Here is a 56,142-nt window from a genome sequence, read left to right on the forward strand (position 1 = left end):
AATCCCATGCGACGCTCCCTTGATGACGGTCCAGCCACCATAGCCCAGATTCCGCTGCGGACGGCGGCCGGGCTGCCGCCGCTGACGCGTTCATCGGGCCAGGGCCCCGGCCGTCGTGGTGACGGCATGGCGCTCACCCCGCCAGTGCTAGCGTAGGGACCAGGGCGTTGGCACCGATTCAGTGGCCGCCGCCGATGATCGCGCCACGGGCCCCCGGGCCCCCACTTGAACAGGGGTGATGCATGAACATCCGATCGATTGCCGTACTCGGGCTGCTGCTGGCCGTGGGTGGCTGCGCCAGTACCTCCAAGGTGATGCTGGGCCAGGCGCGTGCGCCGATAGACCCGGCCAGCGTCCAGATCTACTCCACGCCGCCGGCCGGCTCGGTGGAGATCGCCCAACTGGAATCGTCCAGCGCGGTGGGCTTTGGCACCCAGGGCCAGACCGACGCGGCGGTGCTGCGGCTCAAGCGCGAGGCGGCCGCGCTGGGCGCCAATGGCGTGATCCTGATGGGCGTGGGTTCCAGCGGCTCGCCGGTGGGCATGTCGGTGGGTGCCGGCAGCTACGGTTCGCACGTGGGCGGTGGCGTGGGCATCGGCATTCCTACCACGCAGAAGCGCGCGGCCGGTGTCGCCATCTGGGTACCCAACCCCGACGCGCCAGCGCATGCGCGCTGACGCCCCACGCTTTGCTGCGCAAACCGCGGGCCCCGTCTTACCAGCCCCCATACCCCCGCCGCTGCGCGGCCGCCCCCTGACTCAGGGGGCTGTGTTCCAGACGCGTAACCGGTAGTGCCGGCCGCTGGCCGGCTCCGCAGGGATGTCGGGAGCCGGCCAGCGGCCGGCACTACCGGGCGCCTCAGCGTTTATCGGTTTTGTACTTCGGCACGAACACTTCGTTGACCGCCTTGGCCAGCTGGTCCGGCGGCAGCAGGCCCTGGTCGAGCAGGAAGTTGTTGAACGCCAGCCGGTCAAACCGCTTGCCCAGCGCCAGCTCGGTCTGCATGCGCAGTTCCAGGATGCGGGTATAGCCATAGAAGTAGCTGCCGGCCTGGCCGGGCATGCGCACCATGTAACGGTCCAGTTCCTGGGTGGCCATCGCCTTGGACAGGCCGACCTCGTCGATCAGCACGCGCTCGGCGCTGGCGCGGTCGATCAGGCCCAGGTTGAGCATCGGGTCGAGCATCGCGCGCGCGGCGCGCAGCAGGCGGAACTGCAGCGCGATCAACTGCCCGTCCAGCGGCTCGTACGGCACCATCTCGGCTTCGGCGTACAGCGCCCAGCCTTCGACGTTGACCGAATTGAACGCGAACATGGTGCGCGCCAGCGAGATGCCGCGCTCGACCATCGCGGTGAACTGCAGCTCATGGCCCGGGCGGCCTTCGTGCGCGCTCAGCGTCCACGCGGCCGAACCGAAGTTGAAATCGTCGTACTGCGCGGCCTTGTCGCCGGCGGCCGGGTTGCCCAGCGGCAGCACGAAGGTGCCCTGCTGGCCGGTGTTGCCCACCAGCGGCGCCGGCAGGAAATGCGGCGCCGGCGAGGCCGCGCTTTCGGCCGCCGAACCCAGCCGCATCTGCATCGGGCGCTGCGGCACGTCGACGATCTTTTCGCGGCGGATGATCGGATCGATCGCATCGATCACGCCGCGGTAGTGGTGCTCAAGCTGGTCGTCGGCGATCTTGTCGCCCTTCAGCGCGCGCATCACCGCCACCGCGTCGGTCGGGTCGGCTACCTTCAGGCCCTTGGCCTTGACTACCTGCGGGGCCAACTGGCGCATTGCCGAGCGGGTTTCCATGAATTCCAGCTGCGCGCGCTGCATCAACAGCGCCGGGGCGATATCGATGCCCACCTGCTTGAGCTGGTAGGCATACAACGGCGCGGGCAGGCGCGCGTCGGTACGCGCCTTGGGCAGCACTTCCTTGCGGGTCCAGTCGCGGTACTCGCGCAGCTGCACCGCGATGGTCTTGAGCGCCTCGTCGGCACCGGCCACCTTGTACTTGCCGAACAGCTGCTCGATGCCGCTGATGTAGGTGTCCACGTTGGCCAGCGACTGCTCGACCTCGATCTTCGTGGGCTGCAGCAGGGTCTTGTCGCCCAGCCGCTCTTCATAGCGCTGGCGCGACAGCGTGGTGACCGGCTGGGTGCCCGGGGCCAGGCCGGCATAGGCCTTGAGGCGGTCCAGCGCCTTGGCCCGGCGTTCGGGCGGCACCTGGTCGGACAGCAGCAGGTTCAGCCCGCTGAATACGGTCTGCGGGGTGTCGCTCCACGGCAGCAGGTATTTTTCGTTGAGCTCGCTGCCTTCGATGTTCTGGCCGGCCGCGGCGATCATGATCGCCAGGTCCTGGCGCACGTTCGGGTCGCGTTCGCTGGCCAGCCGGCCCTGCAGCTCGGCGCGCGCCTTGGCCATCGCCGCGCGGTAGCGCGCGTCGTTGTCCGGGCCGAAGTCGGCCACCTTGTCGTCATAGCCGGGAACGCCGAAGAAGCCGGTTTCCTCGGGCTGGAACGGGCCCTGCGCGTCCAGCAGGATCTGCGCCAGCTGGTTGCTGCGGGTCACCCAGGCCGGGCTGGCCGGGGCCTTGCTGGCCACCGGCGCAGCGGCCAGGGCCGGCGGCGCGCTCAGCGCGGCGGGAACGGAAAGGACCAACGCAACGGCAAGGGCAAGCGGCTTCATGCAGGACTCCCGGGGAACGGATGCCTGCGACCCTACCCGGTCAGGGTGATGCCGACAATCCGTCAAGGGTCATGGTGCCGCAATACGTAGAGTCCCAGCCCCCTGTCATGGCAGAAGGTCAGGATAGAACCCGGCTATGATCGCCTTGGTCTCATGCAGCACCCGCGCGTTGTCATGGATGTCGGCGGTTCCGGTCGGCTGACCGTTGTGGTGGATCAACGGAGAGGACCATAGATTCACCCGATCACAGGCAACCTCGGGACACTCCTGCGCCATCACTGTCCTCCAACGCGGCTCGATGTCCACCGCAGCGCGATATCCATGGCCATAGGCGAACCTGGGCGGATCGAGGGTCGCATTCTCGGTATTGTGATCAGCGCCGAGCAGATGTCCCATTTCATGGGCCAAGGTGTGCTCTGACAGGCAACGTCGCTCCACGGCCAGGAATGCCGTCTCCCGGGTTGCCAGGATCTGTTGGGCCGAGCCACACACAGGGACATCCGCGCCGGTATCGACCACCATCACCATGACATCGGCGCGTTCCCTTTCACGCGCAATGTGCAACAGCCACAGCGGCCCATTGCGACCGGCGCTGATATCGTCCATCGTCTGGTCGAGGCTGGTTTCCATATAGCCCGGGAGCGCGTTCGCCGCAGTTTTCAGGCTCAGCTTGATACCACTTTCGGCAAAGCCCTTGTTGGCATCATCAATGGCCTGTCGCACCTGACCAAGCAAGGGATCGACACCATCCGCTGCTGCACCGGCTGCCAGCCCATATACAACCCGCACGACATGTTCGACATCCTCCCCAGACACATCCGCGCTGGGATCCCGCATGGGCGTCGGTCGGTCCGGTCGTACATCACGGACGTCGTTGTTTTCGTTCACGCGGAAGCGGCGCATATCGCGCTTCACCAATACATCGCCATTGAGTTCATAGCGCATTTTTCCTAGTCGGAACTCGGCGTTGAACCCATGCGCAGACGCCCAGATCTTCACCTGGGCACCCTGCGCGCCTACCGGCCCGGCCATCCCGGTACTGCCGTGCACGGTGCCTGCCCAAGCCGCAACTGGCAACGCGTTCCCCTGCCGTTGCGGGCTGCCGCCGTCATCAATGCTGTATAGCCACTCGCCGTGTGATCGGGCCGGCAGATCGCGCGTGTCGCGGACCAGCTGCAGGGTCGTATCGTAGAGATCGATGCTGATTTCCTGTGCCTGCAGTGCAGCCGGGTTGACCCTTACCCGGCGCACCCAGTCCACCTCGACACCGCGATGCCGACGGCGCTGTTCGGCATCAGCTTCGATGCCCGATGTTGCGACCTCCACAAAAGCTTCCGCCGCCGCGACAGGCGATGCCGGCAGTACCAGCCCCCATGCCACCGTGCCTGCAAACCATATCGTCTGCATACCCATGCGTATTTCCCCCGCTGCAACCGCAGCCATCAATAGGCCAGACGCGCCTGCGGACGTAGTAGTGCCACCGCAAACGCCTGACAAGAAAGAACAGGGTCGAGACTAGGCGCGGCGGCAGCGGCAAGCCGTGCTTGGCATCACGCTATCAATCGAATCAGCAGAGGGTACGAAAAGCATTGCTGAAGCCTTGGAAGAAACGCGCCGCCTGCGTCACGACAAAGCACGCCTCCCTCTGCAATCGCTGCATTTACAGGCTTGCCGTCAGCGGGCAGTCGCCGCCCTGGCGGCATTCGCGCAACGCGCACTGCCGCGCCGCCTCGGCATCGTCCAGCGCGGTCAGGTCAATGGTTTCGGACGCCTCGGTGACCACGTACAGGATCGGGTAGTCCCATTGGCCCTGCGCGCGGTCGGCGCGCAGGAACAACCGGCCCTTGCCCTGCGGCCCGTGTAGCTGGACCACCAGCTGGCTGGAGGCGGTGCCATCGCCGCTGGAGGCCACCTCGCCCATCGGCAGGAAACCGTCCTGGATCGGTTCGCCGAGCTCGGCCACCAACTCGACGCTGCAATGCGCGCGCCGCATGGCTTCAAGATAGGGCTCGCTGCCGCGGATCCACTGCGACCACTGCACCAGTACCAACCAGACCACCGCAGCGGCCGCCGCGCCGGGCACCAGCACGGCCAGCGGCAGCGCCCAGCGCCAGTGGCGGCGCCACCATCCCTGGTAAGAGCGAACAACCCCGGGAAGCGGGGGTGGCTGGGTCATCGGCGTCCTCCTTGTCGAGCCGGTGATGCACGTGGACTACGGTGCCAGGCAGCGCCCCAGGAAGTCCTCGGCCAGGCGGTAGCGGTGCAGCGCGTTACTGCCGGACAGGCCGTGCTTGGCGCCCGGGTAGGTCATCAGTTCGAACCGCTGGCCGCGCTGCTGCAGCGCGCTCATCAACGCGGTGGAGTTGGTGAACAGCACGTTGTCGTCGGCCATGCCGTGGATCAGCAGCAGGCGCGAGCGCAGGCCGTCGATATGCGCCAGCACGCGCGCCTGCTCGTAGCCCTTGGCGTTGTTGCCGGGCAGGTCCATGTAGCGCTCGGTGTAGTGGGTGTCGTACAGGCCCCAATCGGTGACCGGTGCGCCGGCCACGCCGCAGGCGTAGCTGTCCGATGCCTTGGCCAGCAGCATCAGGGTCATGTAGCCGCCGTTGGACCAGCCCTGCACGCCGATCCGCGCCGGGTCGACCCAGGCCTGCTGCTTCAGCCAGGCCACGCCGCGCAGCTGGTCGGCCACTTCAACGGTGCCCTGCACGCCATACAGCGCGCCGCCGAAATCGCGGCCACGGCGCGGGGTGCCGCGGTTGTCCAGCGAGAACACCACGTAGCCCTGCTGGGCCAGGTACTGGTTGAACAGGTGGTCGCCGCGGCCGGGCCAGCTGTCGGTGACGGTCTGGCTGGCCGGGCCGCCATACACGTACACCACCACCGGGTAGCGCTTGCCCGGGTCGAAGCCGGCCGGCTTGATCAGGCTGTAGTGCAGCTCGGTGCTGCCGTCGGCGGCCTTGAGCGTGCCGAATTCGACCGGCCGCTGCGCCTCCAGGTAGCGCGCATACGGATGCTTGGGATCGGCCAGGTTGTTCTCGACCAGGGTGGCGATCTTCTCGCCGTTGGCGCGGTACAGCGCGATCTGCGGCGGGGTGGTGGTATTGGACCAGCTGTCCACGTAGACGCTGGCGTTGCGCGCGAAGCTGGCGCTGTGCATGCCCGGCGCCTGCGACAGGCGCTGCGGGGTGCCGCCCTGCAGCGACACGGCATAGAGCTGGCTTTCGCGCGGCGAATCGATGCCGGCGCGGAAATAGGCCTTGCCGGCCGCTTCGTCCACGGCCAGCAGCTCATCCACCGGCCAGCTGCCGCTGGTCAGGGCGGTGACCTGTTTGCCATCCTCGGAGATGCGGTACAGGTGCTCGAAGCCGCTGCGCTCGGACGACCACAGGAAGCCGCCCTGCTTGAGGAAATGCAGGCTGTTGTGCAGCGGCACCCAGGTGCGCGAGGTTTCGGTGACCAGGGTGTGCTGGCGGCCGCTGGCCAGATCGGCCTGGACCAGTTCCAGGGTCTTCTGGTCGCGCGACTGGCGCTGGAAGGTCAGCCGCTGCGGATCGCGCCAGTCGACGCGGGCCAGGTAGATGTCCGGATTGGCGCCCAGGTCGATCCAGCGCGGGGCGGCGCCGGCCTGCGGGGCGATCACGGCCAGCTTGACGGTGACGTTGTGGTCGCCGGCGGCCGGGTAACGCTGCTCGATCATCTCGGTGCGGTCGGCGTACATCTCGTAGCGCTTCTGCACCGGCACCGGGCTTTCATCGATGCGCGCAAAAGCGATCGCCGAATCGTCCGGCGCCCACCAGTAACCGGTGTGGCGGTCCATCTCCTCGTCGGCGACGAACTCGGCCACGCCATTGCCGATGGTGTCGCTGCCATCGCCGGTCAGCTGGATCTGGCGGCCGCTGGCCAGGTCGATCACCCACAGGTTGCGCGCGCGCACGAAGCTGACGAAACCGCCCTTGGGCGAGAGCTTGGCGTCGGTGGCGAAGCCTTCGCCATGGGTGAGCTGGCGCACCGCGGCCTTGCCTTGCCTGGACAGATCGTACAGGTACAGCTCGCCGCCCAGCGGGAACAGCAGGGTGCGCGCGTCGGGCGACCACTGGTAATCGACGATGCCGCTCATCGCGGCGATGCGCTGGCGCTCGCGGCGGGCCTTTTCGGCATCGCTGAGGGTTTCTTCGCCGGGTAGCACCAGCTTGGAATCGACCAGCAACCGGGTCTGGCCGCTGGCGATGTCGTAGGCCCACAGGTCCAGCTGGTTGCGGTTGGCTTCCTTGCCGCGCAGGAAGCTGACCTGCGAGCCGTCCGGGGCCACCTTGGGTGTCATCAGGGTCGGGCCGGACAACGGCAGCGGACCGGTGATGGCTTCCAGGGACAGTTTTTCAGCGTGGGCGGCGGTGGTCGAGGCGAGCATGAGGGCAAGTGAAGCAAACAGGTGGCGCATGAAGGATTCCGGCAGCGTCTGGGCATCCCCGGCCCGGCTGAGCGGGCGGGGAACGCTTCATCCTAACCAAAACCATCCCGGCCCGGCCAAACCCCGGTAGTGCCGGCCGCTGGCCGGCTTCTCGCTGCGCCATCCATTCCAAGGAGCCGGCCAGCGGCCGGCACTACCTGCAGGGCTTACCGTTGCCCGAACAGGTGTTTGCGCTCTTCGGCGCTGAGCGGCTTGCCGGCGTCCGGGTTGACCTGCGTGCGCAGCGCATAGGCCCGCGCGGTGGCCGGGCGCGCGGCGATCGCATCATGCCAGCGCTTGAGGTGGGGGAACGCGTCGAAATCGACCGGCAGCTTGTCGTAGGCGCCGACCCACGGGTAGCTGGCCATGTCGGCGATGCTGTAGTTGTCCCCACCCAGATAGGCCGACTGCGCCAGGCGCTTGTCCATCACCCCGTGCAGGCGGCGCACCTCGCTGTTGTAGCGTTCGATGGCATAGGGGATCTGCTCGGGCGCATATACGTTGAAGTGCCCCATCTGGCCGCTCATCGGGCCCAGCCCGGCCATCTGCCAGAACAGCCATTCCAGCACCGCCACCCGGCCGCGCGCGTCGGTCGGCAGGAAGCGGCCGGTCTTCTCGGCCAGGTACAGCAGGATCGCGCCGGACTCGAACACGCTCTGCGGCGCGCCACCGTCGGCCGGCTGGTGGTCGACCAGGGCCGGCATCTTGTTGTTGGGCGAGATGGCCAGGAATTCGGGCTTGAACTGGTCGCCATTGCCGATGTTGACCGGCACGATCCGGTACGGCAGTCCCAGCTCCTCCAGCAACAGGGTGACTTTGTGGCCGTTGGGGGTGGGCCAGTAGTACAGGTCGATCATGGCGGCAGCTCATGTACGGGGAAACGCCGAGTGTAGTGCGGGAGTTGGGTTGGCAGGGTCAAGCCGGACCCGGTAACCTGCGTCGTCCCCGCAACGCAGCATCCCAGCATGGCCACCGCCCACAAGCCCATCAGCCCCCTGTCCTCCCTGATCTTCGCCTCGCGCTGGCTGCAGCTGCCGCTGTACCTGGGGCTGATCCTGGCGCAGTGCGTCTACGTCTTCCTGTTCGGCAAGGAGCTGTGGCACCTGCTGCACAAGGCCAACAGCATGGGCGAGCAGGAAATCATGCTGCTGGTACTGGGCCTGATCGACGTGGTGATGATCTCCAACCTGCTGGTGATGGTGATCGTGGGCGGCTATGAGACCTTCGTGTCGCGCCTGCGCCTGGAAAACCACCCGGACCAGCCCGAATGGCTCAGCCACGTCAACGCCAGCGTGCTCAAGGTCAAGCTGGCGCTGTCGATCATCGGCATCTCCTCGATCCACCTGCTGAAGACCTTCATCGGCGCCGGCAACCTGGACGGGCTGCCCTCGTGTGACAGCGATGCCTACCTGCAGGCGGTGTCGGCCGCCGTCGCCGCGCACGGCCCGACCGCCACGGTCGCCTTCAAGTGCGCGGCGATGACCTCCACCGGGGTGATGTGGCAGACCATCATCCATGCCGCCTTCATCCTGTCGGCGATCGGCATCGCCTACACCGACAAGCTGATGAACGGCACGCCCAGCAAGGCCCTGTCGCACTAAGGCTTGCCCGGCAGCGCCGGCATCGGTGACGATGCCGGCCTGCTCTACCGCCCTGCCCCGGCCGGGCCGGTGGATGCTAGATTGCACCTCTGCAGCACCGCCATGGACGCTGGGAAACGTCCATGGCCTTTGGCCGGCCTGACCGTATCGGGCCTTACCTATCGTCGTCTTCAAGGGGAAGTTGGATGTCGCACGTCAACACGATCGCCAAGGCGCGGCTGCTTGCGCCGCTGGCCCTGCTGGTGGCCCTGGCCGCCTGCTCGGGCAAGGACGAACCCGCGCCTGCCGCACCGACAGCCCCTGCGGCTGCCACGCCCGCTGCGCCGGCCGCGCCGGCGGTGTCGGCCAAGGTGCAGTCGATGGGCACCGAACAGCTGCGCGAGCTGGCCAGCCAGGCCCTGCGCGAAAACCGCATGTACGCGCCGGCCGGCGACAACGCCATCGAGTACTACCTGGCCCTGCGCGACAAGACCCCCGACGATGCCTCGGTCAAGAGCGCGCTGACCGACCTGCTGCCCTACACGCTGATCGCCGCCGAACAGAGCCTGGCCCGCGAGGACTTCGCCGAAGCGCAGCGCCTGGTGGCCCTGATCGAGAAGGTCGATGCCACCGCCCCGGCCCTGCCGCGCCTGAAGCAGGGCATCAACGGCAGCATGCAGAATGCGCTCAAGCGCACCCAGGAAGAGACCGACAAGGTCAAGAAGGACGCCGAAGCCCGCGCCAAGCAGCTGGCCGACCAGCAGCGCCAGCAGCAGGCCGGCGAAGCCGACGCGGCCCGCCAGATCGCCGCACAGCAGGAAGCGGCGCGCCGCGACAGCGAGCGCCAGGACGGCGAGCGCCAGGCCGCCGCCCGCCGTGAAGCCGAGCAGCGCCAGCAGGCCGCGGCCGCCCAGCAGGCCGCCGCGGCACGCCAGGCACCGGCCGCGGCCGCCGCCGCGCCCAGCCTGCGCCCGGTCAGCACCCCGGCCCCGCGCTACCCGGCCGAGGCACTGCGTGCGGGCACCTCCGGCGAAGTGCTGGTGGAGATCACCGTCGGCACCGACGGCTCGGTCACCAATGCCCGCGTACTGCGCGCCAACCCGTCGCGCGTGTTCGACCGCGAGGCGCTCAACGCGGTCAAGCGCTGGAAGTTCGAACCGGTCAGCGCCCCGGTCACCACCCGCCGCACCCTGGCCTTCGCGCCGGGCGGTTGATCGCGACCGGCGTCGTTTGAACGCAAAAGGCCCGGAGCGATCCGGGCCTTTCCAATTGGGGACGGGTGTAGTTAATTCGCCAGCGGGCAATACGCAGCCCAACGATCGCACTTGGCTGACAGCACAACACGCAGTCTCCCTAACGCCTGCGGTCTCGCACGTTGGGATCGTGGCAGTTCGCCCTCCAATCTTCCTCCCCATGCCCCGTAGCGCACGCCTGATCCTGCCCGGATTCCCGCACCACGTCATACATCGCGGCGTCAATCGCGCTGCCACGTTCATCGACGACAGCGACAAGCTGCAGTACCTACGCCTGCTGCGCAATGCGTGCCGAAAGCATGGCGTCCAGATCCATGCATTCGTACTGATGAACAACCACGTCCACCTCTTGGTCACGCCCACGACAGCGCCAGGCCTGGCGTGCGCCATGCATGCCACCTGCCATTGCTATGTGCGCTACTTCAATACCCGCCATGGACGCAGCGGTACGCTTTGGGAGGGGCGATACAAATCCTGCCTGGTGGATTCGGACCAGTACTTCCTGATGGTGTGCCGCTACATTGAGCTGAACCCGGTGCGGGCGGCACTGGTGGCATTGCCCGAGCATTACCCATGGTCCAGCGTACATGCCCATCTGGGCCGACGGCGCAACCTGCTACTCACGCCGCATCCGGTGTATCTGTCACTGGGCGACACGGCCGAAAAACGTGCGCTGGCGTATGCCGCGTGGATGCGGCAGGCGGTCGCGCAGGAGGAAAGCGGAAACATCCGGCGCTACATTGCCCAGCAGCGGGCGTTGGGAGCACCGCGTTTCCAGGAAATGGTGGCGCGAACCATGAATCGTGTCACGACCACCCGCGCTGCAGGCAGGCCAAGGAAGGATGCGGCGCCTTAGTGCCGCAGATGGGGAACGGATGTCACAACTTAATTACACCCGTCCCCGTTTAAGGACGGTCAGCCGGAAATGGCCAGCCGCTCCTGGTGATAGCGGCGCACCGCGGCATACCACAGCACCGCCGCCAGGCCGAAGCCGGCGGTGAGGTAGACGCCCCACATCTGCGCGCTGATGGTTTCGTGGCGGATGATCTTCAGCAGCATCTGGTTCTGCGCCAGGAACGGCACCGAGAACTGCCACAGCTCGCTCTTCAGCGGGTACACCATCAGCGCGTAGCCGGGCAGCATCGGCAGCAGCATCAGCCAGGTCATGTGGCTCTGCGCTTCCTTCATGCTCTTGGCCGCCGCCGACAGGAAGGTCAGCAGCGAGGTGCCGATGAACAGCATCGGCAGCATGATCAGCAGCATCTGCAGCATCGGCAGGAAGCCCATGTTGAGCTGGCGCGCGGCATCGCTGCTGGACAGCTGCGCGCTGAGCTTGAACGCCAGCAAGGTGAGCAGCAACGAGGCCAGGCCGACCGTGCAGGCCGCGGCGATCTTGCCGCTGACGATGGCGCTGCGCGGAGCCGGGGTGGCCAGCAGCGGTTCCAGCGATTGCCGTTCGCGCTCGCCGGCGGTGGTGTCCATCACCAGGTAGGCGCCGCCAAGGAACGAGGTGATGGTCAGCAGTACCGGCAGCAGTACCGACAGCATCACCCCGCGCTTGGCCTCGGCGGTGGCCAGGTCCTGGGTGGCCAGGTCCAGCGGTCGGGCGACCTGGGCATCCACGCCGCGGGCGAGCAGGCGCAGCGCGCCGACCTGCTGGTTGTAGCCGGCCAGGGCGCGCTGCAGGCGTGCGGTGGGAATATCGGCCGCGCGCCGGGTGCTGTCCTGGATGATCTCCACCAGCGCCGGGCGCCCTTCCACCCAGTCCTTGCCGAACTCCGGGCTGATGCGCAGGGCCACGTCGACCTGCTGGCTGCGGATGGCCGCGGTCAGGTCGGCCGGTGCCTCCACCACGTTGAGCCCCTGCGCGGCCAGGAAGCGCACCAGGTTGGGCGCGTGCTGCGCGCCGATGGTGGCGATCTCCAGCGGTTTGTCGATCTGGGTCTTGACCCGGCTTTCGGCCAGCATGCCCATGCCCAGGATCAGCACCGGGTACAGCAGCGGGCCCAGCAGCAGGGTCAGCGCCAGGGTGCGGCGGTCGCGGCCGAGATCGCGCAGTTCCTTGCGCATCACGGTCAACAGGGTGGCAAACGAACTCATGCGTGCAGTCCTTCTTCGGTACCGATCGCCTTGACGAAGGCATCTTCCAGGTTGCTTTCCCCGGTCTGGCTGCGCAGTGCATCGGCACTGCCGGCGGCCATCACCGTGCCCTTGGCGATGATCACGATGTGGTCACACAACGCGGCCACCTCCTGCATGATGTGGCTGGAGAAGATCACGCAACGGCCCTCGTCGCGCAGCGCGTGCAGGAAGCCGCGCAGCGCGCGGGTGGTCATCACGTCCAGGCCGTTGGTGGGCTCGTCCAGGATCACATTGCGCGGGTCGTGTACCAGCGCGCGGGCGATGGCGGTCTTGGTGCGCTGGCCCTGCGAAAAACCGTCGGTCTGGCGGTCCAGGATGTCTTCCATGTCCAGCGCCCTGGACAGCACCTGGGTGCGCTCGCGGATGCGCGCGGCGCTCATGCCGTGCAGCTGGCCGAAATAGGCGATGTTCTCGCGCGCGGTCAGTCGCTTGTAGACCCCGCGCGCGTCGGGCAGCACGCCCAGGTTGCGGCGTACCGCGACCGCGTCGACCGCCGCGTCCACGCCATCCACCAGCACCCGGCCCTGATCGGGGGTCATCAGCGTGTACAGCATGCGCATGGTGGTGGTCTTGCCGGCGCCATTGGGGCCGAGCAGGCCGGTGATGCGGCCGTCTTCGGCGTGGAAGCCGACGTTCTCCACCGCCTGGATCAGCCCGGTCTTGGTCTTGAATGCCTTGTGCAGGTTCTCGGCGACGATCATGGTTCCCATCCGTTGAACGAGGTGAAGGCCGGCACCGGGCTGAGGGTGTCCAGGCAGCGCGCATCGAGCGCCTTGGCGTCGGTGCTGTCGAGGAACTGGCCGAGCAGGCGCGGCATGCAGCCGGCACCCAGGGTGCCGTGGCCCTGGCCCTTGGCCAGCAGGTGGCGGCCGTTGGGCAGGGTCTTGAGCACCTGCTCGGCATAGCGCGGCGGGGTGACCGGGTCGAACTCGCCGGACAACAGCAGTATCGGCAGGGTCGAATTGAACGGCGCGGTGAAATCGGCCGGACGGCTGCCTACGTTCCAGGCCGGGCACGCGGCGAAGAACATGCGCGCCACCTCCGGCCCCAGCAGGCGGTCGCTGGCCGGAGGCTCGCGGTAGCGGTCGGCGTCTTCGGCGCAGATCACCGACCACTGCATGCCGCGGTTCATCTGCACGCCCAGCGAACGGCCGGCCATCGCGCTCAACGACATCAGCGGTGCGTAGCGGCCGTGGGCCGCTTCATCGAGCACCACCGGCAGCAGCGAGGACAGCTCGGGCATGTACGAGAACATGAAGGCCAGGCCGGTCACCGAATCGGCGGTGAGCGTGTCGCGCCGGGTTTCGGCGGTGCCCGGGTCACGGTACTCGACCTCGACCGGGGCCTTGGCCAGGGTGGTCATGACGTTGCGCAGCTGGGTGCGCGTATCCACCGGGAAGCGCTTGGCGCAGGCCGGGTCCTGGCGGCACTGCGTGGCCTGCAGGTCGATCGCCGCTTCGAAGGTGCCGGCGAAATCGCCGCCGACCACCACATCGTTCGGCGCCACCCCGTCGATCACCACGCTGCGGGTGTGCTGCGGATAACGCGCGGCGTAGTGCTGGGCCACGCGGGTGCCGTAGGAACCGCCGATCAGGTTGATTTTGTCCACGCCCAGTGCGGCGCGCACCGCGTCGATATCGGCGATGGCCTGGGTGGTGGTGTAGAAGCGGGTATCGGCGCGGTCGGCCAGCGAGGCGGCGCAGCGCGCGGCGAAATCGCGGATCAGCGCGGCCGATGGCGTGGCGGTTTCATCGAGCGCCAGTTCCTTGCCGTCGGCGCCCAGGCAGGTGAGCGGGTTGGATTTGCCCGTGCCGCGCTGGTCGACCAGGATGATGTCGCGCTGCTTGCGCACTTCGCGCAGCGACTGGTTGATCACCGCGGCCACTTCGGTGGCGGCCTGGCCGGGCCCGCCGGCCAGGAAGAACACCGGGTCGTCCTTGCCCTTGCCGGCATTGCCGGCCTCCAGCCAGGCGATGTTCAAGCTGATCCTGCGGCCCTGCGGCGCGGCCGGGTTTTCGGCGACCTGCAGGGTGGCGCACTGCGCCTCGACGTTGTCGCTGGCGCGGGTGCTGGTCAGCGTGCAGGGTTTGAACAGCAACGTGCCGTAGCTGCGGCCGGCGGCGTCGGCGGCCGGCACCGGCCCGGCCGATGGCGCGCTGCAGCCGGCGGCCAGGGCGGCGGCCAGCACCGCAGCCAACCTCAGGTGGTATGTGGACATCTTCGGTGCTTCCCCTCATTGAAGTGCGTGCCATCACGACGATGCCGTGCGGCGAATGTGACCCAACTTACACGGACACCGGGCGGGCCGGTACTGCCCACCCGGCCCGGCACGCGCGGGCAGTTCCCGCGCGGCAGGATCACCGTCGGCTCCGGCACGGACGCCGCGGCCATCAGCGCATCGATGACGCCAATGACGCCATGCGCATGGGCCGTTCCCAACCCAACCGCACCGCTGCGCGAAGAACAGCACAGCGGGAACGGGACGCAGTGCCCAGAACGCTGCAATGGCACGATTTCCTACCCTTCGACAGGCCGCCGCACAGCGACACTCCCGGCGCCGCTGCGGTCACCGCGCGGCGTCGGGCGGGGTGCCGCCACGGCGCACCGCCCGCCCGGGGCGGCACTCTTCCCTTCCTGCTGGATTTCTCCATGTCTCCTCGTTTACCCCACGCAGCCCTGGCCCTGTCCCTGGCCCTCGGTGGCCTGTCCCTGTCCGGCACCGTCCAGGCGCACGGCACCATGCTCAAGCCGATGAGCCGGGTCTACACCTGCTTCCAGGGCAACCCGGAAAACCCGACCAATGCCGCCTGCGCGGCAGCCAAGGCGGTGGCCGGCCCGCAGGCGTTCTACGACTGGATGGGCATCAACCAGGCCAACGCGGCCGGCAACCACCAGGCGGTGGTGCCCGATGGCACGCTGTGCAGCGGCAACCACCCCACCTTCCGCGGCCTGGACCTGCCGCGTACCGACTGGCAGGCCACGCCGATCCAGGCCGACGCCAACGGCCGCTACCTGTTCGAGTTCAAGGCGCCGGCGCCGCATGCCACCCGCGAGTGGAAGTTCTACGTCACCCGCGACGGCTGGCAGCCGGGCAGCACGCTGCGCTGGGGCGACCTGGAGGCGTTCTGCACGCTGGGCAACACGCCGTTGTCGGCCGACGGCACCTACAAGCTGGATTGCCCGCTGCCCAGGCGCAGCGGCCCGCACGTGATCTACAACACCTGGCAGCGGTCGGATTCGGCCGAGGCGTTCTACACCTGCATGGACGTGCGCTTTGAAGGCGGCGGCACCCCGCCACAGTGGCTGGACGCCGGCGCCCTGACCGCACGCGGCGCCCTGCCGGTGGGCAGCCAGGTCGAACTGCGGGTGTTCAACGCCAACGGCAGCGATGCCGAACGCATCACCGCCACCCTGGCCGCCGGGCAGACCGCCGCTGCGCAATGGCCGCTGGCGCTGGCCCGCAAGGTCAATGGCAGCGCCCGCCAGGCGCGGATCGGCGTGCTCACCAACGGGGTGATCACCCCGATCGCCTCGGCCACGGCCAACCGGGTGTACCTGCAGCGCGGGCTGACCCACCAGATCGACATCCGCCTACCAGATCCGGGCGGCGACTACGACTACGTCTACCCGGCCGGGATCGGCAGCTACGTGCCCGGCCAGACCGTGGTCAAAGCCAGCGACGGCAAACGCTATGCCTGCCGCCCGTTCCCGGAAGGCGGCTGGTGCAACATCAACGCCGATGCCTACCGGCCGGGCACCGGCTCGGCCTGGCGGGATGCGTGGATTCCGTACTGAGGTAACGCTGCGGGAGGGGGCTGGCCCTCCTCCCGTAGCCGGCCAGGCCAGGCCTTACTTGCTGCTGACGTACTTCTCCCGCCGCACCTGCGGGGTGGGCAGGCCGGCGGCCTTCAGGGCCTCGAAGGTGGCATCGACCATATCCGGGTTGCCGCACAAGTAGGCGATGTCGGTGGCCGGGTTCGGCGCGAACTCCGCCAGGTGCTGCTGCACATAGCCGTGGCGTACGTCCGGGTGCGGGTTGTCGGGCAGCTCGCGCGACAGGCACGGCACGTAGCGGAAGGCCGGGTGGGCGTCGGCGAAGGCGCGGAAATCGTCGCTGTAGAGCAGCTCGGCCGGGGTGCGCGCGCCCTGCAGCAGCACCACCTCGACCCCGCGCCCGGCGATGGCCGCGGCCAGCAGTGGCAGCATCGAACGATAGGGGGTGACCCCGGTACCGGTGGCGATCAGCAGGTAGCGGGCGTTGTGGTCGCCGGGCATCAGGCAGAAGCGGCCGAACGGGCCGCTGGCGGTGACGTGGCCGCCGATGTCCAGGCCCTCGAACAGGGCCGTGGCGGCGCCGCCGGGGACGAAGCTGACCGCGATATCGACCGCCTCGCCCGGGGCCAGGGCGTGATCATGAATGGTGGCCAGCGAGTAGCTGCGCTTGGTGGCGGTGCCGTCGGCATAGGCGAAATGGACCTGGATGAACTGGCCGGGCTGGAAATCCAGCGGCTGGCCGTCATCGCGCAGGAACTGGTAGTGGCCGACGGTGGGGGCCAGCATGCGCCGGTCGACCAATTTGAGGGGGAATTGAACAGGCACGACTTTTCGGGACAGTGTGTAGCCGGGGCAAGCCCTCGGGGTCTTCTATAATAGCCCCTCCCCGCCCCTATCCAGCGCCAGCCCATGGGCGCGAAGGCAAGAGCTTGGCTTCCCAGAACACTCCCGCGCCCGCTTCGGTCCCCGCCCTGCGGGTGCACGACCTCCGCAAGACCTACGACAACGGCACCCAGGCCCTGAAGGGCGTCTCGCTGGATGTGGCCCCGGGCGACTTCTTCGCCCTGCTCGGCCCCAACGGCGCCGGCAAATCCACCCTGATCGGCATCATCAGTTCGCTGGTGAACCTCAGCCAGGGCCAGGTGGAGGTGTTCGGCAGCGACCTGGTGCGCAACCGCAGCGCCACCATGCGCCTGATCGGCCTGGTGCCGCAGGAAATCAACTTCAACCTGTTCGAAAAGCCCTTCGACATCCTGGTCAACTACGCCGGGTTCTACGGCGTGGCCCGCGCCGAGGCCGAGCAGATGGCCGAGGAGGAGCTCAAGCGCGCCCACCTGTGGGAGAAGGCGCAGGTAATGAGCCGCACCCTGTCCGGCGGCATGAAGCGCCGGCTGATGATCGCCCGGGCGATGATGACCCGCCCGCGCCTGCTGATCCTGGACGAGCCCACCGCCGGGGTGGACATCGAGATCCGCCGCGACATGTGGCGGGTGCTCAAGGAGATCAACGCGGCCGGCACCACCATCATCCTGACCACCCACTACCTGGAAGAAGCCGAGCACCTGTGCCGCAACCTGGCCATCATCAACCACGGCCAGATCGTCACCCAGGGCCCGATGCGCGAGCTGCTGGCCAAGCTGGACGTGGAGGGCTTCCTGTTCGACATCGACGGCACCCTGCCGGCCCAGCTGCCGGAGATCGAAGGCGCCACGCTGATCGCCACCGACGGCCACACGCTGGATGTGGACATGCCGCGCGCGATGGACCTCAACCGCGTGTTTGAAGCGCTCAACGCCGCCGGCATCCGGGTGCGTTCGATGCGCACCAAGAGCAACCGCCTGGAGGAGCTGTTCGTGCGCCTCACCGGCAACCAGGAGAACGCGGCATGAGCACCACCCCCACCCCGGTCCTGACCGACGGCCAGCGCAACCGCATCGCCCTGATGACCATCGTGCGCCGCGAAGTGGCGCGCATCCTGCGCATCTGGGGCCAGACCCTGGTGCCGCCGGCGATCACCATGACCCTGTACTTCCTGATCTTCGGCGGCCTGATCGGCTCGCGCGTGGGCGAGATGGGCGGCTACAGCTACATGCAGTTCATCGTGCCGGGCCTGGTGATGATGAGCGTGATCCAGAACAGTTACGGCAACATCAGCTCTTCGTTCTTCGGCGCCAAGTTCGGCCGCCACGTGGAAGAGCTGCTGGTCAGCCCGATGCCGAACTGGGTGATCCTGTGGGGCTATGTCTCCGGTGCGGTACTGCGCGGCCTGATGGTCGGCGTGATCGTGCTGATCATCGCCATGTTCTTCACCCCGGTGCGCATCCCGCACCCGCTGGTGACGCTGACCACCGTGCTGCTGGGCGCCACGATCTTCTCGCTGGCCGGTTTCATCAACGCGGTATACGCCAAGAAGTTCGATGACGTGGCGATCGTGCCGACCTTCATCCTGACCCCGCTGACCTACCTGGGCGGCGTGTTCTATTCGGTCAAGCTGCTGCCGGCCTGGGCCGAGGCCGCCACCCACGCCAACCCGATCTTCTACATGGTCAACGCGTTCCGCTACGGCCTGCTGGGCACCAGCGACGTGCCGCTGTGGGTGGCCTATGCGCTGATGATCGGCTTCGTGCTGGCGCTGACCGCGCTGGCGCTGTGGCTGCTCAAGCGTGGCGTTGGGATGCGCAGCTGATGCGCATCCTGGTCCTTGGCGCCGGCGGCACCGGCGGCTACTTCGGCGGCCGCCTGGCCCAGGCCGGGGTGGACGTGACCTTCCTGGTGCGCCCGGCGCGCGCGGCGCAGCTGGCCAGCGAGGGGCTGGTGATCCGCAGCCCGCTGGGCGATGCGTCCTTCCCGGTGCAGCACGTCACCGCCGAGGCGCTGCCGGCGCTGGCGGCGACGCAGCCGTTCGACCTGGTGATGCTGAGCTGCAAGGCCTACGACCTGGGCAGCTCGATCGAGGCGATCGCCCCGGCGATGGGCCCGCGTACCACGGTGCTGCCCATCCTCAACGGGCTGCGTCATTACGCCGATCTCGATGCACGCTTCGGCCGCGACGCGGTGCTGGGCGGGCTGTGCTTCATCAGCGCGACCAAGGCCGCCGATGGCGCGGTGCTGCACCTGGCACCGGCCGCCAAGCTGACCTTCGGCGAACGCGATGGCACCGGCAGCAGCGCGCGCGTGCTGGCGTTGGCTGCGGCCTGCGTGCAGGCCGGTGTGGACCACGTCGCCACCGATGCGATCGGCCAGGAGCAGTGGATCAAGTACACCTTCCTGACCACGCTGGCGGCAGCGACCTGCCTGATGCGCGCCGATGTCGGCACGATCGTGGCCACCGACGATGGCGCCGCGATCGTGCGCGGGCTGTACGACGAATGCCTCGCCGTAGCCGCTGCGGCCGGCGAGCCGATTCCGGACAAGGCACGCGAGGCCGCGTTGGCCGCCACCACCCAGGCCGGCTCGGCGCTGAAGGCGTCGATGCTGCGCGACCTGGAGGCCGGCCAGCAGGTGGAAGCCGAGCAGATCGTCGGCGACATGCTGGTGCGCGCCCGCGCCGCTGGCCAGGCCGCGCCGCTGCTGATGGTGGCCTACAGCCACCTGCAGGCCTACCAGCGCCAGCGCGGCGCCTGAGCATGGCCGGCGCTGCACCGGCGCGCGTGCTGGTGCTGGGCCTGGGCTACAGCGGGCGGCATCTGGCCACCCTGCTGCAGGCCCGCGGCATCGACTGCAGCGGGACGGTGCGTGATACGTCGGCCGCTGCCGACAACGGATTGCAACGCCATCGCCTGGCCCCAGGCCAACCCGTCGATGTGGCGCTGCGCGAGGCGGTCCGGGCCTGCGATGCGATCCTCTGCAGTGTCCCGCCCGATGCCGACGGCGACCCGGCGCTGCGCCTGCTCGACGACGCGCTGCAGCAGGCAACGTCGTTGCGTTGGGTCGGCTATCTGTCCTCAACGGCCGTGTACGCCGACCGCGATGGCGGGTGGATCGATGGGCGGTCGGTGGCCGATGCCGGCGACGACACCGCACGCAGGCGCCTGCTGGCCGAACAGCAATGGCGCGCGTTCGCACAGGTCCGCAGTTGCGCCTCGGCAGTGTTCCGCCTGCCCGGCCTGTACGGGCGTGGCCGCAACGCGCTGGTGCAGCTGGCCCAAAGCAAGGCGCGCCACGTGGTACGGCCGGGGCTGGTGTTCAACCGGCTGCACGTGCAGGATCTGGCAACGGCGGTACTGGCGGCAATGCAGCGCCCGGCGGGCGATGCGCTGTACCTGCCGGCCGATGATGAACCCGCCCCGCCGCAGGATGTGCTGGCGCATGCGGCGGCGCTGGGCGGGCTGCCGTTACCCGCTGCGCAGGCCTGGGATGACCCGGCCGTGCCTGCATCGCTGCGACGCTTCTACAACAGCAACAAACGCATCGACAGTCGCGGCACGCGCGAGGCCTTGCAGTGGCAGCCGCGGTTCCCGACCTATCGCGAAGGGCTGGCCGATGCGTGGGCCCATGGAGACGGCCGGTAGCCCACGACCGTTGGTCGTGGGTGCCGCGCACCGATCCGTGCACCGACACGCGTACCGACCAACGGTCGGTACCCACCCTGTCAGGCGGCGTCAGGCAGCCTGAAGAAGCTGCGCGTCGCCGCAACGGCGTTCGCAGCGGTGGTCTCGACCTCTTCCCCCCGATCGCGCGCCAGTTCCTCGACGATATGCGACAGGTACATCGGCTCGTTGCGGCGGTCCTTGGGCAGCGGCTTGAGCGAGCGCGGCAGCAGGTAGGGCGCGTCGGTCTCGATCATCAACCGGTTGGCCGGGATGTGCTTGACCAGCTCGCGCAGGTGGCCGCCGCGGCGTTCGTCGCACAGCCAGCCGGTGATGCCGATGTACCAGTCCTGGTCCAGGTAGTCGAACAGTTCCTGGCGTTCGCCGGTGAAGCAGTGCACCACCGCCGCGCCGAGCTGGCCGTCGAAGTTCTTCATCTGCGCCATGAAATCGGCATGCGCATCGCGCTGGTGCAGGAACAGCGGCTTGCGCGCGCCATCGGCGCCGCGTACGTCGCTGGCAAGCTGCAGCTGGCGCTCGAACGCGCGGTGCTGGGCCGGGCGCGGGGCGAAATCGCGGAAGTAATCCAGCCCGCATTCGCCTACCGCCACCACTTCGGCGTGCGCATGCAGCGCACGCATGTCCGCATCGCATTCGTCGGTGTATTCCACCGCGTGGTGCGGGTGCACACCGGCGGTGGCATACAGGAAACCGGGGTGCTGGCGCGCCAGCTCCAGCGCCAGCGGCGAGTGTTCGCGGCTGGCGCCGGTGATCACCATCTGCACCACCCCGGCCTGGCGGGCGCGCGCCAGCACGGCGCCGCGGTCGCGGTCGAAGGAATCGTGGGTGAGGTTGGCGCCGATATCGATCAGGTGCATGGGGCTGCTGCAGGTCGGAAAAACCCGGCCATTGTACCCATGCCCCGCCGGCTCAATCGGTCGGCGTCGGCGCCAGCAGTACTTCCACCAGTTCACGCGAGAGGCCGGCCAGCCGCAGCTGCCCGCCGTCCTGCTGGATGGTGATGAACGGCGCGCCGCCGCGCTCGAAGGTGTCCTGGGCCGGTACCGGTCCACCGGTGCTGCCGCCCGGCAGCTGCAGGTACCAGACCTGCGCGCACGTCGCCTCGAACTTGGGCACCGGCTCGGGATAGATGCCGCCGCGCCCACTGACCGTGGCGGTGCGCAGCAAGGCCAGCAGGCGCGGCAGCAATGCGCTGCGCCGCAGCGCGCCGGGCATGTCGGCAGCGTCGACAAAGCGGTCGGGCGAGGTGCTCATCGCCACCAGCGCGTCACTGGCGCGCGATCCCGGCACCACCGTGGTGTCGGCCGACCGGCCCGCCTGCGCGCGCTCCTGCCAGAGCGCCTCGGTGGCATCGCGCAGGTAGGGCTGCATGTCCTGCTCGAACCGCTGCCGCCAGCCCTCGAACGCACGCTGCGCGGCCGCCCGGTCCCAAGCAGGCAGGGGGCAGCGCGCCGGCCGATCGTGGCGCTCCCAGCGCGTGGGCAGCCCCAGCGCGGCGCAGGCCTGGCATACCAACCCGCCCGCGGCGGCCTGTTCAAAACGCAGGCTGTGCGCATCGTCGCCGTTGCAGTCCGGGCGGTCGTCGAGCAGCAGGCGGAATCCATCGGCCTGCCGGCACAGCCACAGCAGGTCCTTGCGCCGGTCCAGCGTGCTGGCGGTCAACGCGTTGATGGTGATGTAGGCGACATCGTCGGCCAGCTGCAGGCTGGGGTACACCGCTTCGCGCAGGGTGCCGTCGGCCACCGCGCGCCGGATCGCGCCATCGTCGCTCAACCCGGCCGGCAGGTAACGCGCCTGGATTTGGGCCCGTGCCAGCATGGCCCAATGGTTGCCATCGTAGGGCGCCTGCAGCGGCCCGGTGGCACCGGCAGGTTCGGTGGCGAGCGTGGTGGACGACGTGGCCGCACATGCGACCAGCAACAACAGCATGCGTACGGCGCCAGACATCCGGGTTTCCGCGGTTTCGGGGCCGCACAGGGGAACACGCCGGCCGCGCGCTGGCAATGCACGGCGCTGCGCAGGCCGTATCCTAGCGCGATGAACACCCCGATTTTCCCGATCGCCACGCTGCTGCCGCAGATCCTCGAGCACCTGGCAATGCAGCCACGGCTGGTGCTGGAGGCGCCGCCCGGTGCCGGCAAGACCACCCAGGTGCCGCTGGCGTTGCTGGACGCACCGTGGCTGCAAGGCCGCAGGATCCTGATGCTGGAACCGCGCCGGGTGGCCGCGCGCAGCGCCGCGCAGTTCATGGCACGCCAGCTTGGCGAGGAGGTCGGCGGCACGGTCGGTTACCGCATCCGCTTCGAGAACAAGGTGTCGGCGCGAACCCGGGTGGAGGTGGTCACCGAAGGCATCCTCACCCGCATGCTGCAGGACGACCCGATGCTGGAGGGCGTGGGTGCGGTGCTGTTCGATGAATTCCACGAGCGCCACCTGGCCGCCGACCTCGGCCTGGCCCTGGCGCTGGATGTGCAGGCGCAGCTGCGCGAGGACCTGCGCATCGTGGTGATGTCGGCCACGCTGGATGGCGAGCGGCTGGCGCAGTTCCTGGACGCGCCGCGGCTGAGCAGCGCAGGGCGCAGCTACCCGGTGACGATCAGCCATTTCCCGGCGCGGCGCGAGGAAGCCCTGGAAGCGCAGGCGCGGCGCGCGGTGGAACAGGCACTGGCCGAGCACCCCGGCGACGTGCTGGTGTTCCTGCCCGGCCAGCGCGAAATCGCGCGCACCCAGGCCGCGCTGGAGCAGGTGCTGCCGGCCGGCGTGCAGGTGTTGCCGCTGCATGGCGAGTTGCCGGTGGAACAGCAGTCGCGGGTGCTGCAGCCCGACCCGCAGGGCCAGCGCCGGGTGGTGCTGGCCACCAACGTGGCCGAGTCCTCGGTGACCCTGCCCGGTGTGCGCGTGGTGATCGACGCCGGGCTGGCGCGCGAGCCGCGCTACGACCCCAACAGCGGCTTTGCGCGGTTGGATGTAGTCAGCATCGCGCAGGCCTCGGCCGACCAGCGCGCCGGGCGTGCCGGGCGCGTCGCCGAGGGCTGGGCATGGCGGCTGTGGCCGCAATCGCAGCGGCTGGAAGCGCAGCGGCGGCCGGAGATCGCCCAGGTCGAGCTGGCCGCGCTGGCACTGGAACTGGCCGCCTGGGGCAGCGATGACCTGCGTTTCGTCGATCCGCCGCCGGCCGGTGCACTGGCTGCCGCGCGCGAGCTGCTGCAGCGGCTGGGCGCGATCAGCGACAGCGGTGGCCTGACCGCACCGGGCCGGCGCATGCTGGCGCTGGGCACGCACCCCAGGCTGGCGGCGATGCTGCTGGCCGCCCACGGCGGCAGCGAACAGGCCCTGGCCTGCGACCTGGCCGCGCTGGTGGAAGCGCGCGACCCGCTGCGCCAGGGCGGCGATGCGCTGGCCGCGCGCTGGCGGGCGCTGGCCGCGTTCCGCCAGGGCCGCGCCCCGCACGACGCCAATCGGGGCGCCCTTGCCGCCATCGATGCGGCCAGCAAGCAGTGGCGGCGCCGCCTGCGCTGCGACACCCTGCCGCCCGGCTCGGTGGAAGCGCATGTGCTGGGCGACCTGCTCGCCCATGCCTTCCCCGACCGCATCGCCGCGCGCCATCCCACCGACCCCTTGCGCTACCTGCTGGCCAACGGCCGCAGTGCGCGCCTGTTCGACCCCAGCGACCTGCGCGGCGAGCCCTGGCTGGTGGCAGTGGAGTTGCGACACGAGGCGCGCGATGCGCTGCTGCTGCGCGCCGCACCGGTGGATGAAAACCGGCTGCGCCGTGATTTCCCGGCGCGTTTCAGCCAGCAGGATGTGGTGCGCTGGGACGCCGACAAGCGCGCACTGGTCGCCCGCCGCGAAACCCGTTTCGACCGCATCGTGCTGGACAGCCGTTCGGCCGGCCGGGTGGACCCGGCCCACGCCGCCGATGCCCTGACCGCGGCGGTGGCCGAGCTGGGGCTGGCGGCGCTGCCATGGACCGACGGCCTGCGCCAGTGGCAGGCGCGCGTGCTCGGCCTGCGTGCGTGGATGCCGGAACTGGCGCTGCCGGATCTGTCCGACGCGGCCTTGATGGCGACACTGTCGACCTGGCTGACTCCGTCCTTTGCCGGCAAGACCCGCCTGGACGCGCTGGACGAGTCGAGCTTGGGCGAGGCATTGAAATCGCCGCTGCCGTGGGCGCAGCGCCAGCTGGTCGACCGCCACGCACCGCTGCGCATGGCCGTGCCATCGGGCATGGAGCGGCCGATCCAGTATGCGCTCCAGGCCGATGGCGTCACCCCGCAGGCGCCGGTGCTGGCGGTGAAACTGCAGGAACTGTTCGGGCTGGCCGACACCCCGCGCATCGCCGATGGCCGCATCGCGCTGACGCTGCACCTGCTGTCCCCCGGCGGCCGTCCGTTGCAGGTCACCCAGGACCTGCGCAACTTCTGGGCCAGTACCTATGCCGAAGTAAAGAAGGAAATGAAGGGGCGTTATCCCAAGCACCCGTGGCCGGATGACCCGTGGACGGCAACGGCGACGCACCGCGCCAAGCCGCGCGGCACATGAACCGGCGGCGCCGGGCTGCCCCGCCGACGCGTTGGACAGGCAACACCGCGTGGCGGACGCAGCGGCAACCGCCGCCGCGCAGCGCCCGGCGCTGCCGGCAACGTGCCCACGGGGCATGCGCTGCATGCCCATTCATGGCTGCTGCCTGACCGCCCCAAACCGTGTCGCCTGCAGCACCGCCCACAAGCGGCTACAGTCGTGATCCGGCCGTGGTCGGCGGTAACACACGCCCTACACGGACCGCGCGCGACACTGGACCAGAACTTAGGCAAAGGACCCCCCATGAGCAAATTGACCGTGATTACCGACCGCGCCCTCGAGCGCGCCCTGGAGTTGGCCAGCAGTGCCGGCGACGGCCTCAAGCATGCCGGCAGCAACCTGCGCCACCTCGGCCCGCAGGCCACCGACTGGATCAAGGCCGGTGCCGCCCTCGGTGCAGTCAGGACCGGCGGCAAGGTCGCGGCCAAGGTCGTCCGCCGCAACCCGGCGGTGACCATCGCCGCCGCCGCAGTGGGCGTGGGCCTGCTCGGCTACGCGCTGTACCGCAAGCAGCAGAAAAAGAAGCTCGCCAATGGTGGCGTGGTGGACGGCCAGGCGCAGCGCATCAGCGCGCGCAACCGCCGCAACGATACGGTGGTGGACGAACACAGCGACATCGGCAGCGACGCCTGATCCTGCCCGGTTACCGTTGCAGCATCGAAAACCGCCGGCCATGTCCGGCGGTTTTTTTTGACACGCAGCCACCCATGGGGTGGCTCTACTCTATCTGGCGCCACTGGCCCGGTTGCAGGCCGTCGAGCGCGTGGCTGCCCATCGATACCCGCACAAGGCGCAGGGTGGGCAAGCCCACTGCGGCGGTCATCCGCCGTACCTGGCGGTTGCGGCCCTCGCGCAGGGTGATCGCCAGCCAGCTGTCGGGCACGGTCTTGCGGAAGCGTACCGGTGGCTCGCGCACCCACAGCGCAGGCGCGGGATCGAGACGTTCCACCTTCGCCGGCAGGGTCGGCCCGTCATTGAGCTGCACCCCGCGGCGCAGCGCCTGCAGCTGTTCATCACCGACCACGCCCTCCACCTGCACCCAATAGGTCTTGTCGGCCTTGTGCCGCGGGTCGGTGAGGGCATGCGCCAGCCCCCCGTCATCGGTCAGCAGCAGCAGGCCCTCGCTGTCGTAGTCCAGCCGCCCGGCCGCATATACCGCCGGCGGCAGGCCGAAGCCGGCCAGGGTGGTACGAGGCGGCTGGCTGCGGTCGGTGAACTGGCACAGCACGTTGAACGGTTTGTTGAAGGCAATCAGCATGGCGGAAACAACAGCGGGGGACGGGCCATTGTCCCATCCCCCGCTCGTCTGTGATGCAGGGCAACCGGCAGCGGGCGCTGTGGGTCAGGGCTTCACGAAGCGCAGGGTCATGCGGTCGCTCTCGCCGATGGCCTGGTATTTGGCATCGTCGGCCTTGTCATGCTGGTTGGTCGGCGGCAGGGTCCACACCCCGTTCGGGTGGTCCTTGGTGTCGCGCGGGTTGGCGTTGATCTCGCTGCTGCCGGCCAGTTTGAAGCCGGCCGCTTCGGCCATCGCGATCACCTGCTTCTGGCCCACGTATCCGCTCTTGTCGTCGGCCGGCACATCGGCCTTGGCACGGTGTTCGACCACGCCCAGCACGCCACCGGGCTTGAGCACCTTGTAGAAGCCCGTGAACATCCCTTCGGCCTGGTTGGCGCTGCGCCAGTTGTGCACATTGCGGAAGGTCAGCACCACGTCGGCCGAGTTGTCCGCACCGAACTGCGGCGCGGTGGGGTTGTAGGCCACTACCTGGCTCTTGCCATACAGCGCGGCATTGGCGGCGAACTTCTTGTCCAGGCCGTCGCGGCTGCGCTGCTGGTAGTCACGGCCGCGGCCTTCGGGCACCGCCATCGGGTCGACCACCGCCGCGACATAGGTGCCCTTGTCGTGCAGCAGCGGGCCCAGGATTTCCGCGTACCAGCCGCCGCCCGGGGTGATCTCGATGACGGTCTTGCCCGGCGCCACACCGAAGAACGACAGCGTCTGCGCCGGATGCCGCCACGCATCGCGCTTGACGTTGGCCGGATCGCGCCAGTTGCCCTGCACCGCCGTCTGCACCGCCGGGGTGATCGCGATCTGTGCATTGGGGCCGGCCGGCTTGGTCGCCAGGGCCGGGGCGGACAGCAGCAGCGTGGACAAGGTGAACAGGCAGGCGGTGGTCAACGAACGGGTCTTCATCGGCGTACTCCAGTGGCGGGATGCGGCGAGACTAGCAGCCGCGCTGTCCCAGGTGTTCACAAAACGTTACTGCGATGCAGCAAGTCGGAACACTGTTTTGTGGCATTCGGCGCAACGCTGTCATGTCCGCCGACTTATCCTGTGGCACTGGATTTCCATTGGAAGACATCGCCCATGACTGCATCGCGCGAACTCGGCCGCTCCGGCCTGACGGTCCACCCCATCGCATTCGGTGGCAACGTGTTCGGCTGGAGCGCCGACGAGAAGACCTCGTTCGCGCTGCTGGATGCCTTCGTCGACGCCGGCTTCAACCTGGTCGATACCGCCGATGCGTATTCGGCGTGGGTGCCGGGCAACGCCGGCGGTGAATCGGAAACCATCCTGGGGCGCTGGTTCCAGCGCAGCGGCAAGCGCGGCCGGGTGGTGCTCGCCACCAAGGTGGGCAAGTGGGCCGAGCGCCCGGGCCTGTCGGCCGACAATATCGCCGCGGCAGTGGAGGATTCGCTGCGCCGCCTGCAGACCGATGTGATCGACCTGTACCAGGCGCATGCAGACGATGAGTCCACGCCGCTGGAAACCACGCTGGCCGCGTTCGGCCGCCTGATCGAACAGGGCAAGGTGCGCGCCATCGGTGCGTCCAACTACAGCGCCAGCCGCCTGCGCGATGCGCTGGCGGTATCGGCCGACTACAAGCTGCCACGCTACGAAACCCTGCAGCCGGAGTACAACCTGTACGACCGCGCCGGCTACGAAGCCGAGCTGGAACCGCTGGTGCGCGAGCACGGGCTCGGCGTGATCGGTTACTACTCGCTGGCCAGGGGTTTCCTCAGCGGCAAGTACCGCCGTGCCGAGGACGCCGGCAAGAGCAGCGCGCGCGGGCAGAGCGTGGTGGACGCCTATCTCAACCCGCGCGGCGTGCGCATCCTGACCGCGCTGGATGACATCGGCAGCAAACACAACGCCACGCCGTCGCAGATCGCGCTGGCATGGTTGATCGCGCGCCCCGGCGTTGCCGCGCCGATTGTCAGCGCCACCAGCGTCGAACAGTTGCAGGACGTGCTGGCCGCCGCGCGCGTGGCACTGTCGGCTGCGGACGTGGCACAGCTGGATGCGGCCAGCGCCGAGCTGGGCTGAACGGTCGCACGGGCGGCTGCCGCCCACTCCCCACGGCCACCTGCGGGTGGCCGTTGTGGTTCAGGCTACCGCGCTGTCCTCGGCAACCAATGCGTGGTGCAGGCTGATCCCGGCGCGCACGCCTTCGGCATTGGCCAGGGTGATGTTGCCGACCACGCTGGCATCGCCGGCCGCATAGACGCCCGGCACGCTGGTCTGCTTCTGCGCATCCACCTGCACCAGCACACCGATCGGGCTTTCCTCCAGCGCACAGCCCAGCTGTTCGACCAGTGCCGACCCCATGTGCTGGCGGGCGGTGACGAACAGCGCGCGCAGATCGAGGTGGCGCCCATCGGCGAGGCGGGCGCCGCTCAACTGCGGTGCATCGCCCTCCAGGCCGACGACCTGCTCCCATTCCAACCGCACGCCGCGCCGCTGCAGCATCGCCAGTTCATCGGGCTCGATCGCCATGCCGTGCGCGAACAGCGTGACCTGGCCCCAGTCGGCCAGCAGGCCGGCCATCCGCGTGGACATCGCATGTCCACCCAGCAGGCCGATCGCGCCGCCACCCACTTCGTAGCCATGGCAGTACGGACAATGGATCACGCTGGTGCCCCAGCGTTCGGCCAGGCCCGGCAGCGCGGGAAGTTCGTCGCGGATGCCGGTGGCCAGCAACAGCTTGCGCGTGGCCCAGGTCTCACCGCCGGCGGTGGTCACCGCGAAACCGTCCACGGTGGCCTGGGCTGCGGTGGCGGTAGCGCTGAGCCAGCGCACCGTGGGGTAGTCCAGCAGCTGTGCCTTGGCCTGCCGCAACAGGTCGCTGCCGACGATGCCGTCCATGCCCAGTACGCCATGGGAGTGCGCGGCGAAACGGTTGCGCGGCAGGCCGCTGTCGATCACCAGCACGCTGCGGCGCGCACGGGCCAGCATCAGGGCGGCGGACAGGCCGGCGAAACTGCCGCCGACGATCAGGGCATCTACGGTCACGGGGAAACTCCTGCAGCGTGGTGGGCCAGATGGCGGGCGAAGTCGGCGCCGAGGGTGGCCAGGGTCGTGCCGCGCAGGCGCTGTTCGAGCAGGGCCTGGGCCTGGCGGTAGCTGTCATCGAGCGCGGCATTGACCACCTGCTGCACCGGGCAGCCGCGGCCACTGTCGCGCGCGCCGGTATGCAGCAGCGGCGGCGCGCCGATCGCCACGTACACATCGTGCAGGGTGATGCCGGCCGGATCGCGTGCCAACTGGCTGCCGCCGCCATGGCCGCGCACATTGGCGACCAGCCCGCCCTTCTGCAGCATGGCCAGCAGGCGCCGGATCACCACCGGGTGGGTGGGCAGGCAGGTGGCCAGCTGTTCGGAAGTGCGCGGGCCGTCCTGGCCGACCAGATGGGCCATCACGTGCAGGGCGTCGGAGAACTGGTTGCTGGATTTCATGTAACAACAATAGTTACAAATAGACCAGCTGTCCAGCCCTGCCCTGCTCAGCGCACGTAGGGGGTACCGACCATGGCGGCGGCCAGATGGTCCAGGAACGAGCTGATCCGGGCCGATACCGCGGTGTTGCGGTAATACACCGCGTGGATCGGCTGGCGCAGCTGGTTGCGGCCAGCGCCGAGCCGGGCTGAGCGGTCGCACAGGCGCTGCCGCCACCGTCGCCTGCCTGTGGCCCCGTAGGCGCCGCGCTGTCCTCGGCGACCAGTGCATGGTGCAGGCTGACTCGGGCGCGCACGTCTTCGGCATTGACCATGGTGATGTTGCCCAATGGTCCGCGACAGCAACGCGCTGGTGAACGCGCATATCAAGGTCAAGCTGCGCGCGATCGAGTTCATGGGCCGCTCGGCCGCGGCGCGCAGCATGGAAGAACAGGCGATCGCGCTGAACAATGCGGTAGATGTGTTCGTGCTGGATGCCGGGCCCGGCACCGCGGCAAGGCTGGCGCACGCGGTGTAACCGGAGCGGAGTGCTGGCCGCAGCAAGGTGTCAGGGCATCGTTTCCCACAGGGTTCTCGACATCATCGAGGTGAAGATGCCCGGGGCCGACGGACAGTCCATTTTACCCCGGGAGACAATTCCGGCCAGCAGATACGTATGCCGCGCTGGATGCCACACAAGCAGCGGGCCACCGCTGTCGCCGAAGCACACACTCGCACTCCGGTCTCCCGCACAGATATCGGTCTCCGGGTTCACTGTCCCTTTTGGCTCATCAGGGTCACCTTGCTCATGGCTTGCCTGGCATATCAGGGTATCGACGATCGGGATGTCGACCATCTGCAGGTGCGACGTGCCGCTGTCGGGGTCGCCCGCATTTACCCAACCCCAGCCCAGCGCCCGTACCGTTTCACCATCTGCCAGCGACATGTCCAATGGCGCCAGCGCCACCGGCTCGATACCCACTACCGGCTCGTCCAACTCAAGGATCGCGAAGTCGTAGCTGCCCAGGCTCTCCGGCGCACTGGCCAGCGGATGGATGGTACGTGCGATGACCTTTCGCACCTGTCCAGAGGTCGGGTCGGTCAAATCGGTGCGGCCCACAACGACGAAGAGTTGGGTTGGATCGGAGGTGCCATAGCAATGCGCCGCAGTGACCACCTCTCGGTCGCTGATCAATGCCCCACCACAGAAATGACCAGGTATTAAAGACAACTGGATCGATACGGTGAAGGGATAGTCACCCACCGGTACGTCGACGCCGCCGATGATGCGCGGTTGCACCGGTTCGTCTGCAGCCAGCGCGACGAGGGGCGCCAGCAGCAGCACCGACAGACACACCATCCGGCAGATCGAATGTGTCGGGGTTTGGACACGCGTATGCGGCAGCTGCGCGCGCAGAACAACGGCAGCACGCAGAGCATGGAGAATGTCGGCAACAACCATGGGCTACTCCGTTCAACAGATGGCGAGAAGTCGCAATGGTAGAACGATGATTTTTGCGTGCTAGGAATGCAGCGCACACTTCCGTGCATATTGCACATTTGACGCAGACAGGTGGCGCACCTGGCCAGGCGCTGCACGGGTGCAGAGGCTCTACAGCGGCGGAGTGCTTCGCATCACCGCACGTACGGGTCGCCGACCATCGCCGCGGCCAGATGGTCCAGGAACGAGCTGATCCGCGCCGACACCGCGGTGTTGCGGTAATACACCGCGTGGATCGGCTGGCGCACCTCCACGGTGAGCGCCGGCAGCACCGGCACCAGCATGCCGGCGTCGCGGTCGCGGTGGGTCATGAAGTCGGACAGGCAGACGATGCCAACCCCTTCCAGCGCCAGCGCGCGCAGGGTTTCGCCGCTGGACGCCGCCACCGCCGGGCGCACGTGCAGCAGCGCATCGGTATCGCCGGGCAGCGGCCAATGGTTGAGCGAGTCCGGTTCGTTGAAGCCCAGCAGGGTGTGCCCGCGCAGGTCGGCCACGCTGGCCGGGGTGCCGTGCTGCTGCAGGTAGGCCGGGCTGGCCATCACCCGCAGCCGGCTGTGCGCCAGCGGCCGCGCATGCAAGGTGGAATCGGCCAGCGGCCCGATCCGGATCGCCACGTCGGTGCGCCGTTCCAGCAGGTCGATATAGCGTTCGCTGCTGTTGAGTTCCAGCGCCACGTCCGGGTACTGCGCCCGGTAGCCGGCCACCAGCGGTGCGATCACGTGCAGCACGAACGGCGTCGCCGCATCCACGCGCAGGCGCCCGGCCGGGCGCTGCCGGCGCGCGGCGATCTGCTCCTCGGCCGCCTCCACCGACGCCACGATCGCGCGGGCCTGGGCCAGGAACGCATCGCCTTCCTCGGTCAACTGCAGGCGTCGGGTGGTACGGGTCAGCAGGGTGGTGCCCAGCTTTTCCTCCAGCCGCGCCAGCGCCCGGCTGACCCCGGAGGTGGTCTGGCCCAGCAGCTCGGCCGCGGCGGTGATCGACCCGCTGTCGATCACCGCGATGAAGGCCTGCATTTCGTCGAGGGTGGTTTTCATGGCGGTGTCGGCGGTGGGCGTTGCCTATTATTGACCTTGGGGCAAGAGTGATTGGCGTGAAGGCAGCTTTTTCGGCAAGAGTGCCGCGCGCAGACTGCGCAGCCTCTTCCTTCCACCGGTAACGTCCATGTCCCGTGGCATCCCCCTGGCACTGCTGGCGCTCACCCTTGGCGCATACGCCATCGGCACCACCGAATTCGTCATCGTCGGGCTGATCCCGACCATCGCCGCCGATCTCGGCGTGTCCCTGCCGTCGGCCGGGCTGCTGGTCTCGCTGTACGCCTTGGGCGTGGCCGTGGGCGCGCCGGTGCTGACCGCGCTGACCGGGCGGGTGCCGCGCAAGACCCTGCTGGTGGCGCTGATGGTGCTGTTCACCCTGGGCAACGTGATTGCCTGGATGGCGCCGGGCTACGGCTCGCTGATCGTGGCCCGGGTACTGACCGGGCTGGCGCATGGCGTGTTCTTCTCGATCGGCTCGATCATCGCCACCTCGGTGGTGCCCAGGGAAAAGGCCGCCAGCGCGATCGCGATCATGTTCACCGGCCTGACCGTGGCGCTGGTTACCGGGGTGCCGCTGGGCACCTTCATCGGCCAGCACCTGGGCTGGCGCGCCACCTTCCTGGCGGTGGCCGCGCTGGGGGTGGTCGCGCTGGTTGGCAGCCTGCTGTTCGTGCCGCGCAACCTGCAACGCAGTGAACCGGCCACGTTCGGCCAGCAGTTGGCGGTGCTGGCCCAGCCGCGCCTGCTGCTGGTGTATGCGATCACCGCGCTCGGCTATGGCGGCACCTTCCTGTCGTTCACCTACCTGGCCTCGATCCTGCAGGACGTCAGCGGTTTCTCGGCCAATGCGGTCAGCGGCGTGCTGCTGGTATACGGGGTGTCGGTGGCGGTCGGCAACCTGTGGGGCGGCCGCCTGGCCGACCGTCGCGGCCCGATCCCGGCGTTGAAGCTGATCTTCGGCTTGCTGGCCGCCGTGCTGTTCGTGCTCACCTTCACCGCGCACAACACCTGGCTGGTGCTGCTGACCGTACTGGCGCTGGGCGCGGTGGCCTTCGGCAACGTGCCGGGGCTGCAGGTGTACGTGGTCAAGCAGGCGCAGCGGTTCGCCCCGCAGGCGGCCGATGTGGCCTCGGGCCTGAACATCGCCGCGTTCAACGTCGGCATCGCCTTCGGTGCCTCGCTGGGCGGGCTGGTGGTGGACCACCTGGGCCTGATGCACACCCCATGGCTGGGCGCACTGGTGGTGCTGGGCGCGCTGGGCCTGACCGTGCTGAGCGGCTGGCTGGACCGCCGCGATGGCATCGCCGACCGCGCCGAATGCATCACCGTCGCCGCGCATTGACTGCAATACCGCGTTGTTTCCTCCCTACGTATCGTTAGCACCCCACGGCGTACCGTCGGGTGTCCCCCATCAAGGAGTTTCCATGAGCATTCCCGCCTTTGGCCTGGGCACCTTCCGCCTGAAGGGCCAGACCGTGATCGATTCGGTGCGCAACGCACTGGATGTCGGCTACCGCGCCATCGATACCGCGCAGATCTATGAGAACGAAGCCGAGGTTGGCCAGGCCATCGCCGAATCCGGCGTGGCCCGCGATGATCTGTTCATCACCACCAAGATCTGGATCGCCAACTTCCACCACGACGCGCTGCTGGCCAGCCTGCGCGAGAGCCTGCGCAAGCTGCGCACCGACCATGTCGAGCTGACCCTGATCCACTGGCCGTCGCCGAAGGATGCGGTGCCGATGGCCGAGTACCTGGGCGCGCTGGCGCAGGCCAAGGCCGAAGGCCTGACCCGGCAGATCGGCATTTCCAACTTCACCATTGCCCAGACCCGCCAGGCCATCGAGATCCTCGGTGCCGATGCGATCGCCACCAACCAGATCGAAGTCCACCCCTACCTGCAGAACCGCGCGCTGATCGCATTCCTGCGCGAACAAGGCATCGCTGTCACCGCGTACATGAGCCTTGCTTATGGCGAGGTACTGAAGGAGCCGGTGATGCTTGCCATCGCCGCACGCCACCAGGCCACTCCGGCCCAGGTCGCGCTGGCATGGGCGCTGCAGCAGGGGTATGCGGTGATTCCGTCCTCGACCCGGCGCGAGAACCTGGCCGGCAACCTGCTCGCCGCCGACCTGCGCCTGACCGACGAAGACATGGCGCAAATCGCCACCCTGGACCGCGGCCACCGCCTGGCCAACCCGGACGGCATTGCACCGGCCTGGGATTGAGGGACGGCTGATCGGCAGACGCGTGGTCCGCCGGTGGGGGTGATGCGGAGGATGCGGCATCGGCGGGTAGGGTCGGATGCCAATCGACTGCCGATCCTGCCGATTGGTGCGTCGGACGCATGAGCTTAGCCGAAGCAGCCATTTCGATAATGGTCATGCCATCAACGAACGTGGCAGCGTTATCGGCAGTCGATCGGGATGCGACCCTACCAGGAGGCGATCCGCGCGGGCCGTCGAAACATGCACGTCGATACAGGTCATGCCATCAACGAGCGCGGCACCGCCTTGGTAGGGTCGGATGCCAATCGACTGCCGGTGATGCCGATCGGGGCGTCTAATGCATGACCTTGGCCGAAGCAGCCATTTCGATAGTGGCCATGCCATCAACGAACGTGGCAGCGTTATCGGCAGTCGATCGGGATGCGACCCTACCCGGCGCCATTCGCACGGGCTGGGCCGAAGCGTGCATGCCGATGCCCCTCATGCCGACAATGCCGGCAGCGGTTCAGGCCTGCAACCACGTGCGCATCGCGGCACTGACTTCTTGCGGTTTTTCCATCGGCGCCAGGTGGCCGCAATCGGGCAACACCACCAGCGTCGATCCCGGCACCAGCGCGTGCATTTCCTCGCTGATCGCCAGCGGGGTGATGCGGTCGTTGGCACCGCAGACAATCAGCAGCGGATCGCGGTACCCGGCCAGCACGTCATGGCCATCCACCCGCTCCAATGCGCTCTGGCGCAGGAACACCTCCGCACCCAGCCGCGCAGTCATGTCGCGCACGCGTTGCACCAGCACGTAGTCGTCCAGCCGCGAGGCGTCGATGTAGCTGCGCATCAAGGTATCGCCGAATCCGTGGAATCTGCCGGGCAAACGCACGCCGGCCCGTTGCGATTGGCGCTGCGCGGCGCGCTCGGGCGAATCGGCACGGATCGAGGTGTCGATCAACGCAAGCCGCAGCACCCGCTCCGGCACAGTGCGCAGGATCTGCTGGGCGACAAAGCCGCCGAGCGAGAAACCAGCCAGGGCGAAACGCGGCGGCGCCTGCGCCAGCACGTCGTCGACCACGGCCTGCATCGTCTCGCCACGGGTCTGGTCGCCCACGATGCAGTCGGCGACGTCGGACAGGTCGGCCACCTGCGCGCGCCAGAGTTCAGCGTCATTGAGCAGGCCGGGGAGCAGTAGCAGGGGAAGGCGGTCGGTCATGCCCTATTGTCGCCGCGCCGGCGTGCACGTTCCGTGCCGCCGACGGCTCAGTGCGTTGCGGTATCTGGCACGTCCGGCACCTGTACCTCCTGCACCGGCAGGGTCACCACCATCACCGTGGAATCGTCCGGGTCCAGCTTGGTCTTGAAGCCCAGGCTCTGGCACATCGCCAGCATGGTGCTGTTCTCGCGCAGCACCTGGCCCTCGACGATGTTCAGGCCCAACCACTTCGCGTACTCGATCATGATCGCCATCAGCCGCCAACCGATGCCCTGGCCCTTGAGGTCCGAACGGATCAGGATGCCGTACTCGCCGCGGTCGTAGTCGGCGTCGGCATGCAGGCGCACCGCGCCGAGCATGTCGCCACTGCGCGGGTCGATGGCCACCAGCGCGATCGAGCGGGCGTAATCAAGCTGGGTCAAGCGCGCGATGAATTCGTGACTGAAATGCTTCACCGACTGGAAGAAGCGCAGGCGCAGGTCGTCGTCGGTGACCCGGGCGAAGAACGCGCGGAACAGCGCGTCGTCTTCCGGGCGAACCGGGCGCACGAACGCCGGCGCGCCGTCGGACAGGGTAATGGTGCGTTCCCATTGCTTGGGATACGGGAACACCGCAAAGCGCGGATGGCCGCGGCCCTTGTGCAGTTTGCGCGAGGGTGCGATGGCCACGCGTGCGTCCAGCGCGATCACCCCGTCGCGGTCGGAGAGCAACGGGTTGATGTCCAGGCTGCGGATCTCGGGAATGTCCGCGGCCAGCTGCGCCAGCTTGACCAGGATCAGTGCCACCGCGCGCTCATCGGCCGCCGGCACATCGCGGTAGGCCTTGAGGATGCGCGAAACGCGGGTGCGGCCGATCAGCTCGTGCGCCAGGCGCAGGTCCAGCGGCGGCAAGGCCAGCGCCTTGTCGTCGATCACTTCCACCGCGGTACCGCCGCGGCCGAACACGATCACCGGGCCGAAGGTGGGGTCGTCGGCGATGCCGGCGATCAGCTCGCGCGCCTTGGGCCGCACGATGGTCGGCTGCACCAGCACCCCGTCGATGCGCGCCTGCGGGCGCAGCTGGTGGGCGCGGGCCAGGATGGAGGTGGCCGCGGCGTGCACCGACTGCAGCGTGCCCAGGTTCAGGCGCACGCCGTCCACGTCGGATTTGTGCGGAATATCGGCCGAGAACACCTTTACCGCCACGGTCGCGCCCTGCTCCAGCAGCGGCTGGGCCAGGTCCATCGCTTCATGCGCATCGCGGGCCTGCATCACCGGCGCCGACGGAATGCCATAGGCGGTGAGCAGCTGGTGGGTGGCGATCGGGTCCAGCCATTGCTGCCCGGCGGCCAGCGCGGCCTCGACCAGCGCCCGGGCGGCGATGGTGTCGACCACGAAATCCTCGGGCAGGCTGGGCGGGGTTTCCATCAGCGCGGCCTGCGCATCGCGGTAGCGCACCAGATGCTGGAAGCCGCGCACCGCGTCGGCCTCGGTGGGATAGGTGGGCACGCGCGCGGCGTTGAGGGTGGCGGTGGCGCGGTCGTCGTTGCCCAGCCACACCGCGAATACCGGCTTGTCGCGGTGGTGGCGCGGGCGCAGGCCCAGGGTGCGGGTCAGCGCCTGGGCGGCATCGGCCGAGGAGGTGAACGCGGTGGGCACGTTAACCACCAGCACCGCATCGTTCTCGTTGTCGGACATCAGCGCGTCGATGGCGGCGGCGTAGCGTTCGCCGTCGGCGTCGACCACGATGTCGACCGGATTGCTGCGCGACCAGCCCTGCGGCAGCACCGCATCGAGCTGGGCGACCGTGGCCGGCGACAGTTCGGCCAGGCTGCCACGCAGGGCCAGCAGCTGGTCCACCGCCAGCCGCCCGACTCCGCCGCCGTTGCTGAGGATGGCCAGCCGACGGCCGGGGAAGGTGCCGAGCCGGCCCAGGGTTTCGGCGGCGGTGAACAGCTCGTCCAGCGCGCCCACGCGCAGCAGGCCGGCGCGGTTGAACGCGGCGCCATATACCGCATCGGCGCTGGCCAGGGCCTGCACGTGGGTATCGGCATCGGGATTGATGCGGATGTGGCGGCCGGACTTGACCACCACCACCGGCTTGGCGCGCGCGGCCGCACGTGCGGCCGACATGAACTTGCGCGCATCGCCGATGTGTTCGACGTAGAGCAGGATGGCGCGGGTGCGGTAGTCGGTGGCGAAGTAGTCCAGCAGGTCGCCGAAGTCCACATCCAGGGTGTCGCCCAGCGAGACCACCGCCGAGAAGCCGACCGAGCGCGCCACGCCCCACTCCACCAGGGCCGCGGCAATCGCGCTGGATTCGGAGATCAACGCCAGGTCGCCGGCCTGCGGGAAATGCGCTGCGATGCTCGCGTTCAAGCGCGCGTGCGGGGCGATCACGCCCAGGCAGTGCGGGCCGAGGATGCGCAGGCCCTTGGCGCGGGCAGCGGTTGCAACCTGTTCGGCCAGCGAGCCCGGACCCTGGCCGAGGTTGGCGGTGAGGATGATGGCCGCCGCCACGCCGCGTTCGGCGGCGGTGGCCACCACCTGCGGCACGATGCCGGCCGGTGCGGTGATCACCACCAGCTCGGGCACCCAGTCCAGGTCCTTGAGCCGCTTGACCGTGCGGATGCCGTCGATCTCGCCGTGGCGCGGGTTGATCCAGGCGACCTTGCCGGGGAAACCGGTGGCGCGCAGATTGCGCATCACCGCGCGGCCGGCCGAACGCTCGCGCGGGCTGCCGCCGATCACGGCAACCGACTGCGGACGGAACACGGATTGCAGGTGGTAGGTGCTCATGGGCTCGAACAATCACCGGGGGCGCATGTGCACACGGTACACGTCTTGAAATGGGGACGGGTGTAGTTAAGCCTCGCACTTAACTACACCCGTCCCCGTTTTGTTGCTAGAGCAGGGTGCCGCGCAGGATCATCGCGGCGATGCTGAAGTAGATGACCAGGCCGGTCACGTCGACCAGGGTGGCCACGAACGGCGCCGAGGCGCTGGCCGGGTCGAAGCCCAGGCGCTTGAGGATGAACGGCAGCATCGACCCGGACAGCGAGCCGAAGGTGACAATGCCGACCAGCGCCGCGCCGATGGTCAGCGCCAGCAGCTGCCAATGCTGGCCGTAGTCGTGCAGGCCCAGCAACTGCCAGGACACGATGCGGATGATCGCCAGCACGCCGAGGATGGCGCCCAGGGTCAACCCGGTCGGCACTTCGCGCAGGGCCACCTTCCACCAGTCGCGCAGGCGCAGCTCGCGCAGGGCCAGGCTGCGGATCAGCAGCGAGGTGGCCTGCGAGCCGGAGTTGCCGCCCGAACTCATGATCAGCGGAATGAACAGGGTCAGCACCACCGCACGGGCCAGCTCGTCTTCGTAGTGCTGCATGGCGCTGGCCGTGAGCATTTCGCCAACGAACAGCACGCTGAGCCAGCCGGCGCGCTTGCGGATCATCTCCAGGAAGCCGATCTGCATGTACGGCTTTTCCAGCGCCTCCATGCCGCCGAATTTGTGCACATCCTCGGTGGATTCCTCGATCAGCGCATCGAGGATGTCGTCCACGGTGACGATGCCCAGCACACGGCCCTGCGCGTCCATCACCGGGATCGCCAGCAGGTCGTGGCGGCGGATCAGCCGGGCCACTTCTTCCTGGTCGAGCATGGCATCGACGGTGACCGGCGGGTTGACCTGGGCCACGTCGAGGATGGCCTCCTCGGGCAGGCCGGTGATCAGCCGGCGCATGGTCACCACCTGCTGCAGCACCGCGCTGGCCGGGTCGAGCACGTAGATGGCGTAGACGGTCTCGCGGGTACGCTCGACTTCGCGGATGTGCTGCAGGGTGCGTCCGACCGTCCAGTCGGCCGGTACACTGACGAACTCGGTGGTCATCAGCGCACCGGCGGTGTGCGCCGGGTAGCTCAGCAGCTGCTGGATCGACTGCCGCGCCTCCACCGTGAGCAGTGGGATCAGCCGCGCACGCGCCTGGTCATCGAGCTGGTGGACGATGTCGGTGGCGCGGTCGTCGGCCATCAGCCCGAGCAGGGCCGCGGCGCGGACCACCGGCAGGGTCGCCACCAGTGCGCCGCTGCGGTTGAGCTCGGGCTGCTCGAGCATCTTGACCGCGCGCGGCAACGGCAGCGCTGCCAGGGTGTCGGCGGCGCGCGACAGCTCCAGGGTATTGAGGTATTCCACCGCGTCGGCGGTGTTGAAGTTTTCCAGGGGTGCGCCCAGGGAGGCGGCATCGGCCACCGGGCGCAGCAGGTCTTTCTGGTTCATCGGGTTCGCCTGTGGGGATCGCCATGCGCGACGCCAGCGGTGGCGAACCGGTCCCTTGTCAGGCGGTGGCCATCGCTGGCGTCGAGCAAGGTCGACTTCTACTGTCGCTGGACATGGGGTTGGGGACTCCGCAAAGGTGTACTGCCGGACCAGCCGGCAGCGCCGGGAGTCTGGACCCGGGCGACGGGCCGGTCAACCCACGCCGGCACGCGCGATTGGGCCGGGATTGCGCCTGGGCGCGCGCGCGCGTCGCATAATGGGCTGCGGCCGGCGGTCGCAGCGCCCTTCCCCCTGGTGTTCCCTGGCGACGATTCCATGAGCAGGTCTTTCCATGCATAGCGGCGCGCTCGAGCTGGCCCTGGTGCTGCTGCTGGCGGCGGTGATCGCCGTGCCGGTGTTCAAGAAGCTGGGGCTGGGCGCGGTGCTGGGCTACCTGGCCGCCGGCGTGGTGCTGGGCCCGGACGGGCTGGGCTTCGTGCAGGATGCCGACCGCATCCTCAGCGCCGCCGAGATCGGGGTGGTGATGCTGCTGTTCGTGATCGGGCTGGAGCTGTCGCCGGCCCGGCTGAAGGTGATGCGGCGTTCGGTGTTCGGCGCCGGGGCGCTGCAGGTGGCGCTGAGCGCGATCGTGCTGGGCAGCCTGCTGCTGCTCGACCACTTCCACTGGAAGAGCGCGCTGATCGTCGGTATCGCACTGGCACTGTCATCCACGGCGGTAGGCCTGCAGCTGCTGTCCGAACACAAGGCGATCAACAGCGACTACGGCCGGCTGGGCTTTGCCATCCTGCTGTTCCAGGACCTGATCGCCATTCCGCTGCTGGCGGCGATTCCGCTGCTGGGCGGGGCCAGGAACGAAACCCTGCAATGGGACGATGTGGCCATTGCGCTGGGCGCGCTGGCGGTAGTGATCCTGTGCGGGCGGCCGCTGCTGCGCCGGCTGTTCAACATCATCGCGCGCACGCGCAGCCCGGAGGTGTTCACCGCGATGGCGCTGCTGGTGGTGCTGGGCACCGCCTGGTTCATGCAGGAGGCCGGGCTCAGCCCCAGCCTGGGCGCGTTCCTGGCCGGGGTGTTGCTGTCCGATTCGGAGTTCCGCCACGAGCTGGAATCGCAGATCGAGCCGTTCAAGGGCCTGCTGCTGGGCCTGTTCTTCATCGCCGTGGGCATGGGCATCGACCTGGACCGGATCGTGGCCGAGCCGGCGATGATCGCCGCGGGCGTGGCGATCCTGCTGGTGGTGAAGTTCGGCCTGCTGTTCGGCATCGGCAAGCTGGCCCGGCTGAGGACCCGCCATGCGCTGCTGTTGGGCAGTGTGTTGTGGCTGGGCGGTGAGTTCGCCTTCGTGGTGTTCAACGAGGCGCAGCGCGCGCAGTTGCTGGGCAGCGCCAACCACGACCGGCTGGTGGCGATCGTCGGCCTGTCGATGGCGATCACCCCGCTGCTGATGATCGCGCTGCTGCGCCTGCTCGGCCGCGAGGACGCGCCCAAGGCCCAGGCCCGCCCCGCCGACAAGGTGGATACCGGGGGCGCGCAGCCACAGGTGATGATTGCCGGGATGGGCCGCTTCGGCCAGGTGGTGGCGCGCCTGCTGACCGCGCAGAAGATTCCGTTCGTGGCGCTGGAATCCAACCCGGACACGGTCTCGGACCTGCGCCGGTTCGGCAACCAGCTGTACTACGGCGACCCGACCCGCCCGGAGATGCTGCGCGCCGCCGGCGGCGAGCATATCCGCGTCTACGTGGTGACCCTGGACGACCCGGACGCCAACATGCGCGCCACCCGCCTGATCCGGCGCATGTATCCCGATGCGGTGCTGCTGGTGCGCGCGCGCAACCGCCAGCATGCGTGGCGGCTGATGGACATGTCGGCCGAGCCGTTCCGCGAGGTGTTCGGCACCAGCCTGGAACTGAGCGAGCGCATGCTGGTCGCCCTGGGCATGTCTGCGCAGACCGCGCGCAGCCATGTGCAGCGTTTCCGCGAGCATGACGAAAAACTGCTGCGCGACCAGTACCTGGTCTACGACGACGAAGCGGCGGTGATCCAGACCTCGCGCGATGCGCGCGCCGACCTGATGCATCTGTTCGAGGCCGATGCGGATGTCAAATCAGGCCCACCGGACTCGGCAGACCGCGACAGCTGAAAAACCCCACGTTCAATTGGGTAGCGTACCTAGCGCCTCGCGGGTAGCTCGCCGCTGTCTGAACCCGATCGGGTGGGTCAGGCTGCATGGGACCTGCAGCCACAGCGCGACATCCCATGTTCCAGAAAAAACTTACCCCGGCCGCGTGCCATTGGCAGAGACGGTACCGGGGTGTGCCGTGCCAGCTTATCGTTGCAATGGCGCCGTATCAAGGTGCCCATCATAGATTGTCAGAATGAACACGACCAAGGCCGAAAGGTTGGCTGAATGGTGTTCCGGCGAGCGCATGGGGCGCCATCTGGCGTGGGGCGGGCAATGCGGCGACCGTGCGTTCTCTCTCTACTCGATCAACCTGCAGCTATCCGAAAGCTTGTACGTCCCTTTGCACACCCTTGAGATCCTGCTTCGCAACCGTACCCACCAGGTGCTGGCCGCGACGCATGGGCCGTTCTGGTTCGACGCCGGCGCGGCGGTGCTGGGCATTTCGCGGCAGTATGAGCAGGTGAAGACCGCCACTGCGGATCTACGGCGCCAGGGAAGGACGATCACGCCGGGCGGCATCCTCTCGCACCTTACCTTCGGGTTCTGGACGATGATGTTCAACAAGGAGCACGAAGTGCTATGGCAACAGACGCTGCACCGGATTTCCGCGGCCTCTGGCGGGCGAGGACTTCGACGCAAGCAGTTTTCTGCGCCACTGGTACGCATCCGGCAGCTTCGCAACCGCATCGCCCACCACGAACCGATCCTGCACTGGCCCTTGCAGCAACACCATGCAGAGATGATGCAACTGATGGAGTGGATTGCACCGCAGGCTGCAAGATGGTGCCGCCAGCATGACCGTTTTCCACCACTTCTTGCCCAATGGGCAGGTCAGCTGCCGGGCAGTGCGGGTTAGCCGTTGTCGCGCAGGAACCTGGCCATCGAGGACACCCCCGGCACGCGCGGTTCGAACTCGCCGGCGACATCGATGAAGCCGCGCATCACCGCGATTTCGCGCGGGCTGCGGTTGAGCGCGTCGCGCACGTCCGGGTCGGCGCCGGCGCGCAGCAGGCGCTGCACCAGCAGCGGCAGGCCATGCAGGGCGGCCAGGTGCAGCGGGCCGAAACCGCGCGGGTCGCGCACTTCCAGCGAGACGTCTTCGTCGAGCAGCCGCTCGACCGCCGCCAGCACCACCTGCTCATCGCAGGCGGTACCCGGTTCGGCGCGGGCGCCCAGCAGCAGCAGCAGCGGGGTGACCGCCCCGGCGGCGGCCTGGTCCGGTTCGGCGCCGGCCAGCAGCAGGGTGTCGAGCAGGGCCAGCAGGCGCGCACGGTCGCGGGCACTGAAGCCGTACAGCGCCGCGCAATGCAGCGGCCCCAGTTGCTGCGCATCGCCGGCATGCACGTTGGCGCCGGCGGTGAGCAGGCGCGCGACGATGTCGGGCAGGCCCAACGCCGAGGCCAGCATCAGCACGGTGACGCCGCCGGGCAGGCGGTATTCCAGTTCGGCACCGGCATCGAGCAGGGCCGAGACGATGTCGATCTGGCGCATGCTGACCGCCGCCGACAACGGCGTGGCGCCACTGGCCGCGGCATGCTGCGGGTTGGCGCCGCGCACCAGCAGCAGGTCGACCACGGCCAGATGGCCGCCACCGGCCGCACGCAGCAGCGCGGTGCAGCCCTGGCCATCGACCACGTCCACGCCGAAACCCAGGTCGATCAGGCGCCTGACCGCGTCGGCATCGCCGGCCATCGCCGCGGCGGGCAGGTCGCCGTCGCGCAGCGCGCGGCGCGGCAGCGGCCACACCCGCCAGTCCAGCCAGTCGGCCAGGTCGCGGCGGCCGATCGACAGCGCCACGCCCAGCGGGGTCTGGCCGTCGGCGGCACGGGCTTCGGGCGAAGCGCCCTGCTGCACCAGCAGCTTGAGCGAGCCTTCACGGGCCAGCGCGGTGGCCAGGTGCAGGGCGGTCATGCCGTGGCTGTCGCGGGCTTCGCGGTCCACGCCCAGGCCCAGCAGGGCCTGCTGCAGGCGCAGCCAGCCCAGCCGCACCGCCAGCGACAGCGGCGGGTCGCCGGCCGGCGACGGCGCGAACGGGTCGGCACCGCGTTCCAGCAGTTCCAGGGCCAGCAGTTCCAGCCCTCGCGAGGCGTGGTCGTGCTGCGCGCAGGCACTGAGCAGGCGGGCCAGGCCACCGCGGCCGGCCGGGGACACGCCCCGGCGCAGCAGCACCTGCAGGGCCGGCACCGCATCGGTGCCGCGCGCCAGCAGTGCAAACATCGGGGTGTCGCCACAGGCATCGAGCACTTCGGCCGCGGCACCCTGCGCCAGCAGCCAGTCCACCGCCTGCGGGTCCAGCGCCAGTTCGGCGTCATGCAGCAGCCCGCCCAGTTCCTCGGCCGCGCACAACCGCGCCAGCGCGGCCATGCCGTCGACGTTGCCGAAGCCCAGGGCCTCGCGCAGCAGCTCCAGCGGCGGCCGGTCCGGCAGCGACGGCGTGGCCGGGTCGACATCGTTGCCGGCGACCAGCCCATCGCTGACTGCCGCCGGCAGCGGGTAGCTGCGGTCCAGCAGTGAGACGATCGCCCAGCGCCCGGCACTGGCGGCGATGTCGACCGCCCGACGGCCCTGCGGATCAGGCAGGTCGGCGGCGATGCCCAGGTCGAGCAGGCGGCGCACCAGCAGCGGCGACACGGTGTCGGCCATGCAGGCCAGCAGCACCGCGTTGCGCCCTTCGGCATCGACCGCGTTGAGTTCGGGCTGGTGCGGCAACAGGTGTTCGATCACCGCCGCACGGCCACCGCGGGCCGCTTCCAGCCACGGCGTGCGCGACAGCGCATCGCGGGCTTCCAGGTTGGCACCGGCGGCCAGCAGCACATCGATGATGTCCACATGCCCGGCCAGCGCGGCTTCGTGCAGGGCGCTGCGGCGCTGGCGGTCGCGCGCATCGGCGCGCGCCTTGTGCTTGAGCAGCAGCTGCACGCCGGCCGGATCGTCTTCTTCGGTACCGGCGGCGGCCAGCAGCACCGGGGTGCCGTCGGCCGGCTCGGTCTTGGCGCCGCGCTCCAGCAAGAACCGCGCCAGGCGCCAGTTGCCGACCTGGCAGGCCACCGCCAGCGGCGACCAGCCTTCCTGGTTGAGTGCGTCGACCTCGGCAGCAGCATCGCGCAGCAGCGCGGCCACGCCGGGATCGGAACTGCGCGCGGCATGGTGCAGGGGGGTGTTGCCCTCGCTGTCGACGGCGCGCGAATCGGCGCCGTTGGCCAGCAGGGTCATCACCGCTTCGGGGCGCCCGTGCCAGCTGTCGCGGGTGGCGGCCAGCAGCGGGGTCATGCCGCGGTGCGGCGCGTTGACATCCACCCCGCGCGCGATCAGCTCACGCAGCAGGCGCAGGTCGGGCAGCACCGCGGCCAGCACCGCCAGGCTGCGCTGGTCGCGCCAGGTCGGGTCGGGCGCGCCCTGCGGGTCGGCGCCGGCGGCCAGCAGCTGCAGGGCGCGGTCGACCCGGCCGCTGCGCGCGGCCTCGTACAGCGCCGGCAGGCGTTCGTGCTGGCCCAGCGGCTCCAGCGGTTGCGGGGGGTGTTCATGGCCGGCCAGGGCATCGGCCGGGCCGCCGCCCAGGTCCAGCGCGGACCGGGTGGCCAGCGGGTCGGCCGGCGTAATCGCCTGCAGCAGCAGATGGGCCAACGGCGACAGCACCACCACTGCGGCGGTCAGCGGCCAGCGCAGGCCATCGGCCACCAGCCCCGGCCACGCCGGCACCACCACCAGCGCGCACACCGCCACCACCAGCGCGGCCACGGCCAGGCCGCGCCAGGCGCTCAGGTCGCGCGTGGACAGCGCCTGCCAATGGCCGACCAGGTTGCCGTCGCTGCGCTCGACTTCATTCCACAACGGCCAGGTCCGCCACACCCCGAGCAGGGCGGCACTGACCGCCACGCTCAGCCCAAGCACGGCGGCCAGGCTGCCACTGTCGTGCAGCGCGCCCAGCGGCCAGGCCACCAGCGCGGCCAGCAGCAGCGGGCCGGCCAGCCACGGCGCCAGCAGGGCCGGCAGGTCCTGGCGGAGCAGGCGCGGCCACGGATGCACCGGGCGGCTGCGGCGCCACCACGACACGCCCAGCGCGAACGCCGGCTGGGCCAGGGCCACACCCAGTGCCGCGGGCACGCCACCGAGCGCCGCGGCCAGGGCCAGCAGCACGCCGGCGGCGAGCGCGATGGCCATGGCGCGGGTGCGCAGGGATTCAGTCATTGCGACGGGGAACCCGGACCGGCGCAACCGGTGGTGGCGGCATCTGCAGATGGAAACCGCGCCCGGCCAGGTTCGCGCGCACCTCCGCAGGGTCGGCCAGGGCAAGACGACGGTCGGGGGTCAGGGCGACTTCCAGGACGAATTCAAACGGCGCCAGCGTGGCCTTCAACGCATCGGGGATGGCGTTGAAGTCGTCGCGGGTGGCCAGATAGACGTACGTGTCCTGCTTGCGTTGGCTTTTATAGACGTAGGCTTGCATGCCCGGGGGGCTTTGCCATGATGATGATTGCGATGATTGTGTCGGAAACCACGCAAGGGGGAAAGCAGCCATCGTGATCCTGCGGCGGTTTGCCGGCGCCCGGCAGATTCAGGTTCATCAATGTCGCGACGGTGTTCAGCTATCGGGCCGGGCCGGCCGGGCGGTGATGGGCACGCCCGTGCACGGCCACCGCTCCGGCGGAGCGGTGGCCGCTGCGGCTTACTTGACCTTGGCGTAGGTGCCCTTCAGGGCCACGCCGGCCATCAGGGTGCCGGCATAGCACTCGTAGTTGGTGCTGCTCTTGAACTCGTTCTTCTTGTAATAGCTGACAATGTCCACCACCGCGTTGGCATTGCGCGACTTGGCGCCGTCCTGCAGCGCGCGCAGCGCCGACAGCGCGACCCAGCGGCAGGCTTCTTCGTCGCTCTTGTTGGCCGCGTTGGTCTTCTTGTTGGTCACATCCTCGCCCAGGCGCTGCTGGACGCTGACCTTTTCGCCGGCCAGGTAGAAACGCACGCTGCCGTCGATACCGGCATCGCGGGCGGCCTGGGAGTTGACCAGTTCGCGCAGCGACTGTTCGACACGGGTGTCACGGGCCTGGGCGGTGCTGGCGACGGCGAGCAGCGCGGTGGCGGCAATCAGGGCAAAACGACGCATTCAACTTTCTCCTTGTTGGTGGGGCGCGGGGTGTTGCGGGGAAGCCGGCCCGTTGCCCGGGCCGGGTACGTCAGTCGTGCCAGCGGCGGAAGATCAACGAGGTGTTGATGCCGCCGAAGGCGAAGTTGTTGCTCATGACGTATTCGGTCTGCAGGGCGCGGCCTTCGCCCTGGATATAGTCCAGCGCGCCGCAGCGCGGGTCGACCTGCTGCAGGTTCAGGGTCGGGGCGAACCAGCCTTCGCGCATCATCTCGATGGTCAGCCACGCCTCGAACGCACCGCAGGCACCGAGCATGTGGCCGACATAGCTTTTCAGCGAACTGATCGGCATGCCCGGACCGAACACCTGGGCGGTGGCCTGGGTTTCGGCGATGTCGCCGTGGTCGGTGGCGGTGCCATGGGCGTTGACGTAGCCGATCTGGTCGGCGCGCAGCCCGGCATCGTCCAGTGCCAGCCGCATCGCCTGGGCCATGGTGCCGGCGCTGGGCTGGGTGACGTGCTGGCCGTCGCTGTTGGTGCCGTAGCCGACCACCTCGGCCAGGATGGTGGCGCCGCGCGCCTGCGCATGTTCCAGCTCTTCCAGGATCAGGGTGCCGGCGCCCTCGCCGAGAACCAGGCCGTCGCGATGCGCGTCGAACGGGCTGGGCGTGGTCTGCGGCGCGTCGTTGCGCACGCTGGTGGCGAACAGGGTGTCGAACACCGCCGCGGCGGTGGCGTCGAGCTGTTCGGCGCCGCCGGTGACCATCACCAGCTGCTTGCCGCTGCGGATCGCCTCATAGCCGGCGCCCACGCCCTGGCTGCCCGAGGTACAGGCGCTGGAGGTCGTATAGACGCGGCCGGACAAGCCGAAGAACACCCCGATGTTGACCGGCGAGGTGTGGCTCATCATCTTCAGGTAGGTGGTGGCGCTGATGCCTTCGGTGGTGTGTTCATGCAGCATCCGGCCGAACTCGGCGGTGGCCTCGTGGCTGCCCGAGGACGAGCCGTAGGCCACCCCGGCCAGGCCGCTGCGCAGCACCGGGTGGCCGAGCAGGCCGGCCGCCTCCAGCGCCAGTTCGGTGGCGCGCACCGACATCACCGCCACCTTGCCCATGCTGCGGGTGGTCTTGCGGTTGTAGTGCGGCGGCAGCTCGTAGTCCTGCACCGGCGCGGCCAGGCGCGTGTTGAGGCCGTCGAACACCTCCCACTCGGGGATGTAGCGCACCGCGTTGACGCGCGCATGCAGGCGTTCGCGGATGCCGGCCCAATCATGCCCCAACGGGCTCAATGCAGCGGCGCCGGTAACCACGACGCGACGATCGGTACGGCTCATCAGACCATGCCTCCATTGACCGAAATCACCTGGCGGGTGATGTAGCCGGCCGACGCGGACAGCAGGAAGGAGACCGCATGGGCCACCTCCTCCGGCTGGCCCATGCGCCCGGCGGGAATGAGTTTCAACGCGTGGTCGAGCACTTCCTGGTTGACCATCTCGGTCTCGATCAGGCCCGGGGCCACGCAGTTGACGGTGATCGCGCGGCTGGCCAGCTCCAGTGCCAGCGCCTTGGTGGCGCCGATGATGCCGGCCTTGGCCGCGCTGTAGTTGGTCTGCCCGCGGTTGCCGACCAGCCCCGATACCGAGGACAGGGTGACGATGCGGCCGGGCTTGCGCCGGCGCACCATCGGCATCACCAGCGGGTGCAGCACGTTGTAGAAGCTGTCCAGGTTGGTGTGCACCACCGCGTCCCAGTCCTCGCCCGGCATCGCCGGGAAGGCGCCGTCGCGGGCGATGCCGGCATTGCAGACCACCCCGTAATAGGCGCCATGCGCTTCCACGTCGGCCTCCAGCGCGGTGCGCGCGGCGTCACGGTCGGCCACATCGAAGGCCAGTACCCGCGCCTGCCGGCCCAGCGCCTGGATGTCGGCGGCCACCGCCTGCGCTTCGTCGACGCGGCTGCGGCAATGCACCACCACGTCGAAACCGTCGCGCGCGATCCGCAGCGCCACCGCACGGCCGATGCCACGGCTGGCGCCGGTCACCAGCACGGTCAGATTTTCCGTCATACCTGTCCACTCTCCAGATAGGCCATCGCATCGCGCGGCTCGAACACCGATACGTTGGCAACCGCCAATTCATTGCCGTCCGCCGAAATCCGGCAGGCGAACATGCCCAGCCCATTTTCGCCCATCAGCTCGCATCGTGCCTCTACCCGCAGGCAACTGCCGGCGGCGAAGTGCGGCTGGTGGGCGGTGTAGCGGCGGGTGCCGAGCAGGAAGCCGATCGACGGCCCCTGCCCGGCTTGGCGCGCCTTGCAGCCGGCCCAGGCGGAAATGGCCTGGGCCATGTATTCCACCCCGACCCAGGCCGGCACCCCCTCCGGCGTGGTGAACAGGCCGTGCGCGGGCACGTCGACCTCGACCACGATGGACTCTTCCTGCCAGTCCAGCAGCCGGTCGATCAGGCGCATGCTGTCGCGGTGCGGCAGGATGGCATCGATATCCCAGGGCGGTTGCATGCTCAGCTCCGCGCCAGGGCCAGCACGGCATTGCTGCCGCCGAAGGCGAACGAATGGCTGAGCACGTGCTGCGGCGCGCGCGCGACCTGCGTGCCCGGCGCCACCAGGGCCAGTGCCGGCAACGCCGCATCGGCCTGGCCGTCCCACCAGTGGGTGGGCAGCTGCCGGCCAGGGTTGTCGGCCAGGACCATCCAGCACAGCGCGGCCTCGATCGCGCCGGAGGCGCCCAGGGTGTGGCCGGTCAGCGGCTTGGTCGAACTGGCCGGCACCGCGGTGCCCAGCACCGTGGCCACCGCGTGGCTTTCCATCGCATCGTTGTGCCCGGTGGCGGTGCCGTGCAGGTTGACGTAGTCGACCTGCGCCGCATCCAGCCCGGCACGCGCCAATGCCTGCCGCATGGCGTCGATCGCACCGCGCGCCTGCGGGTCCGGCGCGGACATGTGGTGCGCATCGGAGGACTCGCCCCAGCCGGACAGGCGCACCGGGCCGGGGTCGCAGGTCATCAGGAACAGCGCCGCGCCCTCGCCGATGTTGATGCCGTTGCGATTGGCCGAGAACGGATTGCAGCGCGCGGCCGACACCGACTCCAGTGCGCTGAAACCGGCCACGGTGAAGCGGCACAGCGAATCGGCGCCGCCGGCGACGACCGCATCGACCAGCCCGGCACGCAGCAGCCGGGCGGCCGACATCAACGCCTTGGCGCTGGACGAACAGGCGGTGGAGATCGTCCAGGCCGGGCCGCTGCTGCCGATGCGCTCGCGCACGAAGCGCGCCGACGTGCCCATCTCCTGTTGTGCGTAGTGGAAGTCGGCCGGCCACTGGCCGCCCTGGTGGTGCTGGCGCAGCGCGTTCTCCGATTCGCCGATGCCCGAGGTACTGGTACCGATGATCACCGCCACCCGGTCGGCGCCAAAGCGCGCGATCGCCGCGTCCACGGCCGGGCGGATCTGCTGCAGGGCCGCTTCCAGCAAGGCGTTGTTGCGCCCGCGCAGCGCCACCGGCAGCGCCGACAGGTCCGGCAACGCGCCGCCCACTTCGCCCAGCGCCAAGGTGCGCCCGGCGATCAGCCGGTCGTTGTCGCGCAGCCCGCCGGGCTGGGCCGCGAACAGGCCCTCGCGCACCTGGCTGCGGTCGGCACCCAGCGCGCAGACCACGCCCAGCTCGTTCAGATAGATCGCGCGATCGCTCACGGTTGTGCCTGTCCCATGTCCAACGATTCAATCACCAGTTCATAGCCTTCGGCCAGGTTGCGCAGGCGCACCCGGCCGTCGGGCAGCGGCTCCAGCAGCAGCCAGGCCTTGCCGCCCTGCTCCAGCCGGCGCGTGGCCCCGGACTCGGCCAGGCTCCAGCCGGGCGGCAGCGCGGCGCGGATCGACGCGGCCGGCCACAGCGCGAACTGCAGGTCGTCCAGCACGCGCTCGCCGCGCACCTGCGGCGGCAGCCACGGTGCGCGGGTCTGTTCCAGCGTGGTGCCGTCCCAGACCATGCGCACGCCGGTCTGGCCCATGGCCTGCACCGCCAGCCGCACCTGGCTGCCGTCGGCTTCCAACAGCGCATCCAGCTCGCGTTCGTGGCTGCCGAAACGGAACTGCAGGCGCTGCTGCAGCTGCAACGGCTGCGGCAGTGCCGCCGGCGGCAGCTGCAGGGTCGGCAGCTGCACCAGCGGCGCGGGCAGGCGGGCGCCGGCGCAGGCGGCCAGCAGCACGCACAGCAGCAGGGCGGCGATCAGGCGCTGCACAGTTCCTCCAGCACCCGCAGGCGGCGGCCGCTGTCATCGGCCACGTACGGGTTGTGGGTATCCCAGGCGTATCCGGCCAGGATCGAGGAGATCATGCGGCGCACGTCCGGCTGCGCGTCGGGGTGGTAGATGATCTTCTGGAAGCCACCGGCGTACCAGGCCTCGACGAAGCGGCGGAAGGTCTTGACCCCGGCGCGCAGCGGAATGGAGAACTCCCGCTCCCAGTCCACCGCCTCACCGGCGTACTCGCGGGCGATGCACTGGCTGGCCAGCTGCGCGGACTTGAACGCGATGGTGACCCCGGAGGAAAACACCGGGTCGAGGAACTCGCCGGCGTTGCCGAGCAGCGCATAACCTTCGCCCCACAGCGAAGATACGTTGGCCGAATAGCCGGTGATGGTACGCACCGGCAGCACGGCCCATTCGGCGTTGGCCAGCAGGCGGGTCAGGTTGGGGTCTTCGCCGACGATGGCGCGCAGCTTGTCTTCGTCGCTGCCGGGGTACTTCTCGAAGAAGCTGGGCTCGGCGACCACGCCCAGCGAGCAGCAACCGTTGGAGAACGGAATCGTCCAGTACCACACGTCCACATGCTCGGGATGGGTGGTGATCAGGATCTTGTTGCGGTCAAAGCCGGCGTCGGCCGGGATGTGGTCGCGCACGTGGCAGAAGATCGCCCCGCGCACCGGGAAGTTCGATGGCGATTCCAGCTTCAGCAGGCGCGGCAACAGGCGCGCGAAGCCGCTGGCGTCGAGGATGAAACCGGCCTCGATGGTGTACTCGCTGCCGTCGGGGCGGCGCACCTGTACCCGCGCCGGACGGCCCGGCTGCACCGACAACACCTCATCGCCGAAGCGCAGCGTGGTGCCCATGCGCTCGGCACCGCGGGCCAGCACGTTGTCGAAGTCGGCGCGCTGCACTTGGTAGGTGGTGCCCCAGCCGGGCGAGAACTTGTCGCGGAAGTCGAACTCGGTGGTCGCCTCGCCACGCACGAAGGCCGCGCCGTTCTTGTACTGGAAGCCGGCCTGCACCACATCCTGCAGCAGCCCGGCCGCCTCGATGTACTCCATGCTCTGCGGCAGCAGGCTCTCGCCGATGGAGAAGCGCGGGAACTGCTGGCGCTCCAGCATCAGCACCTGGCGGCCCTGCTGGCGCAACATCGCCGCGGCGACCGATCCGGCCGGGCCGGCGCCGATGATCAGGATCTCTGTGGTTTCCACGGTCGTGCTCATCGATGCATCCTTGATCTTGAAAGTGAGGGAAACAAGCCGGCGCCGCGCTCAGTGCGGGGCGTCGTGCGGCGGTGGCCGGAACAGCGGCGAAATCAGCCAGACCAGGCCGATCCCGAACAACAAGGTGAGGCCGAAGGCGCGCAGCGCCGGGGTCGCTGACAGGCCGAGCAGGCCGAACGATAGCCAGGTGCTGGCCGCGCCCACGCACACCGCCAGCCAGGCACTGGCATCGCCGCGGTGCTCGACCAGGAAGATGCCGTAGTCGATGCCCATGCCCAGCAGCAGCATCAGCGCCAGTATGTTGAACAGCTGCAGCGGCTGGCCGAACAGGCCAAGCAGGGCCAGGGTCAGCGCGCCGGCCGCCAGGGTCGGGGCGAACACCCGCCAGGCCTGGGCGCGGTAGCGCCAGTACAGCACCGCGAACACCAGCACCACGCCGACCAGCAGCAGCACGCTCATGAGCTTGCGGTAATGCTTGAGCAGCTTGGAGAAATCGGCGGTGCGGTCGACCCAGCGTACGCCGTCGATGCCCTTGGCCTGGGCCTCGAGCAGGCTCAGTGCATCGGCGCGCGACAGGTCATCGACCATCACCACCGAGGCCAGGCCCTGGCCCACCGTGCCCAGCCACAGGTGGCGGAACGGCAGCGCCGCCGGCGAGGCCAGGAAGGCCTCGGCCTGCAGGTCATGCGCGGCATAGTCCGGGCGCTGCAGCGGCTCGCCGACCGCCTCGCCCACCTTGCCCAGCACCTGCGGCTCGACCTTGGCAGTCAGTGCGGCATCAGCGCGCTGGCGCTGCTGCGATGGCAGCCAGTCGCTGATCGCGCGGTAACCGCCGATCTGCTTGTTGGCCGAGAGCATGCGCAGCCGCGCGATCAAGGCCTCTTCGCGCTGCAGGACCTGCTCGGCATCGTCGCCCTGCACCAGGTAGAACTGCGCCGGGCTGGGCATGCCCAGCATCTGGCTGATGCGGATCTGCTGGTCGATCAATGCCTTGGGCGAGGACTGCAGGCTGCGCAGGTCATCGTTGCTGCCGAGGCGGGCGATGCCGACCGCCGAGAACACCGCCACCACGCCCAGGAACAGCGCGGTGCGGCGGCCGTGCAGGCGCGGCCAGCGTTCCAGGGTGGCGCCGAGCCAGCGCGAGAAGCGGGTGTTGCGGATCTCCCCGCCGTCCAGCCACGGGAACCAGAAGATCACGGTCAGGAACGCGGCGGCCAGGCCGACCACCGAGAACAGCGCCATCTGGCGCAACCCCGGGAACGGCGCCAGGCACAGCGCCAGGTAGGCCAGAGCGCTGGTCAACAGCGCCAGCCACAGGCCCGGCAGCAGGTGTTTCAACAGGCGCCAACGGCGGTCGGCCGGCTCGGCCTGGCGCGAGGCGAACCAGTGGATGCCGTAGTCCTCGGCCACGCCGACCAGCGAGGCGCCAAATACCAGCGTGAGGACATGCACCTTGCCGAACACCAGCACCGTCACCGCCAATGCCACGCCACAGCCGATCAACAGCGAGGCGGCCACCAGCAGGATCGGGCGCAGCGAACGGAACGCCAGCCACACCAGCAGCAACACCGCAGCCAGCGAGCCCCAACCGATCGTATTGATCTCGCGGTTGGCCTGCACGGCGGCGGCCTCGGCATGCAGCGGTACGCCGGCGCGCAGCACTTCCAGCCCCGGCGCCTGCTTGCCCGCGGCGGCGGCCGCCTGGTCCAGCAACAGGTCGATATGGCGCTCGCCATCGAGCTGGAACGCCGAGCCGACCGTGTCGTACTGCACGATCGACCAATGCTTGCCATCGGCTTCGAGCAGGCCGTCATCGCCCATCTGCAACCCCGAGCCCAACGCGCGCTCCTGCCACCACTGCGGCCACAGCGACAGCGGATCCTGGCGCCATTCGGTCAGGCGCGGGGCGCCCATCGGGCCGTACAGCGCCGCCAGCGCCGATTCGGCCAGGGCATCGGTGGGTTCGTCCTGCAACCGCTGGCGCTGGGCAGCGGTGAGCAGGCGGTCGCGGTACGGCGCGTAGAACGCGCGCGCCTGCTCGAACCAGCCCTCGATCGAACCGCTTTCCTGCAACAGCGCCTTGCCCTGCGGGGTATGCAGCGCCGTGCGGAACGCCGCTTCGGCGGCCTTGGTCCGCGCCGCATCGGTACTGCCCAGCAGCACCACGATCTGGCGCGCATTGGCATCGGCGATGCGCCGGGTGACATCGGACAGCAGGCGGTCGTGCGCGTCCTGCGGCAACAGCGCGAGGATGTCGGTATCGATCCGCGACTGGCTCTTCCACAGCTGCCACTGCTGCACGCCCAGGCCAAGCAGCACCAGCAGCCACAGGATGGCCAACCAGCGCCAGATGCGCTGCAGGCGGCCGTTGGCGTTCACCAGGTCATTCAAACTTGCCGCCCTCTGCGCTACTCAGCTGGGCCGGGGTTTCGCTCATTTCGGCAAAGTGGATGCGGGTGACGTCCTGGTTGGCCTCGGTGATCTGGACCTCGCGCACGTAGCGGTCGCCACTCAGTGCCAGCCCGGTGAACACCTTGGCCAGCATCGCCGAGCGCGGGCTCAGCTGCATCTTCCAGCCATTGTTGGGCAGCGCCTCCACCTTCACCGTGAACTGCGCAGACAGCGCCTGCGCATCGCCGCTCATCAGCGCGAACATGATCGCGTTGACCGAGCGCATCGCCGGTTGCTGGCGGCCGTCCAGCTCGACCCGGCTGCTGCCGTCACGCTGGCGGCTGAGGATGCGGTCGCGGGTGACCACCACCTCCGACGGGAACGGCTTGAGCGTGGTCCAGATCACGCCGTGGTCCTGGGCCAGCACGAAGCTGCCCTGCGAACGCAACGGGTTCTTGAAGCCGGCCACCTGCTTTTCCTGGGTGAACGCGCCGCGCAGCACGCCAACCTTGGCCACCCGCTGCTTGACCAGATCGACATCGGCGGCGGGCGCGGCCAGCACCGGCGCGGCCCCCATCAACGACACCAGCACCACCAGCGTGCGCAGCAGGATGTTCATTGCACTTCCACTCCCAGACGGTCCCACAGCACGCGTGGGCACAGGTACAGCATTTCATTGGTGGCCGCGTCGACCGCCACCTGGATGGTGTGGGCGCGGGTCAGCACCTGGCCACTGCCGGCATCGAGGATCTCGTAGGCGATCTTCAGCCGGTTTTCCCATTCGGTGATGGTCGCGCGCACGCGCAGCGCCTGCCCGTACAGCAGCGGGCGGATGTACTTCACCCGCGCATCGACCACCGGCCAGAGGTAGCCGGATTCGCCCATCTGCGGGTAGTCGTAGTTGTAACGCTGCAGCAGCGCGCAGCGCGCGATCTCGAAATACTTGAAGTAGTTGCCGTGCCACACCACGTGCATCGGGTCGCAGTCGTGGAAGGTGGGCGACAGGCTTACCTCCAGACTCAGGTCAGGGCTGGTCATACAGGCTCCAGCGCTGGCCACGG

General features: G+C 68.9%; 50 protein-coding genes and 3 pseudogenes (2 of these 53 only partly in view). 17 read left to right on the forward strand and 36 right to left on the reverse strand.

Annotated features, from left to right (window positions below; genetic code table 11):
* Positions 1 to 8: the beginning of a hypothetical protein gene (locus IC535_RS10000; protein ID WP_228886103.1), read on the reverse strand. Its footprint begins 241 nt before the window's first position; the window shows 8 of its 249 coding nt (coding positions 1-8); the start codon lies at positions 6 to 8; the stop codon falls past the left edge of the window.
* Positions 9 to 242: 234 nt separating this feature from the next.
* On the opposite strand from IC535_RS10000, the gene IC535_RS10005 reads away from it, so the two are divergent.
* Complete coding sequence (locus tag IC535_RS10005; protein ID WP_228886104.1) at positions 243 to 677, forward strand: hypothetical protein; 435 nt, start codon at positions 243 to 245, stop codon at positions 675 to 677.
* Positions 678 to 858: 181 nt separating this feature from the next.
* Here IC535_RS10005 and IC535_RS10010 read toward each other — a convergent pair whose 3' ends face one another.
* The 5 genes from IC535_RS10010 to IC535_RS10030 all read right to left on the reverse strand — a co-directional run bounded on the left by IC535_RS10010 (position 859) and on the right by IC535_RS10030 (position 7,977).
* Complete coding sequence (locus IC535_RS10010; RefSeq protein WP_228886105.1) at positions 859 to 2,670, reverse strand: DUF885 domain-containing protein; 1,812 nt, start codon at positions 2,668 to 2,670, stop codon at positions 859 to 861.
* A gap of 105 nt (positions 2,671 to 2,775) precedes the next feature.
* Positions 2,776 to 4,083 carry a zinc-dependent metalloprotease family protein gene (locus IC535_RS10015; RefSeq protein WP_228886106.1) on the reverse strand — a complete coding sequence of 436 codons (1,308 nt, stop codon included), beginning with the start codon at positions 4,081 to 4,083 and terminating at the stop codon, positions 2,776 to 2,778.
* A 247-nt stretch (positions 4,084 to 4,330) separates the two neighbouring features.
* Positions 4,331 to 4,846 carry a cytochrome c oxidase assembly factor Coa1 family protein gene (locus tag IC535_RS10020; protein WP_228886107.1) on the reverse strand — a complete coding sequence of 172 codons (516 nt, stop codon included), beginning with the start codon at positions 4,844 to 4,846 and terminating at the stop codon, positions 4,331 to 4,333.
* A 36-nt stretch (positions 4,847 to 4,882) separates the two neighbouring features.
* The gene (locus tag IC535_RS10025) at positions 4,883 to 7,111 is read right to left on the reverse strand and encodes a S9 family peptidase (RefSeq protein ID WP_228886108.1); all 2,229 of its coding nucleotides are present in this window, start codon (positions 7,109 to 7,111) and stop codon (positions 4,883 to 4,885) included.
* Between the two features lie 176 nt (positions 7,112 to 7,287).
* Positions 7,288 to 7,977, reverse strand: a complete 690-nt coding sequence (locus tag IC535_RS10030; protein WP_228886109.1) for a glutathione S-transferase N-terminal domain-containing protein — start codon at positions 7,975 to 7,977, stop codon at positions 7,288 to 7,290.
* Between the two features lie 108 nt (positions 7,978 to 8,085).
* Between IC535_RS10030 and IC535_RS10035 the strand changes: the two genes are divergently transcribed.
* From IC535_RS10035 to IC535_RS10045, 3 genes are all read left to right on the forward strand, one after another.
* Positions 8,086 to 8,721, forward strand: coding sequence for a TIGR00645 family protein (locus IC535_RS10035; RefSeq protein WP_228886110.1), 636 nt, complete (start codon positions 8,086 to 8,088; stop codon positions 8,719 to 8,721).
* Between the two features lie 185 nt (positions 8,722 to 8,906).
* A complete protein-coding gene (locus tag IC535_RS10040; RefSeq protein ID WP_228886111.1) occupies positions 8,907 to 9,914 on the forward strand; it encodes an energy transducer TonB in 1,008 nt (335 codons plus the stop codon).
* 199 nt (positions 9,915 to 10,113) lie between these two features.
* The gene (locus IC535_RS10045; RefSeq protein WP_228886112.1) at positions 10,114 to 10,809 is read left to right on the forward strand and encodes a transposase; all 696 of its coding nucleotides are present in this window, start codon (positions 10,114 to 10,116) and stop codon (positions 10,807 to 10,809) included.
* 59 nt (positions 10,810 to 10,868) lie between these two features.
* On the opposite strand, the gene IC535_RS10050 is transcribed toward IC535_RS10045, so the two are convergent.
* Genes IC535_RS10050 through IC535_RS10060 form a run of 3 tightly spaced genes read right to left on the reverse strand, consistent with a single transcriptional unit; the run spans position 10,869 to position 14,313 of the window.
* Positions 10,869 to 12,053, reverse strand: a complete 1,185-nt coding sequence (locus tag IC535_RS10050; protein WP_228886113.1) for an ABC transporter permease — start codon at positions 12,051 to 12,053, stop codon at positions 10,869 to 10,871.
* Positions 12,050 to 12,796, reverse strand: a complete 747-nt coding sequence (locus IC535_RS10055) for an ATP-binding cassette domain-containing protein (protein ID WP_228886114.1) — start codon at positions 12,794 to 12,796, stop codon at positions 12,050 to 12,052. The genes IC535_RS10050 and IC535_RS10055 overlap by 4 nt, the downstream gene beginning before the upstream one ends.
* Positions 12,793 to 14,313, reverse strand: a complete 1,521-nt coding sequence (locus IC535_RS10060; protein ID WP_228886115.1) for an alpha/beta hydrolase — start codon at positions 14,311 to 14,313, stop codon at positions 12,793 to 12,795. Before IC535_RS10060 ends, IC535_RS10055 begins: the two co-directional genes overlap by 4 nt.
* Positions 14,314 to 14,744: 431 nt before the next feature.
* Between IC535_RS10060 and IC535_RS10065 the strand changes: the two genes are divergently transcribed.
* Entirely contained in the window at positions 14,745 to 15,890 is a 1,146-nt protein-coding gene (locus IC535_RS10065) for a lytic polysaccharide monooxygenase (RefSeq protein WP_228886116.1), read from the forward strand.
* 54 nt (positions 15,891 to 15,944) lie between these two features.
* Here the strand turns inward: IC535_RS10065 and IC535_RS10070 are convergent, their stop codons facing one another.
* On the reverse strand, positions 15,945 to 16,694 hold the full coding sequence (locus IC535_RS10070; protein WP_228886117.1) for a ferredoxin--NADP reductase: 750 nt from the start codon (positions 16,692 to 16,694) through the stop codon (positions 15,945 to 15,947).
* Between the two features lie 104 nt (positions 16,695 to 16,798).
* Between IC535_RS10070 and IC535_RS10075 the strand changes: the two genes are divergently transcribed.
* Genes IC535_RS10075 through IC535_RS10090 form a run of 4 tightly spaced genes read left to right on the forward strand, consistent with a single transcriptional unit; the run spans position 16,799 to position 20,380 of the window.
* Positions 16,799 to 17,758: an ABC transporter ATP-binding protein gene (locus IC535_RS10075; protein WP_228886118.1), complete on the forward strand. Its 960-nt coding sequence runs from the start codon at positions 16,799 to 16,801 to the stop codon at positions 17,756 to 17,758.
* On the forward strand, positions 17,755 to 18,555 hold the full coding sequence (locus tag IC535_RS10080; RefSeq protein ID WP_228886119.1) for an ABC transporter permease: 801 nt from the start codon (positions 17,755 to 17,757) through the stop codon (positions 18,553 to 18,555). Before IC535_RS10075 ends, IC535_RS10080 begins: the two co-directional genes overlap by 4 nt.
* Positions 18,555 to 19,493, forward strand: coding sequence for a 2-dehydropantoate 2-reductase (gene panE, locus IC535_RS10085; RefSeq protein WP_228886120.1), 939 nt, complete (start codon positions 18,555 to 18,557; stop codon positions 19,491 to 19,493). The genes IC535_RS10080 and panE overlap by 1 nt, the downstream gene beginning before the upstream one ends.
* 2 nt (positions 19,494 to 19,495) lie before the next feature.
* Complete coding sequence (locus IC535_RS10090) at positions 19,496 to 20,380, forward strand: NAD-dependent epimerase/dehydratase family protein (RefSeq protein WP_228886121.1); 885 nt, start codon at positions 19,496 to 19,498, stop codon at positions 20,378 to 20,380.
* Between the two features lie 80 nt (positions 20,381 to 20,460).
* Here IC535_RS10090 and IC535_RS10095 read toward each other — a convergent pair whose 3' ends face one another.
* Both IC535_RS10095 and IC535_RS10100 read right to left on the reverse strand, forming a co-directional pair.
* On the reverse strand, positions 20,461 to 21,276 hold the full coding sequence (locus IC535_RS10095; protein ID WP_228886122.1) for a TatD family hydrolase: 816 nt from the start codon (positions 21,274 to 21,276) through the stop codon (positions 20,461 to 20,463).
* Between the two features lie 52 nt (positions 21,277 to 21,328).
* A complete protein-coding gene (locus IC535_RS10100) occupies positions 21,329 to 22,366 on the reverse strand; it encodes a hypothetical protein (protein WP_228886123.1) in 1,038 nt (345 codons plus the stop codon).
* Between the two features lie 90 nt (positions 22,367 to 22,456).
* Between IC535_RS10100 and hrpB the strand changes: the two genes are divergently transcribed.
* Both hrpB and IC535_RS10110 read left to right on the forward strand, forming a co-directional pair.
* On the forward strand, positions 22,457 to 24,961 hold the full coding sequence (hrpB, locus tag IC535_RS10105; protein WP_228886124.1) for an ATP-dependent helicase HrpB: 2,505 nt from the start codon (positions 22,457 to 22,459) through the stop codon (positions 24,959 to 24,961).
* A gap of 282 nt (positions 24,962 to 25,243) precedes the next feature.
* A complete protein-coding gene (locus IC535_RS10110; RefSeq protein ID WP_228886125.1) occupies positions 25,244 to 25,633 on the forward strand; it encodes a hypothetical protein in 390 nt (129 codons plus the stop codon).
* An 85-nt stretch (positions 25,634 to 25,718) separates the two neighbouring features.
* On the opposite strand, the gene IC535_RS10115 is transcribed toward IC535_RS10110, so the two are convergent.
* Both IC535_RS10115 and IC535_RS10120 read right to left on the reverse strand, forming a co-directional pair.
* Positions 25,719 to 26,258: a pseudouridine synthase gene (locus tag IC535_RS10115; RefSeq protein ID WP_228886126.1), complete on the reverse strand. Its 540-nt coding sequence runs from the start codon at positions 26,256 to 26,258 to the stop codon at positions 25,719 to 25,721.
* A gap of 84 nt (positions 26,259 to 26,342) precedes the next feature.
* The gene (locus IC535_RS10120) at positions 26,343 to 27,197 is read right to left on the reverse strand and encodes a class I SAM-dependent methyltransferase (protein ID WP_228886127.1); all 855 of its coding nucleotides are present in this window, start codon (positions 27,195 to 27,197) and stop codon (positions 26,343 to 26,345) included.
* Positions 27,198 to 27,371: 174 nt separating this feature from the next.
* Between IC535_RS10120 and IC535_RS10125 the strand changes: the two genes are divergently transcribed.
* Positions 27,372 to 28,331: an aldo/keto reductase gene (locus tag IC535_RS10125; protein ID WP_228886128.1), complete on the forward strand. Its 960-nt coding sequence runs from the start codon at positions 27,372 to 27,374 to the stop codon at positions 28,329 to 28,331.
* Between the two features lie 60 nt (positions 28,332 to 28,391).
* Here the strand turns inward: IC535_RS10125 and IC535_RS10130 are convergent, their stop codons facing one another.
* The 3 genes and pseudogenes from IC535_RS10130 to IC535_RS10140 all read right to left on the reverse strand — a co-directional run.
* Positions 28,392 to 29,297, reverse strand: a complete 906-nt coding sequence (locus IC535_RS10130) for an NAD(P)/FAD-dependent oxidoreductase (RefSeq protein WP_228886130.1) — start codon at positions 29,295 to 29,297, stop codon at positions 28,392 to 28,394.
* Positions 29,294 to 29,740, reverse strand: a complete 447-nt coding sequence (locus tag IC535_RS10135) for an Rrf2 family transcriptional regulator (RefSeq protein ID WP_228886131.1) — start codon at positions 29,738 to 29,740, stop codon at positions 29,294 to 29,296. Before IC535_RS10135 ends, IC535_RS10130 begins: the two co-directional genes overlap by 4 nt.
* A gap of 47 nt (positions 29,741 to 29,787) precedes the next feature.
* Positions 29,788 to 29,898 (reverse strand): annotated as a pseudogene (locus tag IC535_RS10140) (LysR family transcriptional regulator); the annotation flags it as partial.
* A gap of 169 nt (positions 29,899 to 30,067) precedes the next feature.
* On the opposite strand from IC535_RS10140, the gene IC535_RS10145 reads away from it, so the two are divergent.
* Positions 30,068 to 30,256, forward strand: coding sequence for a hypothetical protein (locus IC535_RS10145; RefSeq protein ID WP_228886177.1), 189 nt, complete (start codon positions 30,068 to 30,070; stop codon positions 30,254 to 30,256).
* Positions 30,257 to 30,286: 30 nt separating this feature from the next.
* On the opposite strand, the gene IC535_RS10150 is transcribed toward IC535_RS10145, so the two are convergent.
* Both IC535_RS10150 and IC535_RS10155 read right to left on the reverse strand, forming a co-directional pair.
* The gene (locus IC535_RS10150; RefSeq protein ID WP_228886132.1) at positions 30,287 to 31,180 is read right to left on the reverse strand and encodes a S1 family peptidase; all 894 of its coding nucleotides are present in this window, start codon (positions 31,178 to 31,180) and stop codon (positions 30,287 to 30,289) included.
* A gap of 173 nt (positions 31,181 to 31,353) precedes the next feature.
* Positions 31,354 to 32,256, reverse strand: coding sequence for a LysR family transcriptional regulator (locus tag IC535_RS10155; RefSeq protein WP_228886133.1), 903 nt, complete (start codon positions 32,254 to 32,256; stop codon positions 31,354 to 31,356).
* Between the two features lie 127 nt (positions 32,257 to 32,383).
* Between IC535_RS10155 and IC535_RS10160 the strand changes: the two genes are divergently transcribed.
* Complete coding sequence (locus IC535_RS10160) at positions 32,384 to 33,598, forward strand: MFS transporter (protein ID WP_228886134.1); 1,215 nt, start codon at positions 32,384 to 32,386, stop codon at positions 33,596 to 33,598.
* An 82-nt stretch (positions 33,599 to 33,680) separates the two neighbouring features.
* Positions 33,681 to 34,484 carry a 2,5-didehydrogluconate reductase DkgB gene (dkgB, locus tag IC535_RS10165; RefSeq protein WP_228886135.1) on the forward strand — a complete coding sequence of 268 codons (804 nt, stop codon included), beginning with the start codon at positions 33,681 to 33,683 and terminating at the stop codon, positions 34,482 to 34,484.
* Positions 34,485 to 34,989: 505 nt separating this feature from the next.
* Here the strand turns inward: dkgB and IC535_RS10170 are convergent.
* The 3 genes from IC535_RS10170 to mgtE all read right to left on the reverse strand — a co-directional run bounded on the left by IC535_RS10170 (position 34,990) and on the right by mgtE (position 39,942).
* Complete coding sequence (locus IC535_RS10170; RefSeq protein ID WP_228886136.1) at positions 34,990 to 35,688, reverse strand: alpha/beta fold hydrolase; 699 nt, start codon at positions 35,686 to 35,688, stop codon at positions 34,990 to 34,992.
* A gap of 47 nt (positions 35,689 to 35,735) precedes the next feature.
* Positions 35,736 to 38,465, reverse strand: coding sequence for a bifunctional acetate--CoA ligase family protein/GNAT family N-acetyltransferase (locus IC535_RS10175; RefSeq protein ID WP_228886138.1), 2,730 nt, complete (start codon positions 38,463 to 38,465; stop codon positions 35,736 to 35,738).
* Positions 38,466 to 38,571: 106 nt separating this feature from the next.
* Entirely contained in the window at positions 38,572 to 39,942 is a 1,371-nt protein-coding gene (gene mgtE / locus IC535_RS10180) for a magnesium transporter (protein ID WP_228886139.1), read from the reverse strand.
* 331 nt (positions 39,943 to 40,273) lie between these two features.
* Here mgtE and IC535_RS10185 point away from each other — a divergent pair, with 331 nt between their 5' ends.
* Positions 40,274 to 42,082 carry a monovalent cation:proton antiporter-2 (CPA2) family protein gene (locus IC535_RS10185; RefSeq protein ID WP_228886140.1) on the forward strand — a complete coding sequence of 603 codons (1,809 nt, stop codon included), beginning with the start codon at positions 40,274 to 40,276 and terminating at the stop codon, positions 42,080 to 42,082.
* A gap of 235 nt (positions 42,083 to 42,317) precedes the next feature.
* Positions 42,318 to 42,980 (forward strand): Abi family protein, encoded by a 663-nt coding sequence (locus IC535_RS10190; RefSeq protein ID WP_228886141.1) that lies wholly within the window; start codon positions 42,318 to 42,320, stop codon positions 42,978 to 42,980.
* Here the strand turns inward: IC535_RS10190 and IC535_RS10195 are convergent.
* From IC535_RS10195 to IC535_RS10255, 14 genes and pseudogenes are all read right to left on the reverse strand, one after another.
* Positions 42,977 to 45,637 (reverse strand): annotated as a pseudogene (locus tag IC535_RS10195) (ankyrin repeat domain-containing protein); the annotation flags it as partial. The gene IC535_RS10190 and the pseudogene IC535_RS10195 sit on opposite strands and share 4 nt — an antisense overlap.
* A gap of 90 nt (positions 45,638 to 45,727) precedes the next feature.
* Positions 45,728 to 46,312: pseudogene (locus IC535_RS18855) on the reverse strand (ankyrin repeat domain-containing protein); the annotation flags it as partial.
* Positions 46,305 to 46,571, reverse strand: coding sequence for a YcgL domain-containing protein (locus IC535_RS10200; RefSeq protein ID WP_228886143.1), 267 nt, complete (start codon positions 46,569 to 46,571; stop codon positions 46,305 to 46,307). The gene IC535_RS10200 and the pseudogene IC535_RS18855, both read right to left, overlap by 8 nt.
* 219 nt (positions 46,572 to 46,790) lie before the next feature.
* Positions 46,791 to 47,228: an excinuclease ATPase subunit gene (locus IC535_RS10205; RefSeq protein WP_228886144.1), complete on the reverse strand. Its 438-nt coding sequence runs from the start codon at positions 47,226 to 47,228 to the stop codon at positions 46,791 to 46,793.
* Between the two features lie 70 nt (positions 47,229 to 47,298).
* Positions 47,299 to 48,540, reverse strand: coding sequence for a beta-ketoacyl-ACP synthase (locus IC535_RS10210; protein ID WP_228886145.1), 1,242 nt, complete (start codon positions 48,538 to 48,540; stop codon positions 47,299 to 47,301).
* On the reverse strand, positions 48,540 to 49,271 hold the full coding sequence (gene fabG / locus IC535_RS10215; RefSeq protein WP_228886146.1) for a 3-oxoacyl-ACP reductase FabG: 732 nt from the start codon (positions 49,269 to 49,271) through the stop codon (positions 48,540 to 48,542). The genes IC535_RS10210 and fabG overlap by 1 nt, the downstream gene beginning before the upstream one ends.
* Positions 49,268 to 49,723, reverse strand: a complete 456-nt coding sequence (locus tag IC535_RS10220; protein WP_228886147.1) for a hotdog family protein — start codon at positions 49,721 to 49,723, stop codon at positions 49,268 to 49,270. The genes fabG and IC535_RS10220 overlap by 4 nt, the downstream gene beginning before the upstream one ends.
* Positions 49,724 to 49,725: 2 nt before the next feature.
* Positions 49,726 to 50,913: a beta-ketoacyl-[acyl-carrier-protein] synthase family protein gene (locus tag IC535_RS10225; RefSeq protein ID WP_228886148.1), complete on the reverse strand. Its 1,188-nt coding sequence runs from the start codon at positions 50,911 to 50,913 to the stop codon at positions 49,726 to 49,728.
* Entirely contained in the window at positions 50,910 to 51,461 is a 552-nt protein-coding gene (locus IC535_RS10230) for a DUF3261 domain-containing protein (protein ID WP_228886149.1), read from the reverse strand. The genes IC535_RS10225 and IC535_RS10230 overlap by 4 nt, the downstream gene beginning before the upstream one ends.
* Complete coding sequence (locus tag IC535_RS10235; protein ID WP_228886150.1) at positions 51,449 to 52,690, reverse strand: NAD(P)/FAD-dependent oxidoreductase; 1,242 nt, start codon at positions 52,688 to 52,690, stop codon at positions 51,449 to 51,451. The genes IC535_RS10230 and IC535_RS10235 overlap by 13 nt, the downstream gene beginning before the upstream one ends.
* Before the next feature lie 48 nt (positions 52,691 to 52,738).
* Positions 52,739 to 55,069 carry an MMPL family transporter gene (locus tag IC535_RS10240; RefSeq protein ID WP_429000379.1) on the reverse strand — a complete coding sequence of 777 codons (2,331 nt, stop codon included), beginning with the start codon at positions 55,067 to 55,069 and terminating at the stop codon, positions 52,739 to 52,741.
* Positions 55,070 to 55,073: 4 nt separating this feature from the next.
* Positions 55,074 to 55,700, reverse strand: coding sequence for an outer membrane lipoprotein carrier protein LolA (locus IC535_RS10245; RefSeq protein WP_228886152.1), 627 nt, complete (start codon positions 55,698 to 55,700; stop codon positions 55,074 to 55,076).
* Positions 55,697 to 56,119 carry an acyl-CoA thioesterase gene (locus IC535_RS10250; RefSeq protein WP_228886153.1) on the reverse strand — a complete coding sequence of 141 codons (423 nt, stop codon included), beginning with the start codon at positions 56,117 to 56,119 and terminating at the stop codon, positions 55,697 to 55,699. The genes IC535_RS10245 and IC535_RS10250 overlap by 4 nt, the downstream gene beginning before the upstream one ends.
* Positions 56,106 to 56,142, reverse strand: the 3' end of a protein-coding gene (locus tag IC535_RS10255) for an HAL/PAL/TAL family ammonia-lyase (RefSeq protein WP_228886154.1). 1,511 nt of this gene lie beyond the right edge of the window; 37 of the gene's 1,548 nt are visible here — the last part of the coding sequence; its start codon lies off the right edge, out of view; the stop codon is at positions 56,106 to 56,108. The genes IC535_RS10250 and IC535_RS10255 overlap by 14 nt, the downstream gene beginning before the upstream one ends.

The organism is Stenotrophomonas rhizophila (assembly GCF_020857975.1).
Classification (GTDB): Bacteria; Pseudomonadota; Gammaproteobacteria; order Xanthomonadales; family Xanthomonadaceae; genus Stenotrophomonas; species Stenotrophomonas rhizophila_C.

Excerpts from the sequence above, each read along its gene's own strand:
- IC535_RS10005 (WP_228886104.1), top strand. The coding sequence starts at position 243 with ATGAACATCCGATCGATTGCCGTACTCGGGCTGCTGCTGGCCGTGGGT.
- IC535_RS10010 (WP_228886105.1), bottom strand. The coding sequence starts at position 2,670 with ATGAAGCCGCTTGCCCTTGCCGTTGCGTTGGTCCTTTCCGTTCCCGCC.
- IC535_RS10015 (WP_228886106.1), bottom strand. The coding sequence starts at position 4,083 with ATGGGTATGCAGACGATATGGTTTGCAGGCACGGTGGCATGGGGGCTG.
- IC535_RS10020 (WP_228886107.1), bottom strand. The coding sequence starts at position 4,846 with ATGACCCAGCCACCCCCGCTTCCCGGGGTTGTTCGCTCTTACCAGGGA.
- IC535_RS10025 (WP_228886108.1), bottom strand. The coding sequence starts at position 7,111 with ATGCGCCACCTGTTTGCTTCACTTGCCCTCATGCTCGCCTCGACCACC.
- IC535_RS10030 (WP_228886109.1), bottom strand. The coding sequence starts at position 7,977 with ATGATCGACCTGTACTACTGGCCCACCCCCAACGGCCACAAAGTCACC.
- IC535_RS10035 (WP_228886110.1), top strand. The coding sequence starts at position 8,086 with ATGGCCACCGCCCACAAGCCCATCAGCCCCCTGTCCTCCCTGATCTTC.
- IC535_RS10040 (WP_228886111.1), top strand. The coding sequence starts at position 8,907 with ATGTCGCACGTCAACACGATCGCCAAGGCGCGGCTGCTTGCGCCGCTG.
- IC535_RS10045 (WP_228886112.1), top strand. The coding sequence starts at position 10,114 with ATGCCCCGTAGCGCACGCCTGATCCTGCCCGGATTCCCGCACCACGTC.
- IC535_RS10050 (WP_228886113.1), bottom strand. The coding sequence starts at position 12,053 with ATGAGTTCGTTTGCCACCCTGTTGACCGTGATGCGCAAGGAACTGCGC.
- IC535_RS10055 (WP_228886114.1), bottom strand. The coding sequence starts at position 12,796 with ATGATCGTCGCCGAGAACCTGCACAAGGCATTCAAGACCAAGACCGGG.
- IC535_RS10060 (WP_228886115.1), bottom strand. The coding sequence starts at position 14,313 with ATGTCCACATACCACCTGAGGTTGGCTGCGGTGCTGGCCGCCGCCCTG.
- IC535_RS10065 (WP_228886116.1), top strand. The coding sequence starts at position 14,745 with ATGTCTCCTCGTTTACCCCACGCAGCCCTGGCCCTGTCCCTGGCCCTC.
- IC535_RS10080 (WP_228886119.1), top strand. The coding sequence starts at position 17,755 with ATGAGCACCACCCCCACCCCGGTCCTGACCGACGGCCAGCGCAACCGC.
- panE (WP_228886120.1), top strand. The coding sequence starts at position 18,555 with ATGCGCATCCTGGTCCTTGGCGCCGGCGGCACCGGCGGCTACTTCGGC.
- IC535_RS10090 (WP_228886121.1), top strand. The coding sequence starts at position 19,496 with ATGGCCGGCGCTGCACCGGCGCGCGTGCTGGTGCTGGGCCTGGGCTAC.
- IC535_RS10095 (WP_228886122.1), bottom strand. The coding sequence starts at position 21,276 with ATGCACCTGATCGATATCGGCGCCAACCTCACCCACGATTCCTTCGAC.
- IC535_RS10100 (WP_228886123.1), bottom strand. The coding sequence starts at position 22,366 with ATGTCTGGCGCCGTACGCATGCTGTTGTTGCTGGTCGCATGTGCGGCC.
- hrpB (WP_228886124.1), top strand. The coding sequence starts at position 22,457 with ATGAACACCCCGATTTTCCCGATCGCCACGCTGCTGCCGCAGATCCTC.
- IC535_RS10110 (WP_228886125.1), top strand. The coding sequence starts at position 25,244 with ATGAGCAAATTGACCGTGATTACCGACCGCGCCCTCGAGCGCGCCCTG.
- IC535_RS10115 (WP_228886126.1), bottom strand. The coding sequence starts at position 26,258 with ATGCTGATTGCCTTCAACAAACCGTTCAACGTGCTGTGCCAGTTCACC.
- IC535_RS10120 (WP_228886127.1), bottom strand. The coding sequence starts at position 27,197 with ATGAAGACCCGTTCGTTGACCACCGCCTGCCTGTTCACCTTGTCCACG.
- IC535_RS10125 (WP_228886128.1), top strand. The coding sequence starts at position 27,372 with ATGACTGCATCGCGCGAACTCGGCCGCTCCGGCCTGACGGTCCACCCC.
- IC535_RS10135 (WP_228886131.1), bottom strand. The coding sequence starts at position 29,740 with ATGAAATCCAGCAACCAGTTCTCCGACGCCCTGCACGTGATGGCCCAT.
- IC535_RS10145 (WP_228886177.1), top strand. The coding sequence starts at position 30,068 with ATGGTCCGCGACAGCAACGCGCTGGTGAACGCGCATATCAAGGTCAAG.
- IC535_RS10150 (WP_228886132.1), bottom strand. The coding sequence starts at position 31,180 with ATGGTTGTTGCCGACATTCTCCATGCTCTGCGTGCTGCCGTTGTTCTG.
- IC535_RS10155 (WP_228886133.1), bottom strand. The coding sequence starts at position 32,256 with ATGAAAACCACCCTCGACGAAATGCAGGCCTTCATCGCGGTGATCGAC.
- IC535_RS10160 (WP_228886134.1), top strand. The coding sequence starts at position 32,384 with ATGTCCCGTGGCATCCCCCTGGCACTGCTGGCGCTCACCCTTGGCGCA.
- dkgB (WP_228886135.1), top strand. The coding sequence starts at position 33,681 with ATGAGCATTCCCGCCTTTGGCCTGGGCACCTTCCGCCTGAAGGGCCAG.
- IC535_RS10170 (WP_228886136.1), bottom strand. The coding sequence starts at position 35,688 with ATGACCGACCGCCTTCCCCTGCTACTGCTCCCCGGCCTGCTCAATGAC.
- IC535_RS10175 (WP_228886138.1), bottom strand. The coding sequence starts at position 38,465 with ATGAGCACCTACCACCTGCAATCCGTGTTCCGTCCGCAGTCGGTTGCC.
- mgtE (WP_228886139.1), bottom strand. The coding sequence starts at position 39,942 with ATGAACCAGAAAGACCTGCTGCGCCCGGTGGCCGATGCCGCCTCCCTG.
- IC535_RS10185 (WP_228886140.1), top strand. The coding sequence starts at position 40,274 with ATGCATAGCGGCGCGCTCGAGCTGGCCCTGGTGCTGCTGCTGGCGGCG.
- IC535_RS10190 (WP_228886141.1), top strand. The coding sequence starts at position 42,318 with ATGAACACGACCAAGGCCGAAAGGTTGGCTGAATGGTGTTCCGGCGAG.
- IC535_RS10200 (WP_228886143.1), bottom strand. The coding sequence starts at position 46,571 with ATGCAAGCCTACGTCTATAAAAGCCAACGCAAGCAGGACACGTACGTC.
- IC535_RS10205 (WP_228886144.1), bottom strand. The coding sequence starts at position 47,228 with ATGCGTCGTTTTGCCCTGATTGCCGCCACCGCGCTGCTCGCCGTCGCC.
- IC535_RS10210 (WP_228886145.1), bottom strand. The coding sequence starts at position 48,540 with ATGAGCCGTACCGATCGTCGCGTCGTGGTTACCGGCGCCGCTGCATTG.
- fabG (WP_228886146.1), bottom strand. The coding sequence starts at position 49,271 with ATGACGGAAAATCTGACCGTGCTGGTGACCGGCGCCAGCCGTGGCATC.
- IC535_RS10220 (WP_228886147.1), bottom strand. The coding sequence starts at position 49,723 with ATGCAACCGCCCTGGGATATCGATGCCATCCTGCCGCACCGCGACAGC.
- IC535_RS10235 (WP_228886150.1), bottom strand. The coding sequence starts at position 52,690 with ATGAGCACGACCGTGGAAACCACAGAGATCCTGATCATCGGCGCCGGC.
- IC535_RS10245 (WP_228886152.1), bottom strand. The coding sequence starts at position 55,700 with ATGAACATCCTGCTGCGCACGCTGGTGGTGCTGGTGTCGTTGATGGGG.
- IC535_RS10250 (WP_228886153.1), bottom strand. The coding sequence starts at position 56,119 with ATGACCAGCCCTGACCTGAGTCTGGAGGTAAGCCTGTCGCCCACCTTC.